Origin of the sequence: Pseudomonas sp. NFPP25 (assembly GCF_900116505.1) — a bacterium.
GTDB lineage: Bacteria > Pseudomonadota > Gammaproteobacteria > Pseudomonadales > Pseudomonadaceae > Aquipseudomonas > Aquipseudomonas protegens.
The window spans coordinates 57,672-111,813 of record NZ_FPBG01000007.1; the positions used below are offsets into that span (position 1 = coordinate 57,672).

At 65.9% G+C, this 54,142-nt stretch carries 57 protein-coding genes (2 of these 57 only partly in view); 21 read left to right on the forward strand and 36 right to left on the reverse strand.

Features of this window, described 5'->3' with window-relative positions:
• Window positions 1-2,080, forward strand: the 3' portion of a protein-coding gene (locus BM382_RS25455; RefSeq protein ID WP_011062340.1) for a PAS domain-containing protein. Its footprint begins 368 nt before the window's first position; only the last 2,080 of its 2,448 coding nucleotides appear in the window; its start codon lies beyond the left edge, outside the window; the stop codon is at window positions 2,078-2,080.
• A 9-nt stretch (window positions 2,081-2,089) separates the two neighbouring features.
• Here the strand turns inward: BM382_RS25455 and BM382_RS25460 are convergent, their stop codons facing one another.
• The 3 genes from BM382_RS25460 to ampC all read right to left on the reverse strand — a co-directional run bounded on the left by BM382_RS25460 (window position 2,090) and on the right by ampC (window position 5,100).
• Window positions 2,090-2,785 carry a hypothetical protein gene (locus BM382_RS25460; RefSeq protein WP_011062339.1) on the reverse strand — a complete coding sequence of 232 codons (696 nt, stop codon included), beginning with the start codon at window positions 2,783-2,785 and terminating at the stop codon, window positions 2,090-2,092.
• A gap of 129 nt (window positions 2,786-2,914) precedes the next feature.
• The gene (pcsA, locus tag BM382_RS25465) at window positions 2,915-3,631 is read right to left on the reverse strand and encodes a phosphatidylcholine synthase (protein ID WP_011062338.1); all 717 of its coding nucleotides are present in this window, start codon (window positions 3,629-3,631) and stop codon (window positions 2,915-2,917) included.
• A gap of 296 nt (window positions 3,632-3,927) precedes the next feature.
• Complete coding sequence (gene ampC, locus BM382_RS25470) at window positions 3,928-5,100, reverse strand: class C beta-lactamase (protein ID WP_011062337.1); 1,173 nt, start codon at window positions 5,098-5,100, stop codon at window positions 3,928-3,930.
• 227 nt (window positions 5,101-5,327) lie between these two features.
• Between ampC and gcvA the strand changes: the two genes are divergently transcribed.
• On the forward strand, window positions 5,328-6,203 hold the full coding sequence (gene gcvA, locus BM382_RS25475; RefSeq protein ID WP_011062336.1) for a LysR family transcriptional regulator: 876 nt from the start codon (window positions 5,328-5,330) through the stop codon (window positions 6,201-6,203).
• Window positions 6,204-6,206: 3 nt separating this feature from the next.
• On the opposite strand, the gene BM382_RS25480 is transcribed toward gcvA, so the two are convergent.
• The 5 genes from BM382_RS25480 to BM382_RS25500 form a co-directional block, all read right to left on the reverse strand.
• Complete coding sequence (locus tag BM382_RS25480; RefSeq protein WP_011062335.1) at window positions 6,207-6,425, reverse strand: YXWGXW repeat-containing protein; 219 nt, start codon at window positions 6,423-6,425, stop codon at window positions 6,207-6,209.
• Window positions 6,426-6,515: 90 nt separating this feature from the next.
• Window positions 6,516-6,995: a periplasmic heavy metal sensor gene (locus BM382_RS25485; RefSeq protein WP_019094676.1), complete on the reverse strand. Its 480-nt coding sequence runs from the start codon at window positions 6,993-6,995 to the stop codon at window positions 6,516-6,518.
• A complete protein-coding gene (locus BM382_RS25490; protein ID WP_072444597.1) occupies window positions 6,992-7,423 on the reverse strand; it encodes a hypothetical protein in 432 nt (143 codons plus the stop codon). The genes BM382_RS25485 and BM382_RS25490 overlap by 4 nt, the downstream gene beginning before the upstream one ends.
• Window positions 7,420-8,001 carry an RNA polymerase sigma factor gene (locus BM382_RS25495; protein ID WP_015636390.1) on the reverse strand — a complete coding sequence of 194 codons (582 nt, stop codon included), beginning with the start codon at window positions 7,999-8,001 and terminating at the stop codon, window positions 7,420-7,422. The genes BM382_RS25490 and BM382_RS25495 overlap by 4 nt, the downstream gene beginning before the upstream one ends.
• Window positions 8,002-8,049: 48 nt before the next feature.
• Complete coding sequence (locus BM382_RS25500; protein WP_015636389.1) at window positions 8,050-8,367, reverse strand: YXWGXW repeat-containing protein; 318 nt, start codon at window positions 8,365-8,367, stop codon at window positions 8,050-8,052.
• Window positions 8,368-8,907: 540 nt separating this feature from the next.
• Here BM382_RS25500 and BM382_RS25505 point away from each other — a divergent pair.
• Window positions 8,908-9,723: an AraC family transcriptional regulator gene (locus BM382_RS25505; protein WP_011062330.1), complete on the forward strand. Its 816-nt coding sequence runs from the start codon at window positions 8,908-8,910 to the stop codon at window positions 9,721-9,723.
• A gap of 205 nt (window positions 9,724-9,928) precedes the next feature.
• A complete protein-coding gene (locus tag BM382_RS25510) occupies window positions 9,929-10,345 on the forward strand; it encodes a hypothetical protein (protein ID WP_072444595.1) in 417 nt (138 codons plus the stop codon).
• A 17-nt stretch (window positions 10,346-10,362) separates the two neighbouring features.
• On the opposite strand, the gene BM382_RS25515 is transcribed toward BM382_RS25510, so the two are convergent.
• From BM382_RS25515 to BM382_RS32205, 3 genes are all read right to left on the reverse strand, one after another.
• The gene (locus BM382_RS25515; protein WP_072444594.1) at window positions 10,363-10,809 is read right to left on the reverse strand and encodes a GNAT family acetyltransferase; all 447 of its coding nucleotides are present in this window, start codon (window positions 10,807-10,809) and stop codon (window positions 10,363-10,365) included.
• Between the two features lie 41 nt (window positions 10,810-10,850).
• Window positions 10,851-11,297, reverse strand: a complete 447-nt coding sequence (locus tag BM382_RS25520; RefSeq protein ID WP_015636386.1) for a hypothetical protein — start codon at window positions 11,295-11,297, stop codon at window positions 10,851-10,853.
• A 69-nt stretch (window positions 11,298-11,366) separates the two neighbouring features.
• Window positions 11,367-11,942: a helix-turn-helix domain-containing protein gene (locus BM382_RS32205; RefSeq protein WP_011062327.1), complete on the reverse strand. Its 576-nt coding sequence runs from the start codon at window positions 11,940-11,942 to the stop codon at window positions 11,367-11,369.
• Between the two features lie 124 nt (window positions 11,943-12,066).
• Here BM382_RS32205 and BM382_RS31930 point away from each other — a divergent pair, with 124 nt between their 5' ends.
• The 4 genes from BM382_RS31930 (at window position 12,067) to BM382_RS25540 (ending at window position 16,379) form a co-directional block, all read left to right on the forward strand.
• Complete coding sequence (locus tag BM382_RS31930; RefSeq protein ID WP_011062326.1) at window positions 12,067-12,219, forward strand: hypothetical protein; 153 nt, start codon at window positions 12,067-12,069, stop codon at window positions 12,217-12,219.
• A gap of 93 nt (window positions 12,220-12,312) precedes the next feature.
• Window positions 12,313-12,813 (forward strand): sigma-70 family RNA polymerase sigma factor, encoded by a 501-nt coding sequence (locus BM382_RS25530; RefSeq protein ID WP_011062325.1) that lies wholly within the window; start codon window positions 12,313-12,315, stop codon window positions 12,811-12,813.
• 43 nt (window positions 12,814-12,856) lie between these two features.
• Complete coding sequence (locus BM382_RS25535; protein ID WP_072444593.1) at window positions 12,857-13,840, forward strand: FecR family protein; 984 nt, start codon at window positions 12,857-12,859, stop codon at window positions 13,838-13,840.
• Between the two features lie 97 nt (window positions 13,841-13,937).
• Complete coding sequence (locus BM382_RS25540; protein ID WP_072444592.1) at window positions 13,938-16,379, forward strand: TonB-dependent siderophore receptor; 2,442 nt, start codon at window positions 13,938-13,940, stop codon at window positions 16,377-16,379.
• Between the two features lie 367 nt (window positions 16,380-16,746).
• On the opposite strand, the gene BM382_RS25545 is transcribed toward BM382_RS25540, so the two are convergent.
• Complete coding sequence (locus BM382_RS25545; protein WP_011062322.1) at window positions 16,747-17,898, reverse strand: MFS transporter; 1,152 nt, start codon at window positions 17,896-17,898, stop codon at window positions 16,747-16,749.
• Window positions 17,899-18,139: 241 nt separating this feature from the next.
• Between BM382_RS25545 and BM382_RS25550 the strand changes: the two genes are divergently transcribed.
• The gene (locus BM382_RS25550) at window positions 18,140-18,610 is read left to right on the forward strand and encodes an Lrp/AsnC family transcriptional regulator (RefSeq protein WP_011062321.1); all 471 of its coding nucleotides are present in this window, start codon (window positions 18,140-18,142) and stop codon (window positions 18,608-18,610) included.
• Between the two features lie 3 nt (window positions 18,611-18,613).
• Here BM382_RS25550 and BM382_RS25555 read toward each other — a convergent pair whose 3' ends face one another.
• Window positions 18,614-19,504: a LysR family transcriptional regulator gene (locus BM382_RS25555; RefSeq protein WP_019092925.1), complete on the reverse strand. Its 891-nt coding sequence runs from the start codon at window positions 19,502-19,504 to the stop codon at window positions 18,614-18,616.
• Between the two features lie 98 nt (window positions 19,505-19,602).
• Between BM382_RS25555 and BM382_RS25560 the strand changes: the two genes are divergently transcribed.
• On the forward strand, window positions 19,603-20,601 hold the full coding sequence (locus tag BM382_RS25560; RefSeq protein ID WP_019092926.1) for a cyclase family protein: 999 nt from the start codon (window positions 19,603-19,605) through the stop codon (window positions 20,599-20,601).
• Between the two features lie 108 nt (window positions 20,602-20,709).
• Entirely contained in the window at window positions 20,710-21,699 is a 990-nt protein-coding gene (locus BM382_RS25565) for a hypothetical protein (protein ID WP_072444591.1), read from the forward strand.
• Between the two features lie 83 nt (window positions 21,700-21,782).
• On the opposite strand, the gene codA is transcribed toward BM382_RS25565, so the two are convergent.
• The 16 genes from codA to BM382_RS25645 form a co-directional block, all read right to left on the reverse strand.
• Window positions 21,783-23,039 carry a cytosine deaminase gene (codA, locus tag BM382_RS25570; protein ID WP_072444590.1) on the reverse strand — a complete coding sequence of 419 codons (1,257 nt, stop codon included), beginning with the start codon at window positions 23,037-23,039 and terminating at the stop codon, window positions 21,783-21,785.
• 170 nt (window positions 23,040-23,209) lie between these two features.
• Complete coding sequence (gene codB, locus BM382_RS25575) at window positions 23,210-24,481, reverse strand: cytosine permease (RefSeq protein ID WP_072444589.1); 1,272 nt, start codon at window positions 24,479-24,481, stop codon at window positions 23,210-23,212.
• A gap of 172 nt (window positions 24,482-24,653) precedes the next feature.
• Window positions 24,654-24,851, reverse strand: a complete 198-nt coding sequence (locus BM382_RS25580) for a helix-turn-helix transcriptional regulator (protein WP_015636377.1) — start codon at window positions 24,849-24,851, stop codon at window positions 24,654-24,656.
• Window positions 24,848-25,222, reverse strand: a complete 375-nt coding sequence (locus BM382_RS25585) for a hypothetical protein (RefSeq protein WP_065363198.1) — start codon at window positions 25,220-25,222, stop codon at window positions 24,848-24,850. Before BM382_RS25585 ends, BM382_RS25580 begins: the two co-directional genes overlap by 4 nt.
• Before the next feature lie 86 nt (window positions 25,223-25,308).
• Window positions 25,309-25,932: an NUDIX hydrolase gene (locus BM382_RS25590; protein ID WP_011062313.1), complete on the reverse strand. Its 624-nt coding sequence runs from the start codon at window positions 25,930-25,932 to the stop codon at window positions 25,309-25,311.
• A gap of 101 nt (window positions 25,933-26,033) precedes the next feature.
• Window positions 26,034-27,005, reverse strand: coding sequence for an oligopeptide/dipeptide ABC transporter ATP-binding protein (locus tag BM382_RS25595; RefSeq protein ID WP_072444588.1), 972 nt, complete (start codon window positions 27,003-27,005; stop codon window positions 26,034-26,036).
• The gene (locus tag BM382_RS25600) at window positions 27,002-27,997 is read right to left on the reverse strand and encodes an ABC transporter ATP-binding protein (protein ID WP_072444587.1); all 996 of its coding nucleotides are present in this window, start codon (window positions 27,995-27,997) and stop codon (window positions 27,002-27,004) included. Before BM382_RS25600 ends, BM382_RS25595 begins: the two co-directional genes overlap by 4 nt.
• The gene (gene ddpC, locus BM382_RS25605; RefSeq protein ID WP_015636372.1) at window positions 27,994-28,893 is read right to left on the reverse strand and encodes a D,D-dipeptide ABC transporter permease; all 900 of its coding nucleotides are present in this window, start codon (window positions 28,891-28,893) and stop codon (window positions 27,994-27,996) included. The genes BM382_RS25600 and ddpC overlap by 4 nt, the downstream gene beginning before the upstream one ends.
• A gap of 1 nt (window position 28,894) precedes the next feature.
• Window positions 28,895-29,911, reverse strand: a complete 1,017-nt coding sequence (locus BM382_RS25610; protein ID WP_011062309.1) for an ABC transporter permease — start codon at window positions 29,909-29,911, stop codon at window positions 28,895-28,897.
• 118 nt (window positions 29,912-30,029) lie between these two features.
• Window positions 30,030-31,604, reverse strand: coding sequence for an ABC transporter substrate-binding protein (locus BM382_RS25615; protein WP_019095855.1), 1,575 nt, complete (start codon window positions 31,602-31,604; stop codon window positions 30,030-30,032).
• A gap of 148 nt (window positions 31,605-31,752) precedes the next feature.
• On the reverse strand, window positions 31,753-32,310 hold the full coding sequence (ddpX, locus tag BM382_RS25620; protein ID WP_015636370.1) for a D-alanyl-D-alanine dipeptidase: 558 nt from the start codon (window positions 32,308-32,310) through the stop codon (window positions 31,753-31,755).
• A gap of 32 nt (window positions 32,311-32,342) precedes the next feature.
• Window positions 32,343-33,203, reverse strand: coding sequence for a MurR/RpiR family transcriptional regulator (locus BM382_RS25625; protein WP_015636369.1), 861 nt, complete (start codon window positions 33,201-33,203; stop codon window positions 32,343-32,345).
• A 140-nt stretch (window positions 33,204-33,343) separates the two neighbouring features.
• Entirely contained in the window at window positions 33,344-33,850 is a 507-nt protein-coding gene (locus tag BM382_RS25630; RefSeq protein WP_072444586.1) for a nucleoside 2-deoxyribosyltransferase, read from the reverse strand.
• Between the two features lie 17 nt (window positions 33,851-33,867).
• The gene (locus BM382_RS25635) at window positions 33,868-34,320 is read right to left on the reverse strand and encodes a GNAT family N-acetyltransferase (RefSeq protein ID WP_170866348.1); all 453 of its coding nucleotides are present in this window, start codon (window positions 34,318-34,320) and stop codon (window positions 33,868-33,870) included.
• 83 nt (window positions 34,321-34,403) lie between these two features.
• Window positions 34,404-34,760, reverse strand: a complete 357-nt coding sequence (queD, locus tag BM382_RS25640; RefSeq protein WP_011062303.1) for a 6-carboxytetrahydropterin synthase QueD — start codon at window positions 34,758-34,760, stop codon at window positions 34,404-34,406.
• Between the two features lie 129 nt (window positions 34,761-34,889).
• Window positions 34,890-35,969 (reverse strand): patatin-like phospholipase domain-containing protein, encoded by a 1,080-nt coding sequence (locus BM382_RS25645; protein WP_053159522.1) that lies wholly within the window; start codon window positions 35,967-35,969, stop codon window positions 34,890-34,892.
• A gap of 161 nt (window positions 35,970-36,130) precedes the next feature.
• On the opposite strand from BM382_RS25645, the gene BM382_RS25650 reads away from it, so the two are divergent.
• Genes BM382_RS25650 through BM382_RS25665 form a run of 4 tightly spaced genes read left to right on the forward strand, consistent with a single transcriptional unit; the run spans window position 36,131 to window position 38,734 of the window.
• Entirely contained in the window at window positions 36,131-36,439 is a 309-nt protein-coding gene (locus BM382_RS25650; RefSeq protein ID WP_011062301.1) for a PepSY domain-containing protein, read from the forward strand.
• A complete protein-coding gene (locus tag BM382_RS25655; RefSeq protein WP_011062300.1) occupies window positions 36,439-36,756 on the forward strand; it encodes a PepSY domain-containing protein in 318 nt (105 codons plus the stop codon). The genes BM382_RS25650 and BM382_RS25655 overlap by 1 nt, the downstream gene beginning before the upstream one ends.
• Window positions 36,756-37,424, forward strand: a complete 669-nt coding sequence (locus BM382_RS25660; RefSeq protein WP_041119167.1) for a response regulator transcription factor — start codon at window positions 36,756-36,758, stop codon at window positions 37,422-37,424. Before BM382_RS25655 ends, BM382_RS25660 begins: the two co-directional genes overlap by 1 nt.
• Window positions 37,421-38,734 (forward strand): sensor histidine kinase, encoded by a 1,314-nt coding sequence (locus BM382_RS25665; protein WP_011062298.1) that lies wholly within the window; start codon window positions 37,421-37,423, stop codon window positions 38,732-38,734. Before BM382_RS25660 ends, BM382_RS25665 begins: the two co-directional genes overlap by 4 nt.
• A gap of 58 nt (window positions 38,735-38,792) precedes the next feature.
• Here the strand turns inward: BM382_RS25665 and BM382_RS25670 are convergent, their stop codons facing one another.
• Entirely contained in the window at window positions 38,793-40,940 is a 2,148-nt protein-coding gene (locus BM382_RS25670) for a methyl-accepting chemotaxis protein (RefSeq protein ID WP_015636363.1), read from the reverse strand.
• Window positions 40,941-41,287: 347 nt separating this feature from the next.
• Here BM382_RS25670 and BM382_RS25675 point away from each other — a divergent pair, with 347 nt between their 5' ends.
• Complete coding sequence (locus BM382_RS25675) at window positions 41,288-42,604, forward strand: Na+/H+ antiporter family protein (protein ID WP_170866353.1); 1,317 nt, start codon at window positions 41,288-41,290, stop codon at window positions 42,602-42,604.
• A 191-nt stretch (window positions 42,605-42,795) separates the two neighbouring features.
• Window positions 42,796-44,475, forward strand: a complete 1,680-nt coding sequence (locus tag BM382_RS25680; RefSeq protein WP_011062295.1) for a methyl-accepting chemotaxis protein — start codon at window positions 42,796-42,798, stop codon at window positions 44,473-44,475.
• Window positions 44,476-44,624: 149 nt separating this feature from the next.
• Here the strand turns inward: BM382_RS25680 and yegQ are convergent, their stop codons facing one another.
• Window positions 44,625-45,950, reverse strand: a complete 1,326-nt coding sequence (yegQ, locus tag BM382_RS25685; protein ID WP_072444584.1) for a prephenate-dependent tRNA uridine(34) hydroxylase TrhP — start codon at window positions 45,948-45,950, stop codon at window positions 44,625-44,627.
• Window positions 45,951-46,109: 159 nt separating this feature from the next.
• On the opposite strand from yegQ, the gene BM382_RS25690 reads away from it, so the two are divergent.
• On the forward strand, window positions 46,110-47,171 hold the full coding sequence (locus BM382_RS25690; protein WP_011062293.1) for an AI-2E family transporter: 1,062 nt from the start codon (window positions 46,110-46,112) through the stop codon (window positions 47,169-47,171).
• Here the strand turns inward: BM382_RS25690 and BM382_RS25695 are convergent.
• The 3 genes from BM382_RS25695 to BM382_RS25705 form a co-directional block, all read right to left on the reverse strand.
• On the reverse strand, window positions 47,168-47,350 hold the full coding sequence (locus BM382_RS25695) for a hypothetical protein (RefSeq protein ID WP_011062292.1): 183 nt from the start codon (window positions 47,348-47,350) through the stop codon (window positions 47,168-47,170). The two genes, BM382_RS25690 and BM382_RS25695, sit on opposite strands and share 4 nt — an antisense overlap.
• Before the next feature lie 107 nt (window positions 47,351-47,457).
• The gene (locus tag BM382_RS25700) at window positions 47,458-47,652 is read right to left on the reverse strand and encodes a hypothetical protein (protein ID WP_011062291.1); all 195 of its coding nucleotides are present in this window, start codon (window positions 47,650-47,652) and stop codon (window positions 47,458-47,460) included.
• Between the two features lie 248 nt (window positions 47,653-47,900).
• The gene (locus BM382_RS25705) at window positions 47,901-48,269 is read right to left on the reverse strand and encodes a hypothetical protein (RefSeq protein ID WP_015636359.1); all 369 of its coding nucleotides are present in this window, start codon (window positions 48,267-48,269) and stop codon (window positions 47,901-47,903) included.
• 249 nt (window positions 48,270-48,518) lie between these two features.
• Here BM382_RS25705 and BM382_RS25710 point away from each other — a divergent pair, with 249 nt between their 5' ends.
• On the forward strand, window positions 48,519-49,337 hold the full coding sequence (locus BM382_RS25710) for a shikimate 5-dehydrogenase (RefSeq protein ID WP_011062289.1): 819 nt from the start codon (window positions 48,519-48,521) through the stop codon (window positions 49,335-49,337).
• A 101-nt stretch (window positions 49,338-49,438) separates the two neighbouring features.
• Here the strand turns inward: BM382_RS25710 and BM382_RS25715 are convergent, their stop codons facing one another.
• A complete protein-coding gene (locus BM382_RS25715) occupies window positions 49,439-50,089 on the reverse strand; it encodes a YceH family protein (RefSeq protein WP_011062288.1) in 651 nt (216 codons plus the stop codon).
• Window positions 50,090-50,310: 221 nt separating this feature from the next.
• A complete protein-coding gene (locus BM382_RS25720) occupies window positions 50,311-52,830 on the reverse strand; it encodes a flavin-containing monooxygenase (protein WP_072444581.1) in 2,520 nt (839 codons plus the stop codon).
• Window positions 52,831-53,007: 177 nt separating this feature from the next.
• Between BM382_RS25720 and BM382_RS25725 the strand changes: the two genes are divergently transcribed.
• Window positions 53,008-54,030: an AraC family transcriptional regulator gene (locus tag BM382_RS25725; RefSeq protein ID WP_072444579.1), complete on the forward strand. Its 1,023-nt coding sequence runs from the start codon at window positions 53,008-53,010 to the stop codon at window positions 54,028-54,030.
• 72 nt (window positions 54,031-54,102) lie between these two features.
• Window positions 54,103-54,142, forward strand: partial view of a DUF1993 domain-containing protein gene (locus BM382_RS25730; protein ID WP_011062285.1) — the beginning only. Its footprint extends 470 nt past the window's final position; 40 of the gene's 510 nt are visible here — the first part of the coding sequence; its start codon is at window positions 54,103-54,105; its stop codon lies off the right edge, out of view.

A 54,142-nucleotide genomic window follows, 5' to 3' on the forward strand; every position in this document is an offset into this window, starting at 1 on the left:
GCGCTACCCTGGCGAAGAGCTGACCTGGTGGTCGTTCTCCATGAGCCCGGTGTATGACGAGGACGACGAACAGGTGCTCGGAGTGCTGTGCCACACCGTGGAGACCACCGATCGCGTGCTGCTGGCCCGGCACGCCCGGCAGACCGAGGCGCACCTGCGCGAAACCCGCGAGCTCAATACCCGGGTGCTGGCCGCCAGCAACGACTGCATCAAGGTGCTGGACCTCGATGGCCAGCTGTCGTTCATGAGCGAAGGTGGCCTGCGGGTCATGGAGGTCAGTGATTTCAATGCGGTGCGGGGCTGTCCCTGGCCGGACTTCTGGCAGGGCCAGGGCCACCAGGAGGCCCGGGATGCCATTGCTGCCGCGCGCCAGGGTCGCTCGGCGCGGTTCCAGGGCGCCGCCGATACCCTCCAGGGGCGCACCAAGTGGTGGGATGTGCAGGTTACGCCGATGCTCGACGCGGCCGGCCAGCCGGAGAAGATCCTCTGCATTTCCCGGGACATCAGCGCCACCCGCGAGGCGCAGGAGGAACTGCGGCGGCTCAATGAGTCTCTGGAGCAGCGGGTCCAGGAGCGTACCCAGGAGCGCGACCGGATCTGGCAGCTGTCCACGGACCTGATGCTGGTGGCGGACTTCAATGGCCGCATCGTCGCCGTCAACCCGGCCTGGACCCAGCTTCTGGGCTGGGAGCGCGAGGAACTGGAAGGCAGCAGTTTCTACGATTTCATCCACCCCCAGGACAGCCTGGCCGCAGCGGGGGCGGCGGCCGATCTGTCCCGGGGCGAGAGCTTTTCGCGCTTCGAGAACCGCTTTCGCCACCGCGACGGTTCCTATCGCTGGATGGCCTGGAGCGCTGTGCCGGACCCGCACCACATTCACGCCGTGGGCCGTGACATGCAGGCCGAGCGCGAGGCCGCCCAGGCGCTGCGCAAGACCGAGGACATCCTGCGCCAGGCGCAGAAGATGGAGGCGGTGGGGCAACTGACCGGTGGCGTGGCCCACGACTTCAACAACCTGCTGACGGTGATCCGCTCTTCCACCGACCTGTTGCGCCGCAACCTCAGCGAAGAGCGCCGGCAGCTGTACATCAAGGCGATTTCCGACACCGTCGACCGCGCCAGCAAGCTCACCGGCCAGCTCCTGGCGTATGCCCGCCAGCAGAACCTGCGCCCGGAGACCTTCGACGTCGGCGCCAGCGTGCAGTTGCTGGCGCAGATGATCAATCCACTGATCGGCGCCTGCATCGAACTGCGTATCGAGTTGCCGCAGCAGCCTTGCTACATCCACGCCGATGCCGGCCAGTTCGACACGGCGCTGATCAATATGGCGGTCAATGCCCGGGATGCCATGCAGGGCGAAGGCTTGCTGGTGGTGGCTGTGGAGCGGGTGGCGCAGATTCCCCCCAGTGCCAGCCAGGGTGCCCAGGCCGGGGACTTTGTCGCGGTATCCCTGACTGATACCGGCGCCGGCATCGACCCCCAGCAGATCGAACGGATCTTCGAACCCTTCTTCACCACCAAGGAGGTGGGCAAGGGCACCGGCCTGGGCTTGTCCCAGGTGTTCGGTTTCGCCCAGCAATCGGGCGGCGGCCTGGCGGTGCACAGCCAGCCGGGGCAGGGCACGTGCTTTACCCTGTACCTGCCGCGCGCGGAGGCCCTGGCCGGCTTGCCGACGCCAACCCAGGCGGTGGTGCCCATGATCGACGGCCAGGGCATGACCCTGCTGGTGGTGGAGGACAATCCCGAAGTCGGCGTGCTGCTGGCCCAGTCCCTGAACGAACTGGGCTACCAGACCGAATGGGCCACCAGCGCGGCGGAGGCCCTGCGCCGCCTGGGCGAGGAGCGGACCCGATTCCAGGCGGTGTTTTCCGATGTGGTGATGCCGGGCATGAGCGGTATCGAACTGGCCAGCCGGATCCGTTGCGACTACCCGCGGTTGCCGGTCATCCTCACCAGCGGCTACAGCCCGGCCCTGGCCCAGGGCCAGACCCGGGAGTTCGTGTTCCTGCAAAAGCCCTACTCGGTGGCGGAACTGGCCCTGGCCCTGAGCGCGGCGATCGGCCAGCCCGAGGTGCCGTAGGCACCCGTTTCAACTCAGGCTGGCTTCGATCACCAGGACATTGGCGCTGGCGGTGCGCACGTTGAAGCAACGCGTGGGGCTGATGGTGGAGCCTGCTTCGATCAGCACTTCCTGTTCATGTTCCATGCCGGCGCCGCCTTTGCGATAGACCACGGCCTTGCGGTTGCCGTAGGGCGCGCTGAGGATCCAGATCGCCGGGGCTGGGTTGGGGGCCGGGAGCAGGTCGTTGTACGCATGCCAGGCGGCAATTTGAGGGCACAAAGAGGTCGAGAGCGGTTTGTTGGTGACGAAGGTTGCTACTTCGCTCGGGCGGCAGGAACCACCGTGGAACAGCACCTGGCCGGGGGCGATAAACCGTCCGAAGTGCCTGACCTCGGTATTCAAGGTGTCCGCAGTGAACTTGCCAGATGCTCTTTGATACTCCTTGAGCGGTGCGGAATCCTTGAGGTAGGGCATGGCCGCCTTGGCTTGCCTGAGCTGGGGGTGCACTTGGAGTTGGCGGCGGAATTCGTTGACCACGCCCGAACCGACGTAGTGGCCCAGGGTGTGCAGCACAAAGTCCCTGGCGTTACGCACGGTCTGTTGCACGCGCAAGGGCCGGGTTGGCCAGTTGTTCTTCAGCGCGGCCTCGTGATACAGCCGTTCCCGCTCATCCGGAGGGCTGTCGCTGATGGGGTAGAGGTCGATCAAGGGAAGGTGGGTCATGGGGGGCTGGCCTGGTACTCATTCGCGGCGGGCGGCGGGCAAATAGTCGCCAAGCCTCTGCTGCAGAGGCTTGGGCGCAGGAGTTTTGCATGCTTGCCGGGCCCCGGCAATGGTTCGCGGGGCACTGGTTCAGCTGGCCTTGCTGAACCATTCCTGGGCCGAACGCCACAGGCACACGCCGAGAAAGTAGGCCGAGGCTGCCAGCCACAAGCCCATGATCGGCGGGCTGTGCAGCGGGTGGCTGAGGATCAGCAATGCGCCGCTGAGCAGCCAGACGAAGGTCACGATGATGTTCAGCCCCATCCACTTGCGTACCCGGAACGGATGCAGGAACTGCACCCGGGTGGCGGTCAGCAGGGCCAGGGCGAAGATGCTCAGCAGGCTCAGCCAGGGGCCGGGCTCGATCAGGTAGAAGCACAGGGCGACCACGTTCCAGGCCGCGGGAAAGCCCTGGAAGTAGTTGTCGTGGCTCTTCATGTTGACGTTGCAGAAACACAGCAGCGACGACAGCAGGATCAGCGAGGTGGCCAGCAGCGCGCTGTATTCCGGCAGGGGAATGTAGCGGTAGATGAACAGCGCCGGGATGAACACATAGGTCAGGTAGTCGATCACCAGGTCCAGCACCGAGCCGTCGATGTTGGGCAGCACCGAGCTGGTCTTGACCTTGCGCGCCAGGGAGCCGTCGACGCCATCCACCAGCAGTGCCACCCCCAGCCATAGCAGGCAGGCCTTGGGCTGGTTGTCGAACAGTGCCAGGGTGGCGAGCAAGGCACTGACCACCCCGGTGGCGGTGAAGCCATGGGCGCCCCAGGCTTTGATTCTGGCGATCTGCAGGGTCGATATCACGGACGTTTCTCCAGCGGCTGTGGTGCCCGGGCGATGTCCGGCGCAGCAGCGCCGGCAAGCCTGGCCAGGTTGCAGTTATCGACCGGAAAGCCTGGCAGAAGGTTCAGCGCGAACCTTGAATCAGGCCCGGCGCCGCAAGCGCCGGGCCAGTGGCTGGCCTGGCCCGAGTGCGCGGTCGAGGGGGCTGGTTTGAGTCTAGGCGCCACTCTGGACGAGGCAACAGAAAAAACGCCACGTGACCGAAGGTCAGGTGGCGTTGCGGGCAGGCGCAGGCACCGGAGGGGCTGCCGGGTTGATTACTTCCCGGTCTCCAGGGCCGTGAGGATGGCGTGGGCGGCCTTGATCCGTTCCTCGTTGGGGTAGTTCTTGTTGGCCAGCAGGACAATGCCGATCTGCTGGCTCGGCACGAACACTACATAGGCGCCGAAACCGCTGGTGGAACCGGTCTTGTTGTACAGCGCGTCGGCCTTGGGGGCTGCGGCCGGGGTCAGCCATTGCACCGGGTGCGGCTCAAGGGCCATGGCCGATGAGTTGCCCGCCAGCAGGCGTGCCAGGGGCACCGGGTAGGCGTAGCGCTCCCAGCCCAGGCCCTGGGTCATGTCGCCGACCTGGTAGTAGCCGCTCTGGGTCGCCACCATGGCTTGTTGCAGGGGGCGGTCGAACTGGCCCGGTTGCAGGTTGCCGGCAATGAATTGCAGCAGGTCCGGGGCGCTGGTCTTGACCCCGTAGGCTTCGGCATCCAGCGGCCCGGGGCTGAGGCGGATCGGCCGGTTCTGCTTGTCGTAGCCCTGGGCGTAGTGCCCCAGTTGGTCCTTGGGCAGATGGATGTAGCTGTGCTTGAGGCCGAATTTGGGAAACAGCGTCTGCTCCATCAGCCGGTCGAAGGGCTGGCCCAGGCTGCGGGCGGCCAGATAGCCGAGCAGGCCGATGCTGGGGTTGGAATACTGGCGTTGGGTGCCGGGGCTGAAGGTGGGTTTCCAGGTGTTGTAGTAGTCCAGGGTCTTGTCTTCACCCTGCACCTCGTCGGGGAACTGCAAGGGCAGGCCACCGGCGGTGTAGGTGCCCAGCTGCAGCAGGCTGATGCCGTCGAAGGCACTGCCGCGCAGGGCCGGCAGGTACTGGCTGGCGTGGTCCTCAAGGGCCAGCTTGCCGCTGGCCTGGGCGTAGCCGGCGAGGGTGGCGGTGTAGGTCTTGCTCACCGAACCCACCTCGAACAGGGTGTCGTTGTCCACCGGCTGTTGATTGTCCTTGGAGGCAACCCCGTAGTTAAAGTAATGTCGCTTGCCGTTGGCGATGATCGCCACCGCCATGCCGGGAATGCCCTGCTGGTGCATCAGCGGGCGGATGGTGGCGTCCACGGTGGTTTTCAGAGCGCTGTCCGCGGTGGTCTCGGCGAAGGCGCTGGAGGCGCCCAGTAGCAGTGCGCAGGCGCTGATGACGCTTAGTCCGGTCAAGGTTGTGTGCCGCATGATTGGTTGGTTTCCCTGGGTTCTGGTTATGTACGCCGCGTTTGTCCCAGCGGCTTTGCGGCCCCGGCGTTCTTCGTGGGAACGCTCCGGGCGGCCTGCCCGCGAAGCCTTCCTGGCACAGGAGGGCGTGGCCGGTGCTGCGCGAGCGAGGCCAATGTAGGCAGTTTACGGCACATCGACAAACGACCATATTTCGCACGAGCCATTAGAAAAACTAGGGAATGCCCATGCTCCGTCCCCATCTGCCCCTGAATGCGCTGCGGGCTTTCGAAGCTTCGGCGCGGCACTTGAGTTTCACCCGTGCGGCCATCGAGCTGTGCGTGACCCAGGCGGCGGTCAGCCACCAGGTCAAGAGCCTGGAGGCCCAGCTCAACGTCACCCTGTTCAAGCGCCTGCCCAGGGGCCTGATGCTCACCAGCGAAGGCGAGACCCTGCTGCCGGTGCTGCGCGAATGCTTCGACCGCATCGCCCAGACCCTGGGACGATTCGAGGGTGGGCACTATCGTGAAGTGCTGACGGTGGGCGCGGTGGGCACCTTCGCCGTGGGCTGGCTACTGCCGCGGCTGGAGGACTTCCAGGCACGCCATCCCTATGTCGACCTGCGCCTGAGCACCAACAATAATCGGGTGGACGTGGCGGCGGAGGGCCTGGACTATGCCATCCGCTTTGGCACCGGGGCCTGGCACGGCATCGAGGCGCTGGCGTTGTTGCAGGCGCCACTGTCGGTCTTGTGCGTGCCGGAACTTGCCCGCCAGTTGCACAGCCCGGCGGACCTGCTGGGGCAGACCTTGTTGCGCTCCTACCGCACCGACGAATGGCCGCAGTGGTTCCAGGCGGCGGGGCTGGGGGCCAACAGCCTGTTGCCCCAGAGCGTGGTCTTCGACTCGTCCCTGGGCATGCTCGAAGCGGCGCTGCAAGGCCTGGGCGTGGCCCTGGCGCCGCCCTTGATGTTCCAGCGCCAGTTGGCCAGTGGCGCGGTGGTGCAGCCCTTCGACATCGGCATTGTCACCGGCAGCTACTGGCTGACCCGCCTGCAGTCCCGGGCCGAAACCCCGGCCATGGGCGCGTTCAAGGCCTGGCTGCTGGAAGCGGTGGCCGGCTAGCCATCAATAGCGCCAATGCCCCGGTGTCCAGACCCACTGGCCGGCGTGCCAGCGGTAATGCCCGGCAACCCAGTGATAGCTCGGCGCCGGCGCCATCGGAATCACCTCGACAATGGGCGGCGGCGGTGGCGGCCGGCGAGGATGGGCCGGGGCCACCACGCAGCCTGCCAGGGTGGTGCCAAGCAAGGTGGCGATGAGAATGCTTTGGATCGTACGAAGCATGGGCGGTTTCCTGAGGGGGCAGTGGGCCCGCGGCCATCGCGGGCGGTTGAGGGTTGAACGTGGCCCGGGGCGAAATCCGTCGCCGGGCCTTCAATCTCTATTGGCTGCGCGGTTTTTCCCCGGGCCCCGCAGGTACATGGCGTCCACCAGTTGCTGGCGCTCCTTGAGCGACAGGCTGCCGGCAAAGTCGGCCAGGACCTCGTCGACCCGGGCCCGCAGGGCGATGTCGGCATCCCGGGACTTGCCCAGTTGGGCATCCAGGGCATTGCGGTCCAGTGGTTCGGCCCCCAGTTCACGCACCACCGCCTGGCGCGCCTCGCGCCCGGCGATGATCAGCGGCTGGCTATCGATGCGAGTCTGGCGCAGCAACTGGCGCAACTGGCGCCGGCGCTCTTCCGGCATCTGCGCCATGGCCTGGCGCAGGCCGTGCTGGGGTACCGCCAGGGCCTGGGCCGGCTTGGGGTGGCCAAGCCACTGATAGAGGCCGCCGGCCACGCCGCCGATCAGGAACACGTTGATCAGCAGCGACAGCACCAGGCAGGTTTTCAGCGCACGCATGGACAGGCTCACTGTTCGGCCTCCTCGGCATTGATGCTCAGGACGAATTCCGCGTCGCTCTGGTCGAACACGCTGGGCAGGGCCTCGGCGGAGGTCGACAGCGGCAGGCTCAGGGCCACCGCAAGCATGCCGGCGGCGACTCCGGTAAGGCCGACCCCGACCCAGCCCAGGGAGGCCAGCCAGCCGGCGTAGCGGCTCCAGAACGGCGCGCCGGGCTGCTGCGCGGCGGCGATGATGCGCCGGGCCAGGGCCGGGTTCGGTGCGGGCACCTGGTAGCGGTCCAGCTGGCTGTCGAGCCAGTGCGCCTGGCGCAGGGCTGCCGCGGCCTGGGCATCACCGCAGTCGAGCAGGGCCTGGGCGGCGGTGCGTTCAGCGCTGGGCCAGCGTTGCAGGTCGGCGCCATAGGCGTCGGCCAGGTGCACGAAGCGTTCGGGGGTCATGGTTTTCTCCTTCCTGAGAGGTCCGCGCCGGGGGCCTCGGCGAGGTGGCTGCGCAGGTTGCGCCGGGCCCGCGACAGCAGGCTTTCCAGGGCTTCGACGCTGATCTGCATCAGCGCCGCGGCCTCGGTGTTGGACAGTTCCTGGTAGTACTGCAGGACGATCGCCTCGCGCTGGCGATCCGGCAGTTGGTCCAGGGCCTGGGCCATGCGCCGGCTCTGCGCGCTGGCCTCCAGTTGTTCATCGGGCGCCGGGCGGGTGTCCAGGGCCTCGCAGGCGTGCTCGCTATCGACCGGCACATGTTCCTTGCGCCGGCGCAGGCGGTCGTAGCACAGGTTCAGCGCCACCCGGTGCAACCAGGTGTCGAACCGTGCCTGTTCGCTGCGCCAGCTGGCGGCCTGTTTCCAGATCCGCAGGAAGCTCTCCTGGGCGATGTCCCGGGCTTCGTCGGCATCCCCCAGCAGCCGGCTGGCCAGGGCCAGCAGGCGCGGCAGCTTGCGCGTGACCATTTCCTTCACGGCCTGCGCGTCGTTGTTGCCGATGCGTTTGAGCAACTCCAGATCCGGGTCGGTTTCGTTCAAGTGGGCAAGTCTCGGTGCGCTAACGGGGTAGTCCAGGGCATCACGGCATCAGCGCACCCAGCGGCCTTCGACCCAGTACCAGCGCGGCCCATGGGCCTGCCAATGGCCGGGCATCCAGTGCCCGCGCTGCATCACCGGTTGCCAGTGGCCGGGCACCCAGACGTAGCCATGCCCGCGCCAGCGCCAGTTGCCGCGGTCCCAGGCGTAGCCGGGGCGGGCCACCGGCATCGGCTCATAGCGCATGGGCGGTGGTGCCTGCTGGATGATGATGGTTTCGGCATAGGAGGGCGTGCTTGCCAGCGCACCAAGTGCCAGGGGGATCAGCAGCAACGTGCGCAGACGCAGCAGGGAACGGACAAGCTTCATGATGACTCCTTCAGGCCTGCGTTCGCTGATGAACGCAGCTGATGGGTTCAACGATAGATGGGCTGGGAATCCGTCGCGGGCAAATGAAATTTTTATCCGCGTCCGGTTCAACCCGGGTTCAGCTGGCGGGGGCAGGGCGCGGGCAGCGGCGGCTGGAAATATTTGTGCAGGGGCGGCGACGGATCTCTGCGCGCTACGCCGTTGAATCAGTAACCGTGCAGCCACGGCTGGCGATGGTCGCCAGTGGCGCTTGCCGGTCGTATCACTGAACCCATGAGGAATTCACCATGTCCCGTCGCATTGCACTGCTGATTGTCATGGCCACCCTGCTCTCCCTGGGCGGTTGCGTGGTTTACCCCGGGCACTACCACGGCTGCTGCTATCGCTATGGCTACTACCGCTAGGGCGCAGGGATGAAGAGCGGCGTGCCCCGCGGTTCTTGGCTAACCCCCAGGGGCCCGGCACAATCCTCGACCTTGCAGGGCATGCCTGGCCGTCGGCTTGATGGCGGGCATGGCCCGATGCCGTGGAGGAAGGTGGATGCCCGTCTTGAACGAACAGGATCAGCCCCAGGATCCGGATGCGATTGCGCGCCCGGTGTGCGCCTTGCGCATCTCGACTCAGGAACAGCGCTGGGAGCGGCCGTGGCACAGCCACCGCAAGGCCCAGCTGCTGTTCCCATTGTCCGGCGTGCTCAGTTGCGAGAGCGCCGAGGGCCTGTGGCTGGCCCCGCCGCAATGCGCGGTATGGATCCCCAGCGCCACCGACCATCGGGTCCAGGGGTTGGAGAACGCCCTGGGCTATTGCCTGTTCGTCGAACCCGAGCATGCCCGCTCACTGCCGCAGGCCTGCTGCACCCTGGCAGTGTCGCCCCTATTGCAGGAGCTGCTGCAACGCTGCGCGCAATTGCCCTATCTCTATGACCAGCAGGGTGCCGAGGGGCGGTTGATGGCCGTGGCCCTGGACGAGCTGGCGGCGGCGCCCCGGGAGCAGATCCACCTGCCCATGCCCCGGCATGAACAGCTGCGGCGCCTGGCCGGGCAGATCCTTGAACAGCCGGAACGCCGCCTGAGCCTTGGGCAATGGGCCGAGCAGATCGGCCTCAGCGAACGCAGCCTGAGCCGTCTGATTGTGGCCGAGACCGGCCTGAGCTTCGGCCGCTGGCAGCGCCAGTTGCACATTCTTCTGGGGCTCAAGCAATTGGGCCGGGGCGACTCGGTGGAACGGGTCGCGCTGACCCTGGGCTATGACAGCGCCAGCGCCTTTATCCGCATGTTCAAGAAAGCCGTCGGCCAGCCGCCGGGGCGCTTCTTTGCCGAACGCCGCCAGGCCCTGGAACACGACCTACCCCTGTAGCCGCTGCCGAGCCCGCGAGGCTGCGCAAAGGCTCGCAGGGCCTTGCTTGACGCACACCAGCGCCTGCAAAACCGCCACGGCCACCTCCATCACTGCGGTCGTTTGGCCGGATTGATCAATAATTTGTCAATCTCGACTGATGCGGACAGGTTCATACGGGAAGATGATAACCATTCTTGTTTGTCAGCTTTCTTGAGGTGTTCCCATGTACTTCGATCATCAGCATTTTCCCCTGGTCTGGATGCGCCCCGCCAAAGGCGCCGGGCAGCCGGGAGTCGAGCCGTTCCAGCAGTTGGAGGCGTTGATGCAGCGCGGTCAGGCCTTTGTCCTGATGAGCGATGCCATGCCCGATCCTGCGCAGCGCAACACCGAGCAGAGCAAGGCATTGCTCAAGCAGGGGGCGTTATGGATGAAACGCAACAAGGCGGCGATCCGTCGCTGGATCAAGGCCATGATCGTCATCGCCCCGGAACCCGAGGCCCAGGCCGGGGTCGAGGCCTTTGCCGATACCTATGAAAAGTTCTGGGGTTATCCGCTGTTGCTCAGTGCCTCGCCGCTGGCGGCCGCCAGCCTGGCCCAGCAACTGCTGGCGCCACCGCGCAGCAACCGGCACAACTGGTGAGGGCGGGGCGGCGGCCCCTAGCCACGCAGGTGTTCGGGGAGGTTGGCGCTGATCACCTTGCCCATGCTGATCCGTGGTTCGACCTGATAGCCCAGGGTCTGGTAGAAGCTTTGCACGGCGGCGTTGCTGCTGAGGATCTGCAGGTTGATCTTCAGGCAGCCGCGGCCCTGCAGGGCTTGTTCGCCATGACGCACCAGGGCCCGGCCAGTGCCGAGCCGGCGCTGTTGCGGGTCCACCGCCAGGGCGTAGAGCCAGCCGCGGTGGCCGTCATAGCCGGCCATCAGGGTGCCTATGACCTGTCCTTGGTCCAGGGCGACGAAGAACAGAGCGTCATCCACCGCGAGCTTGCGGTCGATGGCCAGGCTCGGGGTGTTGTGGGCCGTGTCGTAGCCGAAGCTGCGGTTCCACAGGTCGATCACGGGCTGGCGATGGTGGGGGTTGCTGTATTCGACGATCTGGATCATGGCGTGGCTCGCTAAAGTGTGGGAGCACAGAAGGGCGGGTTTCAGTCCTGATGGCCGGGCCAGGTTTCGGTGGGGAAATAGGCCTCCAGCCCCGGTTCCTTGTGGTCCACCCCGTCCCGGGTCCAGTAGCAGCTCAAGCGTGAGTAGTTGTCCAGGTCGCCGCGCACCAGGCAGGTGGCGTTGTGCCCCGGCCAGCTGAAACGCAGCACATCGGCCTCGGCCATGGTGGCCCGCTCCACTTTGCCGGTGGCGGTGGTGGTCTTGCCGTCGATGGTCTTGACCAGGGTCAGGGCCTGGTTCTCGTAGCGGATCACCGCGGTGCCCGAGTAGGTCGGCCCGCCATCGGGCTCCTTGCCGATCAGCATGAACTGGCCGGGCACCATGCTGTAGTAGATGTGAAGGTCCTGGTCCTGCTTGGGGGCGGCCTGGGCAGCAAGGCTGGCCAGCAGCAGGCCGAGGAGGGGCGCGCGGCGGGAGAAATACGGCATTGATGCTCACTCCTGTTGAGGCGGGGGGCCATGATTCCAGACTTGGCCCTGCAGATAAATGCCCGGGCTCTAGCGATGTTCGATGACCAGGATCGCCGTGGTGTCGGCCTCCAGGGCTTCGAACACGTGGGGCAGGTCGGCGCTGTAGCGGATGTAGTCGCCGGCCTCCAGGCTCACCGGGCTGTCCGCAGGCCCGGCCAGGGCCCGCCCGCTGCAGATCACCAGGTGTTCCACGGTGCCCGGCAGGTGGGCCTTGGACTGGCGCGCCTGGCCGGGTTGCGCCTTCAGGCGATACAGGTCGCGCTGCGCCCCCGGCGGGCAGTCATCGAGCAGGGTCGCCGCGTAGTGGGCATCCTCGGCATGGGCGGTGGTGCCTTCGTGGGCACGGATGACTTTCAGCTGATGCGCCGGTTGCTGGAAAAACCGCGTCACCTGCAAGCCCATGGCCTGGGCCAGGGCCCACAGGGTCTCGATGCTCGGGTTGCCCAGCCCGGCTTCCAGCTGGGACAGGGTGGACTTGGCCACCGCAGCCCGCTTGGCCAGTTCCGAAACGGAGAAACCAGCGTTCAGGCGCTCGCGCTTGATGGCCATGGCCAGCAGGCCGATGGGCGACAGGGAGGTTGGGTCGTTCGTTTTATCATTCATATCTCTATTAAATCATCCTTGATTCTCTTGACGCAGATAAATTTCGCCGTTCATTATATCGGTTAATTGTTCGGTATAAATAAAACAAGGGCGCCGAGATGAACCGATTGTACAAGGCGGGCCCATGGGCCTGAGCCTGCGCCTGATGGTCATTCCGTACCACGAAATCTACCTGGCCGTGCATTGCCTGGCCCACCTGCAACAGTGCCTGGGGGACTGGCTGGTGGCGGGGCAGACTCACCTGTTTGTCGAGTCGCCGCGCTGGTACAGCCGCTAGGGCCGACCGCCGGGCGCGAGGTGGGCGGTGAATCCATTGCCTGCATTAATGCGAAGCATTACTATTCACGCCCCACTTCCCCAGCGCCCCGCGATGACAGCCAAGCCGCCCCGCAGACCAGGCTTTTTCGAGCACTACGAAGAGTTGATCGGCACCTGGACCCGGCGCTTGCGCAATCGCCAGCAGGCCGAGGACCTGGCCCACGACACCTTTGTCCGGGTGCTGGAATCCGATGCCGCCACGGTGCAGCAGCCGCGCGCCTACCTGCATCAGACCGCGCGCAATATCGCCGTGGATGCCTTTCGCCGAGAAGACCGGCGCGGTGCCCTGGAAGAACAGGGGGTCCACCTCAGCGTGTCGCCCAGCGGCGACCCGGAGCATTTCATGCACGCGATCCAGTTGGCCGATTCCATCGAACGGGCGCTTGGCGAGTTACCGGTCAACTGTCGCAAGGTGTTTGTCTGGCAGAAGATCGAGGGCCTGACCCAGGCCGAGATCGCCGAGCGCCTGGGGCTGTCAAAGAACATGGTGGAAAAGTATATGATCCGCACCCTGCGGCATCTGCGCGACCGTCTGGACGGGTCGGCCCCATGATCAGTCGTGGCGATTTCTCACCCTCTGCCAAACAGGAATTTGCATGATGGACAGCCGCGATTGCGCCAGCGCGCAGGCCAGGATTCGTGACGAGGCGGCGGCCTGGTTCACGCGGCTGCAGGAGCCCGAGGTGAGCCCGGAGCAGCAACTGCGGTTCCAGCAGTGGCTGGCCGAGGATCTGCAGCACCGGCACGAGTTCCAGTTGCTCGAAGCCCTGTGGGCGGCCACCGACCTGGTGCCCAGGGCGCGCCTGCAAGCGCTGTGCGCCACCCCGCCGGCCAAGGCCCGGCGGCGCCCGCTGCTGCGCTTTGCCCTGGCTGCCGGGGTGGCGGCGCTGGCCGTGGGCCTGGGGCTGTTCAGTGGCCTCAACCAGCCGGTTTCCTACAGTGCGCAATTCGTGACCGCCCTGGGCGAGCGCCGCCATGTGGCCTTGCCCGATGGCTCGCAGATCGACCTGAACAGCCGCAGCCACCTGCAGGTGCGTTATGCCCGGAACCAGCGGCTGATCGAGCTGGTGGAAGGCGAAGCCCTGTTCAACGTCGAGCACGACACGGATCGGCCCTTCGTGGTGGCGGCGGGAGCGGGCAAGGTCACGGTCACCGGCACCCGCTTCGATGTGCGCCGCGATGAACGCCAGACCCGGGTGGCGGTGGAGCAGGGCCGGGTCAAGGTGCAGGGGCGCGACGCCGCGACGGATGATTTCATTGCCCTGACCCCGGGCCAGGGCACCCATGTCGATGAGCACGGCAAGGTGGCTCAGGCCTACGCGGTGAACCCCGAGGCGCTCACGGCCTGGCGCAGTGGCAAGCTGGTATTCAACAACGCCTCCCTGGCCGAGGTGGTGGCCGAAGTCTCGCGTTATCGCGAACAGCCCCTGCGGGTGGCCAGCGCCGCAGTGGGTGAGCTGCGCCTGACCAGCGTGTTCAAGTCCGACGACACCCAGGCCCTGCTCAAGGCCCTGCCGAGCATCCTGCCGGTGGAGGTGCGGACCCTTGCCGACGGTAGCCAGGAAATTTTTTCACGTTAGATTCAGGTTTTTTTTCAGTTCATCGTCTTCTTGTCCAACTGCAACTGGTTTGCATTAACAGACGCACCTTAGTGTGATCGACAGGACTGCCGCCGACGTGAAAAAAATAGCCGTTTCTCCCGCCATATCCCCGTTACCCGCGCGCCGCTGGCTGCCCCTGGCCCTGGCCCTGGCGGTCAGTGCGGCCTTGCCCCAGGCCCAGGCCGGGCAAGCCGCCGCCATTCACATCCAGGCCCAGGCGCTGGGCCAGGCCCTGAGCCAGTTGGGCCTGCAGACCTCGTTGCAGGTGTTCTTCAGCCCCGAGCTGGTGGCCGGCAAGCAGGCCCCGGCGGTGGACGGCAACCTGTCCCCGGAACAGGCCCTGGGCCAGTTGCTCCAGGGCAGTGGCCTGCAATACCGGATCGACGGCGGTTCGGTGACCCTGAGCCCGGCTCCGGCAGCCACGGGCGGTGCACTGGAACTGGGCACCAGCAGCATCAGCGTGGTGGGCGACTGGCTGGGCGATGCCGATGTGCAAAAGGTCCAGAACCACCCCGGTGCACGTACGGTGATCCGCCGCGAGGCCATGGTGGAGCAGGGCGCGATGAACGTCGGCGACGTGCTGCGCCGGGTGCCCGGGGTGCAGGTCCAGGATGCCAACGGCACCGGTGGCAGCGATATTTCCCTGAACGTCGGCGTGCGCGGCCTGACCTCGCGCCTGTCGCCGCGCTCAACGGTGCTGATCGACGGCGTGCCGGCGGCCTTTGCACCCTATGGCCAGCCGCAGTTGTCCATGGCGCCGATTTCCTCCGGCAACCTGGACAGCATCGATGTGGTGCGCGGCGCCGGTTCCGTACGCTACGGGCCGCAGAACGTCGGCGGGGTGATCAACTTCGTGACCCGGGCGATTCCGGAAAAGGCCACCGGGGAAATCGGCACCACCCTGGAAACCTCCCGGCAGGGCGGCTGGAAGCACATCGACACGGCTTTCCTCGGCGGCACTGCGGACAACGGCCTGGGGGTGGCGCTGCTGTATTCCGGGGTCAACGGCAATGGCTACCGCGAGGGCAACAACGGCAACGACATCGACGACGTGATCCTCAAGACCCACTGGGCACCCACCGAGCAGGACGAGTTCTGGTTCAACCTGCATTACTACGACGCCACCGCCGACATGCCCGGCGGCTTGACCCAGAAGCAGTACGACGCCAAGCCCTACGACTCCGATCGCGACTGGGACAACTTCAGCGGCCGGCGCAAGGATGTGTCCTTCAAGTACCAGCGCCAGGTCGACGACCGCACCCAGTTCGAAGTGCTGACCTACTACTCCGACAGCTTCCGCGGCAGCAACATTGCCGCCAGCGACCAGAAGACCCTGGTCTCCTACCCGCGCACCTACTACACCTTCGGCATCGAGCCGCGGGTGTCCCATGTGTTCGACCTGGGGCCCACCACCCAGGAAGTCAGCGTGGGTTATCGCTACCTCAAGGAAGGCATGCATGAACAGGCCAGCCGCGTGGCCCTGGTGAACAACCAGCCGGTGCTCACCGCGGATTCCGACGGCCATGTCTACCAGGACCGTACCGGCGGCACCGAGGCCAATGCCTACTACATCGACGACAAGATCGACGTCGGCAACTGGACCATCACCCCGGGCATCCGCTTCGAGGACATCAGCACCAACTGGCACGACCGGCCGGTCCCGGGCACCAACGGCGTGCGAGTGCAGGAGAAGCGCCGCAGCATCGACAGCAACGAACCGTTGCCGGCCCTGAGCGTGATGTATCACCTGTCCGATGCCTGGAAGCTGTTCGCCAACTACGAGACTTCCTTTGGCAGCCTGCAGTACTTCCAGCTGGGCCAGGGCGGCAAGGGCAACCAGACGGCCAACGGCCTGAGCCCGGAGAAGGCCAAGACCTACGAGATCGGCACTCGCTACAACGACGATGTATGGGGCGGTGAAGTGACGCTGTTCTACATCGACTTCGATGACGAGCTGCAATACATCAGCAACGACGTGGGCTGGACCAACCTGGGGGCCACCAAGCACCAGGGCCTGGAAGCCTCGATGCATTACGACCTGGCAGCCCTGGACCCGCGCCTTGACGGCCTGACCGCCAACGCCGGCTTCACCTACACCCGCGCCAGCTATGAAGGCGAGATCCCCGGCTTCAAGGGCCGCGACCTGCCGTTCTACTCGCGCCAGGTGGCCACTGTCGGCCTGCGCTACGACATCGACCGCTGGACCTACAACATCGACGCCTTCGCCCAGTCCAAGCAGCACTCGCCGGGCACCGGGGTGAACGCCAACGGCAGCTTCAACGGCAACTACATCACCGATGGCAGCGCCGATGGCCGGTACGGCGACATGCCGGGTTATGTGCTGTGGAACATCCGTGGTGGCTATGACTTCGGGCCGCAGTTGTCGAACCTGAAGCTGGGGGCCGGCGTGAAGAACGTCTTCGACCGCCAGTACTTCACCCGTTCCAGCGACAACAACTCGGGGATCTACGTGGGCGCGCCCCGGACCTTCTTTGTCCAGGCCAGCGTCGGCTTCTGACCCCCGCAACAGGCGCCGGCTTGCCGGCGAATCCCCAGAGCGGCGCAGGTTCTGGGAGATGGGCCATGGCTGGCGGCCCCTTCGCTGGCAAGCCAGCTCCTACAGGGATGGTGGCGCCTGTAGGAGCCGGCTTGCCGGCGAATCCCCCGAGCGGCGCAGGTTCTGGAGGATGGGCCCTGATTGGTGGCCCCTTCGCTGGCAAGCCAGCTCCTGCAGGGAGGGTGCGCCTGTAGGAGCCGGCTTGCCGGCGAATTCCCAGGACGACGCAGGTTCTGGGGATGGGCCATGGCTGGCGGCCCCTTCGCTGGTAAGCCAGCTCCTACAGGGACGGCGGCGAATCCCTGGTGCAATGCTGTGCTTAAGTGGCTCAGACCTTGAGTACCTTGCCGCTGGCGGCCACCGCCAGCAGCAGGACGGCGATCAGGCCGAAGGCCGCGCTCAGGCTGCTGCCATGGGCAATGAAGCCGATCACCGCCGGCCCGGCCAGGATGCCGGCGTAACCCAGGGTGGTGATGGCCGGCACGGCGATGCTTTCGGGCATGACGTTCTGCTTGCCCACGGCGGTGTAGAGCACCGGCACTATGTTCGAGCAACCCGCGCCCACCAGGGCATAACCCACCAGCGCCGCCTCCCAGGCCGGGGCCAGGGTCGCCAGCAACAGGCCAGCGGCGGCCGTGGTGCCGCCGATGATGATCACCCGGCGCGCGCCCAGGCGATGGACGATGGCATCGCCCGTCAGGCGGCCCAGGGTCATGGTCAGGGCGAAGGCGGCGTAGCCCAGGCCGGCGTAGGCGGCATCCAGATCGCGCTCGGCGGTGAGGAAGACCGCGCTCCAGTCCAGCACCGCGCCTTCGGCGAGGAACACCACGAAGCACAGGCAGCCGATGAACAGCACCACACCATGGGGCACGGCAAAGGCCGGGCCCGAGCTCTGGCTGCCATAGGGCAGCATGTGCGGCGCGGCCTTGAGCAGCGCCAGCAGCATCAGGGCGATCACCACCAGGGTCGCGCCCAGGGGCGACAGGCCCAGGCCGAGCAGGGCACTGACCCCCGCGGCGCCGACGATCCCGCCCAGGCTGAACAGCCCGTGAAAGCCCGACATCATGGTCTTGCCGCTGGCCCGCTCGACAATCACCGCCTGCAGGTTGACCGTGGAATCCACGCCGCCCAGCCCGGCGCCGAACATGAACAGCGCGGCCATCAGCAGCGGAATCGAGGTCAGGGTGGCCAGCAAGGGCAGGGCCAGGCAGATCAGCAGGGTGCCGCCGGCCATCACTTTGCGGCAGCCGAAGCGCCCGGCCAGGGCGCCGGCAATCGGCATCGCAAGGATCGAGCCCACCCCCAGGCACAGCAGCAACAGGCCCAGGGTGCCTTCGTCGAGCCCGGCCCGGGCCTTGGCGTAGGGCACCAGCGGGGCCCAGGCGGCAATGCCGAAGCCGGCGATGAAAAAGGCGATGCGCGTGGACATCTGTTCGAGGCGGCCGGGGGTGGCCTGGAAGTGGGTGTTGCTGGCAGTCATAAAAATCCTTGGCGATCGAACTCGCTGCCGGCCGCCTGATGCCCCCATGGCGTGATGGCGGCCGGGTGGGGATTGTGACAAATCTGGCCCTCGAAGGTTGCAGAAATCCGCAGCGCAGTGCTTCTGCACAGGGTTGCGGGTGAAATAAATTTGCGCAGGCTGGCGGTTTGTTTCACATAATCGGCGGCTGTGCACAAAAACGTTGCAGTGCGTGCCGTTTCTTCCCGGAGTTTTCCTGCCCATGAATGCCAGCCTCGACGCCTACGACCTGAAGCTGCTCGCCGAGCTGCAACGTGACGCCAGCACCGCGCAAAGCGAGCTGGGGCTGCGGGTCAACCTGTCCACCGCCGCGGTCAACCGGCGGCTCAAGCGCCTCTGCGACGAGGGGGTGATCGAGCGCTACAGCGCCATCGTCGCGCCGGATGCCCTGGGGCACGAACTGAGCATCATCGTCGAGGTGCAAGTGGAGAGTGAGCGCATCGACCAGATCGACGCCCTCAAGCGCAACTTCCAGGCCTGCCCCCAGGTCCAGCAGTGCTACTACGTGGCCGGCGAGTGCGATTTCGTGCTGATTTTCTGCGTGCGCAACATGGCCCAGTACACCCAGCTGACCCGCGAACTGTTCTTCGACAACCCCAACGTCAAGCGCTTCAAGACCCTGGTGGCGATGAACCGGGTCAAGGTCGGCCTGGAAGTGCCCACGGCCGGCTGAGGTTCAGGGGGCCTGCAGCGCTTCCACCAGGAAATCCACGAACACCCGGACCTTCTGCGACAGGTGCCGCTGGCTGGGGTACAGCGCATAGATATGCCGCCCGGGCAGGTGCTGGTCCGGCAGCACCCGCAGCAGTTGGCCGCTGTCCAGCAATGGCTGGGCGACAAAGCCCGGCAGGGCGCCGATGCCCAGGCCGGCCACCAGCATGTCGGCCAGCAGCAGGCTGTTGTCCGCGGAAAAATGCACCGGCAGCTCCAGCCGCGTCTGGCCTTCCGGGCCTTGCAGGTGCCAGCGCCCCGGGTGTTCCGCCAGGCGGTAGGCCAGGCAGCGGTGCTGATGCAGGTCGGCGATGCTTGCCGGCGTGCCCGCGGCCTGCAGGTAGGCCGGCGCGGCGCAGATGATCTGCTCCACCTGCCCCAGCTGGCGGGCGATCAGCGAGGAGTCCTCCAGTTGCCGGCGAATCCGCAGCGACACGTCGAAGCCTTCGCCCACCACGTCCAGCACCTGGTCGTTGAGGGTCAGGTCCACCTGCAATTGCGGGTAGCGCTGCATGAAGGCCACCAGGATCGGCGACAGCACCTTGAGCCCGAAGGACAGTGGCGCATTCACTCGCAGGCGCCCGCCGGGTTCGTGCAGGCCGGCCTGGGTGGCCCGCTCCAGGGCGTCCAGTTCGTCCAGCAGGTGGCAGCACTCGCTGAAGTAGCGCTGCCCGGCCTCCGACAGGCTCATGCGTCGGGTGGTGCGCAGGATCAACAGGCTGCCCAGGCGCTCTTCCAACTGGCGCACCTGCTTGCTCACCGCCGCCGTGGACTGCCCGAGGTCGGTGGCGGCCTGGCTGAAACTGGAGCGTTCCGCCACCCGGCGAAAGGTGCGCATGGCCAACAACACATCCATATTGTTTCTCCCGGGTTGAATATGTATCCACGAAATGGCTGATTATCTCTGATCTGCCACTCAATACCATGGGCACCTCATTTCACAGGAGTGTTGTCATGGCGATTCGCGCAATGTCGAAGATGGTTTCCGGGCTACTGGCCCTGTCCCTGGTCAGCGGGCTGTGCAGTGCCGCCGAGGCGGCCCGGCCCGAGGTGGGCATCAGCCCATGGGGCCCCAAGGACGAGATCGGTCGCCTGAACCTGATCACCCCCCAGTCCCGGGCGGCGATCATGGCCCGGGTCACTGGTGAACAGGCCTATGACCTGGCGGTGGATTACTTTGTCGGCATGCCCAGCTGGCAGGCCGCCGGCGACCCGCCTTACCAGATGTGGATGACCCACACCCCCCACGGCAACGTGATCGCCGACCCGATGCAAGTGGGCGAGCCAATGAACCAGCACGTCAGCTACAGCGGTTCGGCGGTGTCGATGTACGCCCATATGGGCACCCATATCGATGCCCTGAACCACTTCGGCCTCAACGGCAAGATCTGGAACGGCTACCGCGCCGACCAGCACCTGGGGGACCGCGGCTGGAACGTCACTGGTGCGGAAAAACTGCCGCCGATCATTGCTCGCGGTGTGCTGATCGATGTGCCCGCGGCCAAGGGCCTGGAGCAGTTGGCGGACAGCTACCGGGTCACCCGCGCCGACCTGCAGCAGGCCCTGGCCAGGCAGAAGGTGGCGCTGGAAAAGGGCGACGTGGTGCTGATCCGCACCGGGCGCATGCGTGACTACGACAATGCCCAGCGCTACATGGCCAACCCGCCGGGCCTGAGCCTGGACGCGGCGAAGTTCCTGGTGGAAGAGGGCGGCGCCATGGTGGTGGGGGCGGACAACCTGAGCTTTGAAACCTTCCCGTCCGAGGTCGAGGGCAACTACCTGCCGCTGCACACTTACCTGCTGGCGATGCAGGGCGCGCCGATCATGGAGCTGGTGAACCTGGAAGGGCTGGCCCGGGACAAGGTCTACCAGTTCGCCTTTATCGGTGCCTCGCTCAAGTTGCGTGGCGCGGACGCCGCGCCGATCCGCCCCATGGCCCTGCCGATCCGCTGAGCCGAGGCGTGGCGATGCCCCGCGCGCTCACCGGGAGTCTCCAGGCCTCTGGTCGAGCCGCCGGTTTCTCCGTAATGTCAGCGGCTCGGTTTTCCAGGAGGCGGTGTGATGGCGGCGTTCTACGATGCACGGGGCAACATCTATGGGGTGGTGACACCCGCGCGGTTGCGCAGCCTGGGGGTCGCCTTGCCCGGCAGCGCCGCCCAGGCCGCGCGGGACCGGCGCTTGTGGAGCGAGCAGGCCATCGCCGCCCTCTGTGACTGGGCTCCGGGCACCCGCCCGCCGGGGGCCAAGGCCCACCGTAGCGATGGTCTGCTGGTGGGGCCGTTCAAGGACGTGGCGCCCTTCGATCTGCTGATCGTCAACACCGACGGCACCCTGGCCGAGCGCAGTGGCAATGGCCTGACCATCTTTGCCCAGGCCCTGGCCGAGCAGGGGTTGCTGGCCGAGCAGGGGCCAACCCTGTTGCAGGTGCACCATGACCAGCCCACCGGTACCTCGCCGGTGGCCACCGTGGTGGAGCCGGCCCGGGTGGCGGGGGTGCCAGGGTTCTGGCTGGACCTCGGCCAGCCGTCCTTCGGGCCCGAGGCGGTGGCCGCCATTGGCGTCGAGACGGTGACCCTGAACGGACGCGAACTGAGCCGGGTGGCGCCGTTGCAGGCACTCGACCCGCGGTGGGAGCACAGCCAGTTCGTGCGCATCGGCAACCCCCACTGCGTGACCCTGCTGGAGGATGCCGAGGCCTTGCCCGGCAACCCGCAGATGCTCGAAGCGCCCCTGGCCGAAGGGCTGACGGCCACTGCTTTTGCCTTGCCCCTGGGCAGCGGCGAACCCTGCCCGGCGGGGGTCAACCTGCAATGGGCGGCGCGGGAATCGGCGCAGCGCATCGTCGCCCGGGTGTTCGAACGGGGCGAAGGGCCGACCGCGTCGTCGGGCACCAGCGCCAGCGCCGTGGCTAGCGCGGCGTGGCGGGTGGGCTGGGTCAAGGCTGGCGAGGTGCAGGTGGTGATGCCCGGCGGCACCGCGCCGTTGCGCCTGGAGGAACAGGATGGCGAGCTGCGCCGGGTCTGCCTGTTTGGTCAGGCCGTGCGCTTGTAGCTTCTTGCAGGAGCCGGCTTGCCGGCGAAGGCGATCTGACGGGCGCCTTCGCCGGCAAGCTGGCGCCTACGGTTTTTTGCAGGTCATGCGTCTTGCCATTGCACCTGGGCCATTTGCCGTTGCATCAGCACCTTGCCGTGGCGGATGGAGTACAGCGCCAGGCCCTGGCTGCGGATCATTTCGTAATCGCTGTCGGCAGACAGGATCAGCAGGTTCGCCGGGCGACCTTCTTCGATGCCGTAGCGCTCGCCCAGGGCCAGGGCCTTGGCGCTGTTGTCGGTGACCAGGTCCAGGGCGTTCTGCAAGTTGCGGTAGCCGAGCATGTGGCAGATGTGCAGGCCGGCTTCCAGTACCCGCAGGATGTTGCCGTTACCCAGGGGGTACCAGGGGTCGACAATCGAGTCCTGGCCGAAGCACACGTTCATCCCGGCCTCCAGCAGCTCATTGACCCGGGTCACGCCGCGGCGTTTCGGGAAGCTGTCGAAGCGCCCCTGCAGGTGGATGCTTTCGGTGGGGCAGGAGACGAAGCTGATGCCCGAATGCCCCAGCAGGCGGAACAGCTTGGCGCAGTAGGCGTTGTCGTAGGAGCCCATGGCGGTGGTGTGGCTGGCGGTGACCCGGGAGCCCATGCCCCGGCTGCGCGCTTCTTCGGCCAGCACTTCAAGAAAGCGCGAATGCGGGTCATCGGTTTCGTCGCAGTGCACGTCCACCAGGCAATCGGTGCGTTCGGCCAGGTCCATGAGGAACTTCACCGAGCTCACGCCCTGGTCCCGGGTGTATTCGAAGTGCGGAATACCGCCCACCACATCGGCGCCCAGGCGGATGGCTTCTTCCATCAGCTCGCGGCCGTTGCGGAACGATTCGATGCCCTCCTGGGGGAAGGCGACGATCTGCAGGTCGATCAGGTGCGCGCTTTGCTCGCGCACTTCGAGCATGGCCTTGAGGGCGGTGAGGTCCGGGTCGGTGACGTCGACATGGGTGCGTACATGCTGGATGCCGTGGGCGGCCAGGGCGCGGATGGTCTTGTGGGCGCGGGCGCGGGTGTCTTCGGCGGTGATGGTGGCCTTGCGTTCGCCCCAGCACTCGATGCCTTCGAACAGGGTGCCGCTCATGTTCCAGCGCGGCTCGCCCGCGGTGAGGGTGGCGTCCAGGTGAATGTGCGGTTCGACGAAGGGCGGCACCACCAGGTTGCCGCCGGCATCCAGGTGCTCGGGGCCGAAGGCCGGCGCGGCGGTGGGGGCGTCCGGGCCCTGCTGGACGATGCGGGCGATGCGGCCGTTTTCCAGGTGCAGTTGGTGCAGGCCTTCACGGTGGCGCAGGCGGGCGTTGGTGATCAGCATCGGAGCGGTTCCTCGGGTCGGGCAATCAGCGGTTCAGCAGTGGGATCCGGGCGGCGGCCCTTGTCCCTCGGTCATTGGGCTGTGCTTCAACCGGTACCGGTCGAAGCAGGCAGGTGGTTCGGGGCGGGTCATGATAGACCCGGAACGCGCCGGGAGGGCAAGGCCCGGGTTCAGGCCCGGGCGTCGAGGGTGGCGCTGGTGCGGGCGCCGAGCCAGGCGCTGAGCAGGACATAGCTCAGGCTTGCTACGCCGGTGCCCACCAACGGCGCGACCCAGGGCGAGCAGAAGGCCGCCAGGGTGCCCAGGCCATAGGCGGCCAGGCCCGGCCAGTTCCAGGCCGGCAACTGGCTGTCGGCCAGGCGCGGGTAGCGGCCGCGCCAGCGGTAGAAGAAGTCCGCCATGATCACCCCGCCAATCGGCGGAATCACCGTGCCCAACAGGATCAGGTAGGGCACCAGCAGGTCGTACATGCCGAGCATCGCCAGCAGGGTGCCGATCAGCGCGCCCACCAGGGTCACGGTCTTGCGCCGGTCGGTGCGCAACAGGTTGCAGCCGGCCACGGCGAAGTTGTAGATGGTGTTGTCCTGGGTGCTCCAGATGTTCAACAGCAGCATGGCCATGGCCGCCATGGCAAAACCCTGGAGCAGCAGCACTTCGACCACGTCCGGCTGCTGGTAGACGATGGCGCCGTAGGCACCGATCAGCACCATCAGGCCGTTGCCGATAAAGAAGCCGATCAGGCTGGCGCTCACCGCCACCCGCGCCGAGCGGGAAAATCGGGTCCAGTTGGTGGCCTGGGTGGCGCCGCTGACGAAGGTGCCGAACACCAGGGTGATGGCGCTGGAGAGGTCCAGGCTGGCGCTAGGCGTGACCCCCAGCAAACCGTCGAGGCCGCCGATCTGCCGGGTGGCCACCCACATCGAAAGCAGCAACAGCAGGCCCATGGCCGGCACCGCGATCCAGGACAGGATCTCCAGGCCGCGATAACCGATGTAGGCGGTGGCGCAGAAGGCCATGCCGAACAGCAGCATCAGCCCCAGTACCGCACCCGGATCCAGCTGGAAATACTTGCCCAGCACCACCGCGGCGGTGGCGGTGCCCCAGGCGTACCAGCCGATCTGGGTGAAACCCAGGATCAGGTCGCTGAGCTTGCTGCCCCGTTCGCCGAAGCAGAAGCGCCCCATCAGCACCGTGTTCAGCCCGCTCTTGAAGGCGATGTAGCCCAGGCTGGCGGCGTAGATCCCCAGCAGCAGGTTGCCGACGAGGATCACCACCAGCAGGGTGGTGAAGTCGAAGGCCACCCCCAGCTTGCCGCCGGCGAACATGGTGGCAGTGAAGAAGGTGAAGCCCAGCAGCACCATGGCCATGGAGGCCAGGCCCTTGCGGGCGTGCTGCGGAACTTCGCTCAAGGGGTAGTCGTTGCCGGGTTCGTGCTGGGTCATGGGCCTGTCCCTGGTCGCAGTGATGCCACGCTGTTGCAGGCGCCGTGCCAATCCTTGACGGCAGGGCCGGGCGCCCCAGCAGTTATAGCCGATGCCCGTGCCCCTGCACCGGGTGCCTGTGGCCCGGGGGCGAAAGCGGTGCACCCTTGGGCCAGATTGGTTCACCGGCGGTTCAGTCCTCGTCGGGGCTGAAAATGCTTTCGATGGGCAACTGGAAGGCCCGGGCAATCTTGAACGCCAGGGGCAGGCTGGGGTCGTAGCGCCCGGTCTCGATGGCATTCACCGTCTGCCGTGACACCTCGAGGCGGGTGGCCAGTTCGGCCTGGGACCAGCCTTGCCGGGTGCGCAGTTCGCGCAGTTGGTTGTTCATCGGTAGCGCCGCACGCCGGCCACCGTGGCCAGGGCCCAGACCAGCCCCATCACGGGCCATACGTAGAACATCGAGAGCCGGGGCAGGCCGGCGGTTTCCAGGAAGCCGTAGCTGAAGGTGATCAGCGCGGTGCAGACAAAGGACAGGCCCAGGGCTTCGAGCTGGATGCGCCGGGCCAGTTCGTCCATGCGTCGCAACTGGCGCACCACCGCCAGGGCCATGGCCACCATGGGGACCACCGGCACCAGGGCCAGGGCGATCTTGCCCGGGCCCGGGTTCATGTCCGCCAGCCAGTGGCTGCTCAGCAGCACGCAGGCGATGTAGGCCAGCAAGGCCAGGCCGAATTCCCTGAAATAGCGTTTGGTGCCCATGGGCGATCTCCTTTTAGTAAAGTGTCCTTTACATTAGGGGAGGCGCTTTTTCATGTCAAGGGTGCTTTACATTAACGCCGTCACGCTCAGTCGAAGAGGGCCACGCTGCGCCGGCCTTCGTGGAAGTCGAAGGCCTCCTGGATATCCCGTTCCACAGTGCGTCCCTGGGACAGCGGCGGCAACTGGTCCGGGGCGAAGAACGCCGCGTCGCTGGTTTCGCTGCCGGCCATCGGGGCCTCGGCGTCTTGCCGTTCGCAGAGGAAGTAGAGCTTGTAGAAGTCCCGGTGATCGGGCTTGTAGGGCCCCTTGGCCTTGTGCCGCAGGCCGTACAGCTGGCGCACCGAAACCTGCAGCCCGGCTTCTTCGCGGATTTCCTTGATGATGTTCTGCGCCGCCGACAGGCCCACATCGGCGTAGCCCCCGGGCAAGGCCCAGAGGCCGTCGTGCTGCTCGCGCACCAGGAGGATCTTGCCGTCCTCGATCAGCGCGCCGCGCACTTCCACCATCGGCGTCGAGTAGCGCTGGGCGAAGTCCGAGACCAGTTCGTTGATGCGTTCCAGGGGCACGTTGCCCAGCTGCGCGAGCATGTCGTGGGCGATCTCGGCGACTTCCTGGTAGCGCTCGCGATCATGCACGTCGCGGCAAAAATGCAGGCCGGTGGAGGCGATGGCTTGCAGGCGTTTGGCGTGGGTCAGCCAGCTGCTTTCCATGAGAGAGGTTCCTGCAACGTCAGAGAGAAGGCGCTTGTTTTAAGCCCTGGGCGCGCCGGGAGCAAGCACCACGCCGTGGCCGGCGGCGTGGCGCGGTGGGATCACCCGGTGAGCTGTTGCCGATGGCAACGCACTTGCTGCGTCGCATCGCCCAGCAGCTGTTGCGGCAGCTCGCAGCCCGGGCCGCGGCGGCTGCAGCGGTCGAAGAAGAAACAGCCGGCGGGCAGCTTGCGGTTGCCCGGCAGTTCGGTGGGCGCCGAGAGCTGGCTGTCCGCCAGGGGCGCACCGAGGCGCGGCACCGCATCCAGCAGCAGTTGGGTGTAAGGGTGGCGCGGGCGCTCCAGCACCTGTTCGGCGCTGCCCAGCTCCACGATCTGCCCCAGGTACATCACTGCCACCCGGTCGGCCATGTGCCGGACCACCGAGACGTTGTGGGAGATCAGCACGAAGGTCAGGCCGCGGCTGCGTTGCAGGTCCGCCAGCAGGTTGAGGATCTGCGCTTGCACCGAGATGTCCAGGGCCGAGGTCGGTTCGTCGAGGACGATGATGTCCGGGTTCGACGCCAGGGCCCGGGCAATGGCGATGCGCTGGCGCTGGCCACCGGAGAACTGGTGCGGGTAGCGCTCCAGGTATTCGCCGCGAATGCCCACCTGCTGCGCCACCTTGGCGGCGATCTCGCGCATCTGCGCGGCCGGGGTGTTGCCTAGGGCGAACAGCGGCTCGGTGATGATCTTCCAGATCGGCAGGCGCGGGTCGAGGGACGACTGCGGGTCCTGGAACACGATCTGCACGTGGCTGTGGCGCTCGCGGTCGCTGGCGTAGGCCCAGCGCAGGTCGCCGCTGCTGGGCTTGACCAGGCCCATGAGCAGTTGCGCCAGGGTGCTCTTGCCGCAGCCGGATTCGCCGACGATGCCTAGGGTTTCCCCGGGGCGCAGTTCCAGGTCGATGCCGTTCAGGGCATGGGCGAAGGCCCGTGGCCGGCCCAGCCAGTCATTGCTCAGGGGAAAGCGCACCTGTACATCGTTGAGGCGCAGCAGCGGCTCGCTGCCGGCCCGGGGTTGCGAAGCATTCATTGGGCGGACTCCGGGGCAGCCAGCCAGCAGGCGCTCTTGTGCTGCTGGCTGGCGTTGATCGAATGCAGCGGCGGCCGTTGGGCACACACCGCCATGGCCTGGCTGCAGCGCTCGCGGAAGGTGCAGCCGCCGGGCAGGTGGGCAAGGTTGGGCACCTGCCCGGGAATGGTCAGCAGCGGCTCGCCGGGGCGCACTTGCTCCGGCAGGCCGCTGAGCAGGCCACGGGTGTAGGGGTGTTGCGGGTCGAGCATGACCTGGGCAGTACTGCCTTGCTCCACCACGGCGCCGGTGTACATCACATAGACCCGGTCGCAGAACTGCGAGACCACCGCCATGTCGTGGGTGATCAGGAGGATCGCGGTGCCCCGTTGTCGGGCCTTCTCGCGCAGCAACAGCAGCACTTGGCGCTGCACGGTGACGTCCAGGGCGGTGGTCGGCTCGTCGGCAATCAGCAACTGCGGATCGCAGGAAAATGCCAGGGCGATCATCACCCGCTGGCGCATGCCTCCGGACAGCTCGAACGGGTAGGCCTGGAGCACCTGCTCGGGGTCGGCGATGTGCATGTCGCGCAGCAGGGCGATGGCCTTGGCCCGGGCCTCGTCCTGGCTCAGGCGCTGGTGATGGATGATCACGTCGAGCATCTGCCGGCCGATGCGCCGGGTCGGGTTGAGGGCGGTCATCGGTTCCTGGAAGATCATCGCCGCGTCGCGGCCACGGATCTGCAGCAGCTGTTTTTCCGGGGTGGTGAGCATGTCGCGGCCCAGCAGGCTGAGGCTGCCGGAGGTGATGCGGTAGCTGCGCTCGGGCAGCAGGCGCAGGCTGAGCATGGCGGTCACCGACTTGCCCGAGCCGGACTCGCCGACCACGCCGACGATTTCCCCCGGGTTGACGTGCAGTGACACGCCGTTGAGGGCCTGTACGTTGCTGCGGTAGGCGGGGAATTCCAGGCTCAGGTTGTCGATGTTGAGAACGGCGGATGAGCTCATGGTCATTTCCCCTGTTGCCGTGGGTCGAGCAGGTCACGGATGCCGTCACCCAGCAGGTTGAAACCGGTGGCGGTGAACAGGATCGCCAGCCCGGGAAAGGTCGAGTACCACCAGTTGTCGAGGATGAAGTTGCGCCCGGTGGCCACCATCGCCCCCCATTCGGCGGTGGGCTGCTGCGCACCCAGGCCAATGAAGCCCAGGGCCGAGGCCATGAGGATGGCGCTGCCGATGTCCAGGCTCAGTTGCACCAGCAACGGCGGCATGGCGTTGCGCCCCACGTGCCAGCTGACGATGTGCCAGCGCCCGGCGCCGTAGGTCTGCGCCGCCTTGACGTAGCCCATCTGGCGGATGCTCAGGGCCTGGCCCCGGGCCAGGCGCACATAGAACGGAATGCGCACCAGGGTGATCGCCAGCATGGCGTTGAACAGGCTCGGGCCCAGGGCGGCGGCCAGGGCCATGATCAGCACCAGCGATGGCACCGAGAGCATGATGTCCATCAGGCGCATGATCAGGCTGTCGAAGCGCCCGCCGATGATCCCCGACAGGCAGCCCAACAGGCCCCCGGCCAGGCACGAGGCGAAGGCCACGAACAGGCCCACGCCCACCGACTGGCGGCTGCCGTGGAGCACCCGGCTGAACAGGTCGCGGCCCACTTCGTCGGTGCCGAACCAATGGGCGGCGCTGGGAGCGGCCAGGCGTTGGGCCAGGTTCAGGGCATTGGGATCATGGCTCGACAGCCAGGGGGCGAAGGCCATGCACAGCAGCACCAGCAGGGTCATGCACAGCCCGGCGATGGTCAGCGGGCTTTGCCGCACGCGGTAGCCCAGGTAGGCCAGGCGGGTGCGCCAGCCGCTGGCCTGGGCGGTGGGTTGTGGCAGGGGAATGTTCAAGGGAGCGGACATCTCAACTTACCTCGCCAATGCGCGGATCGATCACCCGGTACAGCAGGTCGATCGCCATGTTCAGCAGCACATAAATGAACGACACCAGGATCGCGAAGCCCATCACCGCCGGGAAATCCAGGGCCTGGATCGACTTCACCACGTAGGCGCCCATGCCCGGCCAGGCGAATACCGTCTCGGTCAGTACCGCGCCGTACAGCAAATCGCCCAGGGTCAGGCCGAGCACCGTCACCGAGGGGATCAGGGCGTTGGGCAGGGCGTGGCGCAGGATCACCGCCCAGCGCGACAGGCCGTAGGCCCGGGCGGTGCGGATGTAGTCTTCGCCCAGTTGGTCGAGCATGGCCGAGCGGATCTGCCGCGCCACCACCCCGAGGTTGACGAAGCCCAGGGTCACTGCCGGGAGGATCAGGTGCTGCAGGGCATTGAGGAACAGTGGGATGTCCCCTGCCAGCAGCGAGTCGATCAGGTAGAAGCCGCTGACCGTGGGCGGCGGCTCCAGGCCTTCGTCCAGGCGCCCGCTGCCGGGCAGCCAGCCGAGGTGGCCGTAGAACAGCACGATCAGCCCCAGCCCCAGCCAGAACGCCGGGGTGGAAATGCCGGTGACCGCCAGGGTGCGGGCGATCTGGTCGATGAAGCGGTTGTGATAGACCGCCGACAGCACCCCCAGCGGCACCCCCACCAGCACCGACAGCAGCAGGGCGGCCAGGGCCAGCTCCAGGGTTGCCGGGAAGAAGCTCTGCAGGTCCTCCAGCACCGGGCGGCTGGTGCGGATCGAGGTGCCCAGGTCGCCGTGCAGCAGATCGAGCATGTAGCGCCCGTACTGCTGGTACAGCGGCAGGTCCAGGCCCAGCTGGTGGCGGATGTTCTGCACGATGGCATCGCTGGCCCGGTCGCCGGCGATCAGCCGCGCCGGGTCACCGGGAATCAGGTGCGAGATGGTGAAGGTAATCAGCGAAACCCCGACCACGACCAGCAACAGGCCGAGCAGGCGTTTGCGCAACATATTCAGGAAGGCCATGAGGCAACCTCGTTAACGCTTGACGAACGGCAGGGGGCACGACGGCCCCTCGCCGGGGACACGGCAACCCGGCGCCACCCCGTTTCAGGGGCCGGCGACGGGGAACGCAGGGCCGGTCCTACTTGCTGATTTCAGCGATGTTGAACACCTGTTCCAGCATCGGGTGGAACACGTAGCCCTTCACCGAATCGCGCATCGGCAGGCTGTAGTTCTTCTGGTACAGGTAGGCGTAGACGTTGTCCTTGAGGACGATCTTCTGCGCCTTCTGGTACAGCTCGATGCGCTTGGCGGTGTCGTTGGTGGCCGCCGCCTCGCGGATCAGGCTGTCCACCTCGGGGTTGCTGTAGAACGAGCGGTTGCCCGGCAAGCCCTGCAGGCTGGAGTCAAACCAGAAGTTCATGAACATGTAGGGGTCGGCGAAGTCCGGGCTCCAGGAGCCGATGGCCACGTCGTAGTCGCCCTTGCCCACCCGTTCACGCATGGTGGCGTTGGCCAGCTTCTCCATCTTCAGGTTGATGCCCAGGGGCGCCAGGCCCGCTTGCAGGGTCAGGCCGATGGACTCCCAGTTGGCGTCCTTGTCCGAGTAGAGGTAGGTCAGGTTGCTGATTTTCTGCGGGACCTTGGCCAGGCTGGCCTTGGCGCCGTCGAGGTTCTGCTGCATCAGCGGCAGGCTCGGGTCGTGGGCCCACATGCCGTCGGGGATCGGCCCGTTCATCAGCTTGGCCTGGCCCTTGAGGATGCCGTCGACGATGCCCTTGTAGTCGATGGCCTGGACCAGTGCCTGGCGCGCTTCGACGTTGTCCAGAGGCGCACGCTTGTTGTTCAGGTACAGGTAGTTGACCCGCAGCGAGGGGAAGGTCTGGATCACGATGCCTGGCTTGCCGGCCAGGGTGCCGAGCTGGTCTTCGGGCATGTCCTCGATGATGTCCAGGTCGCCGCGTTCCAGTTGCAGGCGGCGCACCGAGGCCTCGCTGATGATCTTGATCACCACCTTGTTCAGGCTCGGCTTGGGGCCGGCGTAATAGCTGTTGGGTTCCAGCGTCAGCGCCTGGCCCTTCTGCCAGTTGCTCAGGCGGAAGGCCCCGGAGCCGGCGGTGTGGGTCGAGAGGTAGGCGTTGACGTCCTCGCCCTTGTTGGCCACGTCCGGGTTGATGATGCCGCCGCCGTTGTGGGCCAGGGTGTAGAGGAAGGGCGCGTAAGGTTTCTTCAGGGTGAAGCGCACGGTCAGCGGGTCGACCACGGCCACGCTCATGTCATCCGGGAAGGCGCCGGACGGGCCTTGCTTGAGCTGCATCAGGCGGTCGAAGGAGAACTTCACCGCGGCGGCGTCCACCGGCTTGCCGTCGTCGAACTTGTTGCCCGGCTTGAGCTTGAAATCCCAGGTCAGGTTGTCGGCGGAGGTGCTCCAGCTCTCGGCCAGGTCGCCCTGGACTTCGGTGCTGCCCTTGCCGTTCTCGACCTTGTAGGTCACCAGCTTCTGGTAGGCCGGGTAGGTCACGGCCCAGTCGTTGTTGTCGATGGTCACGGCGGGGTCGAGGGTCTGCGGGTCGGCGGCCTTGCCGATCATCAGGGTGTCCTTGGGCGCGGCGGCGCTGGCTGCCTGCCACGCGCCCAGGCTCAGGGCGGCGCACAGCAGGGACAGGGCGACACGGGTGGACAGACGCACATCAGGGTGATTGCGGTTAGGGGTCATGCCGGTTTCCTTGATCATTCGATGTTGGGAAGTTCGTCAGGTTTTTTATAAAAGCTATAACCGGGCAGTTGTTGCTGAAGCAGTGTTGCAGTAGGACCGGCTTGGGGCAGTTAGCTGCCTGTTGTTGTGGCCGGTGGGGAACGGGAAATCAGTGTTCGAAGGGCTGGTCGTGCTCCTGGATCAGGGGAAAGTCCTCGGCGTTGGGCAGCTCGTAGTGCCACCACTCGGTGGGGATCGCCTCGAAGCCGGCGCTGAGCATGATCCCCAGCAGCATCAGGCGGTTGCGCTGCACCTGGGGCGGCAGGTCGCTGTAGAACTGGTGCGACTTGGGCTCCATGGCGTCGAAGGCGGTGCCCATGTCCAGCGGCTCGCCGGTTTCATCCACCAGGGTCAGGTCCACGGCCACGCCCCGGGTGTGGTGCGAGCCCAGGCGCGGGTCGCGCACGTAGTCCGGGTTGGGCAGGGCCTGCCACAGCAGGTGCTGGGCGTAGGCCGGGCGGTAGGCGTCGTAGATGCGCAGGCCCAGGCCGGCCATGCGTGCCAGCTGGCTGGCCTTGTACAGGCAGGCGGCGGCGTCCTTGTGCAGCAGGCAGCGGGCGTTGCGATAGATCACCTGGCCGGCCAGGTTGTCGGCGCTGGCGTAGATCAGGTCGATCTGAAGCTGATGGCGCTGGGCGTCGATTTCGACAAGGGGGCTGTTGTTCACTCACTCACTCCATCTGGGTTAACGCTTGAAGGTCAGGACTCGAACTGGCCGAAGGCTTCCTGCAACTGTCGGTTCTTGGCCAGGCGCTGGTCCAGGCGCTCGCCATAGCCCTCGGCCACGGCGGACACCATCAGGTTGAACAGGCAGGTCAGGGGCGCGAGGGAATCCCAGAACTGGCCGACATCGGTTTTCAGTTGCAGCAGGTCCAGCGGGTAGTCCCGGGCCCAGGGGCACTGCAGGTCGGTGACCAGGGCCAGGGGCAGGGCGTTGGCATTGGCCACTTCGCAGAAGGTCTGGGTGATGCTGGAGTAGGCGCGAAAGTCGGAGATGATCGCGTAGGGCTTGGCAAAGCCGGAGTTCAGGGTCTCGGCGTAGATGCCTGAAAGCCCGTCCACGTAGTAGACCTTGGGCCGGATGTATTCCAGGTGGCTGTGGAAGGCGTTGAGGATGCCCCGGGTCGACTGAATGCCGATGATGAACACCGCGTCGGCCTCGACGATCTGTTGCACGATGGCGGCGAAGGGCTGGCTGCGGGCCAGGCCATAGACATGCTGGATGGCCTCGATCTCGCGATGCATCGAGCGCTCCAGGGCATCGTCCTGATGGGCTTCGCTGCGAAAGGCGCCGAGCCGATCGGTGATCAGCCAGGAGGCCGGGGCATCGCCGCGCAGGCCTTGCTTGACGTCATCCAGGTTGCGATAGCCCAGCGAGCGCAGGAAGCGCCCCACGGAAATCCCCGTGGTGCCGGCTTGCTGGGCGATGCTGTCGGCGGTCTCGAAGGGCAACTGCTGGAGGTTGGCCAGCAGGTAGGTGGCGATGCGCTTGCCGGTGGGTGTCAGGCTTGCGAACTGCTGTTCCAGGGTGACTTGGAAACTGTTCTTGTCCATGACCATCTCGCCGGGCGTTCGCTGGAAATGTTATTTGTGTTTCATTTTTGTATCTCGTGTTAGAAACATAACATCGGCTTTCGCGACAAGACAAGGCTTTTGTCCGGGGTGGTCGTTTTCGGCAGAAAGTGACGTTGCCGGCTATCTCAGCCCGATGGAGGGGAAGCGCTCAGCCAGCACCCGAGGTCGAAGATGGCGGCTTCCACACTGCTGCTGCGGCCGCTCCAGCTGCAGGCCAGCATCAGGTTGCGCGGCAGGTTGAAGTCCTCCACCGCAAAGCCCTGGGCGTCGCGCCCGGCGTGATCGTGGGGCACCTGCCGGCGCAGGGTGGCGGAGCCTTCGAAGTAGGCCCACACCGGTTTGCCCAGGGCGACCGCCGCGCCCACTTCGAAGGCGGTGCCGGAATCCGGCTCCAGGCCGCGAAAGTCATTCAGGTTGGCCAGCAATGCATCGCAGCCGCGGATCATCTGCAGGTTCTGCCGGTAGATCCACTGTGCGGTGGCTTCTGGCGTGAGGCGAGGTGGCGCCTGGTTATCCAGGGGAAACAGGCCGTGCAGGCCCTGGGCGCTGCACAGTTGCTTGAGGTATTCGCCATGGGCCGGGGCGTCGGCGCGAAACACATCGAAGCCGGCGAGGTAGATACGTGGAGGCATGGAGAGGGCTCCTGGGGTCAGTCCAGTGGCTTGCTCATGTACACCCGGTGCAGGCCGTGCTCCACGGCGCGGTGGGTTTCCACGTAGCCGTGGCGGCTGTACAGGGCGATGTTCTCGCTCATGGCTGCGTTGGTATACAGGCGCACGCAACTGTGACCGGCGGCCGCGGCCTGTTGTTCGGCAAAGGCCAGCAGTTGCCGGCCATGGCCCCGGCCCTGGGCCTCGGGGTGGACCGCCAGGTTGTCCAGCAGCAGGGCTTGATGGGCGTCCAGCAGGACAACGAAACCGGCGATTGCCTGTTGCTCCTCCAGGACCCAGACCTGCCGGGCCAGCACCAGGCATGAATAGTCTTCGAGCATGGGCGCCGGTTCCCGGCCGATCCGCGCGATATAGGGTGCATAGGCGCGCTTGGCGATGCCTTCGATGGCGGCGAGGTCGGGCAGGGCAGCGGGGCGAATGGTCGGCGGCATGGGCGCGAGTGCTCGGGTAACGGCGGGGTGGGGCAATCATAGGCATAAAAAAACCACCCCGTGGGGTGGTTTCTTCGGCGGGCTTATTCGCCGCGGTAGATGCAGCCGCTGGTGCAGGTTTCGTGGATGCGGATCGCACTCAGCTCCGGCAGCAGGGGCTTGAGCTCATTCCAGATCCATTTGGCCAGGACTTCGCTGGTGGGGTTTTCCAGGCCGGGAATGTCGTTCAGGTAGTTGTGGTCCAGGCGCTCGTACAGCGGCTTGAAGATCGCCTTGATTTCCGAGAAGTCGCGGATCCAGCCGGTGTGTGCGTCGACCTCGCCACTGAGGTGGATCGCCACCTTGAACGAGTGGCCATGGAGGCGGCCGCACTTGTGGCCCTCGGGCACGAAAGGCAGGCGGTGGGCGGATTCGAAGGTAAATTCTTTGAAGATTTCCACAGTGTCGGTCAGCTCTGTCAGATGGCTATCGCCCGGGGGCGAGTTGAGGCAGGCGGCGAGTTTATCAGCTTGCCCCGGCGCTTGCGGAAAAACCCTGACTAAAGGGTCAGTGCGCAGCCTGGGGCAGCCTCACAGGCTTTGCAGGCGTTCGCCCAGGCGATTCTGCGCCGCCAGTTCGAGGAACTCGTCCCCCAGGCGCCGGCTTTCGTCCATGGCGTTGCGCCAGTATTTTTGCCGGCCGGCGTCATCGCCCATGAAGCGCTTGAAGTCGTTGCGGTCCGGCAGTTTGCCGTAGGGCAGGCGCGCCAGGTATTCCTTCGACGGCGCCAGCAGCAAGACGTCCCGCAGGCGTTCGGGGCTGGCCCGGCGCCAGGGCAGGGTCTTGTCGAACCAGCCGGGGATCACCCGGTCGGTGAAGTGCGGGTAGAGCACGATGTCGCTGCCGCTGTAGGGCAGGTCCAGGTGGTAGTCCAGCAGGCCGCCGTCGCGGAAGGTGCCGGCCCCGGCGCCGGGCAGATCGCGCACGCCCTGCATGACCATGGGGATCGAGCCCGAGGCCAGCAGCGCCTGGCGCAGGTTGCCGCGGTCCAGGGGCACGAAGCGCGAAGGGAAGTCTTCCAGGGTGTGCAAGGGCGGGGCCAGGCGCGGGTCGTGCAGCACCAGGCGCTCGAAGTGCCGGGCCAGGCGCGCGCGGCCCCGCAGATTGTCGGCGATCACCGAGGACAGCCCCAGGCCGAGGCGCCCGCGATGGTCGTCGGCGAGCAGGCCGTGGCTTTTGACCACCATGATGTTCAGCCGGTAGTGAGGGTTGTCGAGAATCGAAGCGTCGCGGCCCTCCAGCAGGTCCTCGAGCATGCGCCGGGAGCTCTGGCTGATCTGCGCCATGGTCACGCCCTTGGCAAAGCTCTGGGCGTTGTACAACTGGCCGAGGCGGCGGATGCCTTCGGCGGCGTCCGGCAGGCAGGCGCTGGCGAAGCGCCAGGAACCCACCGAGGCGCCGATCAGCGAGCGTTCCCGGGGCGCCGATGGCAGCCATTCACCGAACAGCGCCAGGTCCAGGCCCTGGATGCCCAGGGCCTTGGGGCCGCCGGCGGCGCCGGGCAAGGTGCCGACTTCACGGGGGTGCAGGCCTTGCTGGCGGATGCGGGCCAGGGCGCGGGGGCCGGCCTTGAGGGTCAGGGCGGGAAACTTGATATGGATGGCGGTCATACCGGGCTCACTCTTGAATCAGCCGCCGAGTATAGAGACACCTGGGGCCGCGGGCCGAGTGAAACCTGTGTCAGACCCATGCTGGCCATTCAGTTTCAATTAAGTTGCCTTGGGTATGGTCTGCGGCATCGGCCTTTGGCCACCGACTTTGGAGAACTGCCATGAAGACCCTTGCCGCGCTGTTCGGCGCCAGCCTTGTCGCCCTGACCGCCAGCCTGGCCCACGCCCGCGACCTGGGGCCGGACGAAGCCCTGAGACTGCGCGACGCTGGTACCATTGTGTCCTTTGAAAAACTCAATGCCACGGCCCTGTCCCGGCATCCTGGGGCGAGCATCAGTGAAACCGAGCTGGAAGAAGAGTACGGCAAGTACATCTACCAGGTTGAACTGCGCGACCCGCAGGGGCTGGAATGGGACCTGGAACTGGACGCCGTGAGCGGCCAGGTACTCAAGGATCATCAGGACACCTAATGAACCGCACTCTGCGCACCGCCGGCAGCCGTGCAGCCCTGGCGCTGCTGCTGTTCTGCTCCCTGGCCATGGCCCGCGACCTGGACCAGGACGAGGCCCTGCGCCTGCGCCAGCAAGGGGTGATCCTGCCCCTGGAGCAACTGCTCAAGCAGGCCATGGACCGTTACCCCGGGGCCAAGCTGCTGGAGGCCGAGCTGGAAGAAAAGCACGATGTGTACATCTATGAAGTCGAGCTGTTGACTGTGGACGGGGTGGTTCGCGAGCTGGACCTGGAAGCCGCCACCGGGCGTTTGTTGAAAGATGAGGAAGACGACTGATGCGCCTGCTTGTGGTGGAAGACCACGTATCCCTGGCCGATGAACTGCTTGAAGGCCTGAACCGCCAGGGCTACGCCGTGGACTGGCTGGCCGACGGCCGCGACGCGCTGTACCAGGGCGCCAGCGAACCCTATGACCTGATCATCCTCGACCTCGGCCTGCCCGGGGTGCCGGGCCTGGAGGTGCTGCGAAAGTGGCGCGCCGATGGCCTGGCAACGCCGGTGCTGGTCCTCACCGCCCGCGGCTCCTGGGCCGAGCGCATCGAGGGGCTCAAGGCCGGCGCCGACGATTACCTGAGCAAACCGTTCCATCCCGAAGAGCTGCACCTGCGGGTCCAGGCCCTGCTGCGCCGCTCCCATGGCCAGGCCAACCAGCAGACCCTGCAGGCCGCCGGGCTGCACCTGGACGAGGGCCGGCAATGTGTGGTCCGCGACGGCCAGGATGTCTTGCTGACCGCCGCGGAGTTCCGCCTGTTGCGCTATTTCATGCTGCACCCGCAGCAGATCCTGTCCAAAAGCCACCTGGCCGAACACCTCTACGACGGTGAAACCGAGCGCGATTCCAACGTCCTCGAAGTTCACGTCAACCACCTGCGGCGCAAGCTGGGTCGCAGTGTGATCGAAACCCGCCGCGGCCAGGGTTATCTGTTCGGCGGAACCACTTCGTGAGATCGATCCAGCGCCGCCTGAGCCTGGGCCTGATCACGGTGATGGTGGTGGTCGGGCTGGTGCTGGCGCAGACCAGCCTCTGGCTGTTCGAGGTGGGCTTGCAACGCTACCTGGAAGCCGGCCTGCGCAACGACAGCGAGAGCCTGCTGCTGGCCCTGGTGCGCGGCCCTCAGGGGCTGCAGCTGGATGAACGGCGTCTGTCGCCGGCCTACCAGCGGCCGTTTTCGGGGCACTATTTCCGTATCGATTTTGCCGATGTGCACTGGCGCTCGCGCTCACTGTGGGACCAGGAACTGCCGCAACTGGAGCGCGCCGGCCTGCAGGGCAACCTGCAACTGGGGCCGGAGGGCCAGCAACTGCTGGTGCTGCGCAGCGACTACAAGCGCCTCGGGCAGTCGATCTCCATCAGCGTGGCCCAGGACTACACCCCGGTGCGTGAAAGCTTCCAGCGTATGCGCCAGATCGGCCTCGGGCTGGGGCTGGCCGGGCTGCTGCTGATCCTGCTGCTGCAACGCCTGACCGTGCGCCGCGCCCTGCGCCCGCTGGAAACCGCCCGCGAGCAGATCGCCCAGTTGCAACAGGGCCAGCGTTCGCAACTGGATGCCCAGGTGCCGGTGGAACTGGAGCCCCTGGTGGCGCAGATCAACCACTTGCTGGCCCATACCGAAGACAGCCTCAACCGTTCCCGCAATGCCCTGGGCAACCTGGGCCATGCCTTGAAGACCCCGCTGGCGGTGCTCCTGAGCCTGGCGTCGAGCCCCAGGCTCGACGGCCACCCCGAGGTGCGCAGGATGCTCCAGGAACAGTTGGAGCAGGTGCAGCAGCGCCTCAATCGCGAACTCAACCGCGCGCGGCTGGCGGGGGATGCGCTGCCCGGGGTGCTGTTCGAGTGCGATGCCGAGCTGCCGGGGCTCCTGGCGACCTTGAACATGATCCATGGCCAGCACCTGGAACTGAGCTACCAGGCGCCACCGGGGCTGCGCCTGCCCTGGGACCGGGAAGACCTGCTGGAGCTCTTGGGCAACCTGCTGGACAACGCCTGCAAATGGGCGGATGCCCAGGTGCGCCTGAGCGTGGAAGAGCGGCCGCAGGGCTTCTGCCTGGCGGTGGACGACGACGGTCCGGGCATTCCCGAAGCGCGGCGCGATGAGGTATTCGGCCGGGGCACGCGCCTGGATGAACAGACCCACGGCCACGGGCTGGGCCTGGGCATCGTGCGCGACATCGTCGACGCCTGCGGTGGAACCCTGAACCTGGGGGAAAGCGAGTGGGGCGGCTTGCGGGTAGAGATCGAACTGCCCAGGCGCTGAACTTGCCGGGCGCCAGGTTCGGCGCCCGTGATGGCTATCGCAGCCTGCGGCAGCGGGGTCAGACGCGGAACTGGTCCATCAGGCTCTGTTGCTGGTTGGCCAGGCTGTTGAGCGACTGGCTGACCCGCGCCGATTCATTGGCCTGCTCCGACAGCGATTCGGTGACATCGCGAATGGTCGCCACGTTGCTGTTGATCTCTTCGGCCACCGCGCTCTGCTGTTCGGCGGCGCTGGCGATCTGCAGGTTCATGTCGCTGATCACGGTTACCGCATCGCCGATCTGGCGCAGGGCGGTGACCGCCTGGCCCACTTGTTCGACGCTGCCCTGGGCCTGGCGATGGCTGTTGTTCATCGAACCCACCACCTCCCGCGTGCCGTTCTGCAGTTGCTCGATCACCTGGCGGGTTTCTTCCACCGACTCCTGGGTGCGCTGGGCCAGGTTGCGCACCTCATCGGCCACCACCGCGAAGCCGCGGCCGGCTTCCCCGGCGCGAGCGGCTTCGATGGCCGCGTTCAAGGCCAGCAGGTTGGTCTGCTCGGCAATCGAGCGGATCACTTCCAGTACCGTGCCGATCTGCTCGCTGTTGGCGGCCAGACCTTCGACCTGGGTCATGGCGGCGCTCATGTCGGCGGCCAGCAAGTCGATGCTGCGGGTGGTGTGGTCGATCACGTTCAGGCCCTGGCGGGTGGCCTGGTCGGCATCCCGCGCGGCCTGGGCGGCCTGGGCCGCGCTGCGGGCCACGTCCTGGGCGGTGGCGCTCATTTCATGGGAAGCGGTGGCCACCTGGTCCACCTGGCGATACTGCTGCTCCATGCCGGCGCTGGTCTGGGTGGCGATGGCCGAAGACTGGTCGGCGGTGCCGCGAGCGTCCTGCACCGAGCGTTTTACCTCGGCGATGATCGGCTGCAGCTTGTCCAGGAAGCGGTTGAACCAGCCGGCCAGTTGGCCCAGTTCGTCCTGCTTGTCGTAGGCCAGGCGCCGGGTCAGGTCGCCTTCGCCGCTGGCGATGTCTTCGAGCATGTGGGCCACGCCGAGGATCGGCCGGGTCACGCTGCGGGCCATCAGCCACACCAGCAACAGGCCCACCACCGCGGCCAGCAGGCCCAGGCCGAGCTCGATCAGGGTGCCGCTGTTGTTGCGCGCATCCAGCTCGCTTTTCAGGGCTTCGGCTGGGCCTACCAGGACTTTTTCCGGAACATCCAGCAGTACGCCCCAGGCCTTGCCACCGGGGATCGGGGTGAAGGGCGCCAGCACCTTGAGTTCACGGTTGCTGTGCAGGCTCTGGGTCTGGGTGCTGTTGGCCAGCAGGCGGATCAGCTCGGCGCCGTTGGTGGTGTCGACGCTGTCCAGGCGCTGGCTGAGTTTGCTGGCGTCCGGGCTGTAGCCGGCCAGCAGGCCCACCGGGCTCAGGATGCTGACGTTGGTCTGGCCGGCATAGAGGCGCTTGCTGGCGCTCTGGCTGATGGCCTGGAGGCTGTTGAGGTTGATGTCCACCGACAGCGAAGCGATGACTTTGCCGTCCACCATCAGCGGGAAGACGATGCTGGTCATCAGCACCTTCTGGCCGTCGATGTCATAGAAGTAGGGTTCGATCACGCAGGGCTTGAGGGTACTGCGCGGGCAGGTGAACCAGGCGTTGGCCGGCTGGCCGCTGGGGCCGGTGCGGGTGTCGCTCATGTCGCTTTCGGGCAGTGACATGGAGGTCAGCTTGCCCGGGGTGGGTTGGGACCAGTACAGGGCGAAGCGGCCCTTTTCGTTGCTACCCAGTTCGCTCTGGCCGCCGAACAACTCGTCCTTGCCGTCCAGGGCGTTGGCTTCGAACACCAGGGACAGGCCCAGCAAGTCGGGGTTGGCCTGCAGCGCCGACTTGACCTGGCGGGTCAGGTCCTCGCGCAGGTCGAAGGCGTCGAGGAAGCGTTTCTCGGCCTGTTCCCGCAGGAACAGCACTTGGCGCGAGAAGCCGTGGCCGTATTGATAGGCGTCCATGAATTGCTGGCGAATGCCCAGTGCCTGGACTTCACCCTGGGCCTCGATCCGCGCCTGGGCGGCTTCGTTGAGCATCTCCATGCTCGAGGCCTTCACCAGCTCGGAGCTGTGCTCCATGCGATACAGCGAAAGCCCCACCAACAGCGACACGATGCCCAACAGGCAGAGTCCGGCCAGCAAGGTGATTTTCCATTGGATGGAAAGTTGTCTGAGCGACATGGAGACGTCCTTTATTCGATAAATATCTGAGACTTTGCACTGTAGCGGCCGACCAATGGCGTTCTTTAAACGCTTGTTCGAAATAAACCGCGAGGCGCTGGGGCTGCTGTGCAGCCCGGTGCGGGCAAGCTCCCTCGCCACGGGTACGGGGTTGGTCTTGGGGGCTTTACGAGCAAGCTCGCTCCTGCGGGCGGCGGGGTGCGGGGTTTTGACAAGCCGGGTCGGCTGCTGCAAAGTGCGCCCCCCTAATAAGAACCTCTTTCATTTCGATGTCGGCAGCCCGCTGCCTTCCGGTCGGTCACAGGCTTTTGCGCCATTTTTAGCGGCGCAGTAATGAGGTAACGATGATTAACGCAGTAATTGCCGCGGTTGGCGTAATGCTGGTGCTCAGCCTGTCCCGCGTGCATGTAGTGATCGCCCTGATCATTGGCGCCCTGGTGGGCGGCCTGGCCGGCGGCCTGGGCATCGAGGCCACGCTCAAGGCCTTCAATAGCGGCCTGGGGGGCGGTGCCACCGTGGCCATGTCCTACGCCTTGCTCGGTGCTTTCGCCGTGGCGATTGCCAAATCCGGGCTGGCCCACGCGTTGGCGGACAAGATCCTGCTGCTGGTGGACCGGCAGGACGCCAACGGCGGCGGCCAGGTCAAGTGGCTGCTGATCGGCCTGCTGTGGGTGGTGGCGATTGCCTCGCAGAACATCCTGCCGATCCACATTGCCTTCATTCCGCTGCTGGTGCCGCCGCTGCTGTATGTGCTGACCAAGCTGCAACTGGATCGCCGGCTGATCGCCTGTGTGATCACCTTCGGCCTGATCACCCCCTACATGTTCCTGCCGGTGGGTTTCGGCAACATCTTCCTCAACGAAATCCTCCTGGCCAACGTGGCCCGCAGCGGCGTCGATATCAGCCAGGTCAACGTCACCCACGCCATGGGCATTCCCGCCCTGGGCATGCTTTGCGGCTTGCTGCTGGCGTTCTTCAGCTACCGCAAGAAGCGCGTCTATGACCTGGACCGCATCGAGAAGGTCGAGCAGGTGGCGGTGCAGTACAACCCGCGGACCCTGCTGGTGGCCGCGGCGGCCATAGTCGCGGCGTTCGTGATCCAGCTGCTGCTGGACTCGATGATTATCGGTGCCTTGTGCGGTTTTCTGATTTTCTCGGTGTCGGGCATCGTGCGCTGGCGCGAGACTGACGAGCTGTTCACCGAAGGCATGAAGATGATGGCCATGATCGGCTTCATCATGATCGCCGCCTCGGGGTTCGCCGAAGTGATGAAGGCCACCGGCGAGGTCAATTCCCTGGTCCAGGCCTCGGCGGCCTGGATCGGCCACAGCAAGGGCGTGGGCGCCTTGCTGATGCTGCTGGTGGGCCTGCTGGTGACCATGGGCATCGGCTCGTCGTTCTCCACGGTGCCGATCCTCGCGGCGATCTTCGTGCCTTTGTGTGTGCAACTGGGCTTCAGCCCGCTGGCCATCGTCTGCATCGTCGGCACCGCCGGTGCCCTGGGCGATGCCGGTTCGCCGGCCTCGGACTCGACCCTGGGACCGACCTCGGGCCTGAATATCGACGGCCAGCACCACCACATCTGGGACACCGTGGTTCCGACCTTCCTGCACTACAACCTGCCGCTGCTGGCCTTCGGCTGGGTGGCGGCCATGGTCCTCTGATCATCTCGCTCTCGTAGAAGCCGGGGGTTGTCGTAAGAGCTGGCTTGCCAGCGAAGGCATCGGCAAGGTCGGTGCAAGGCTCGAGGGCCCCTTCGCCGGCAAGCCGGCTCCTAGGGGTTCAGGCTCAACTTTTTTTTTGGCGTGCCGTTAACGGCATATCACGCCAATAAAAAACCAAGAGTGAGCCCCCTATGCGCTTGAGCCTGAAGGCCAAAGTCCTGTCCCTGGCAGTACTCCCGGTACTGCTGTTCGCCCTGGTGATCAGCCTGAGCACCGTGCTCATGCTGCGCCAGCAGGCACAGAAGGAAGTCGAGGAAACCCGCAACCGGCTGCTGACTGAAGCCAAGGCCACCCTGCAGAGTTATGTGGAAGTCGCGCTGACTACCGTCAAGCCGCTCTACGATGCGGCGGCGCAGGGCGATCAGGCCGCCCGGGCCGAAGTGGTCAAGCTGCTGTCCAATATCAGCTATGGCAAGGACGGCTACTTCTTCGGCTACGACTCCGAGACTGTGCGCCTGTTCAAGGGCAACAGCCCGGACGGCGTGGGCAAGAGCTTCAAGGACAACCGCGACCCCAATGGGGTGTACGTCAACCGCGAGCTGGTGCGGGTCGGCAAGGACGGCAGCCACTATGTGCAATACAGCTCGACCCAGCCGGGCAGCGACGTGCTGGTGCCCAAGCTGGGCTACACCGAGTACCTGCCCAAGTGGGACATGGTGCTGGGCACCTCGGTCAACCTCGATGGCATCGACGCCCAGGTCGCCGCAGTGCAGAGCAGCGTCAACCAGCGCATGGAAGGCATGGTCCTGAGCATCCTCGGGATCGCCGCGGTGGTGCTGGTGGTGATCGCCGCCCTGGGCATGCTGGTGGCCAACACCATGCTGCGCCCGCTGAACCTGATGAAAGCCAACCTCGACGATATCGCCGCCGGCGAGGGCGACCTGACCCGGCGCCTTGCCATTACCAGCCAGGACGAACTGGGGCAGTTGGCCGGCTCGTTCAACCGCTTTGTCGACAAGATCCACGGCCTGGTGCGGCAGATCACCGAGATGACCGGCCAGCTCACCGAGCTGGTGACCCAGGTCTCGGATCAGGCCCAGCGTTCGGAACAGGCCATGGAGCGCCAGCGCCACGAGACCGATCAGGTGGCCACGGCGATCAACGAAATGTCTTCCGCAGCCCATGAGGTGGCCCGCAGCGCCCAGGGCGCAGCCGTTGCCGCCCAGCAGACCGATGAAGAGGGCCAGGCGGCCAAGCGCGTGGTGGATGGCAGCATCCAGCAGATCCATGCGCTGGTCAGCGATATCCGCAATAGCGGTACTTCCCTGGACAGCCTGCAGCAGGACGTGACGTCGATTGTCAGCGTGCTGGACGTGATCCGCTCGATCGCCGAGCAGACCAACCTGCTGGCCCTGAACGCCGCCATCGAAGCGGCTCGGGCCGGGGAGGCCGGGCGCGGTTTTGCAGTGGTGGCCGACGAAGTACGGGCCCTGGCCAGCCGCACCCAGCAGAGCACTCAGGAAATCCAGGGCATGATCGACCGCCTGCAGCAGGGCACCCGGGTGGCGGTGGACGCCATGCGCCGTTCCAGCGATGCCGGCGACGGCACCTCGGTGAAGGCCAACGAAGCCGGGGCGTCGCTGGACACCATGGCCCAGTTGATCGGCACCATCAATTCGATGAACGCGCAGATTGCCAGTGCGGCGGAAGAACAGACTGCGGTGGCCGAGGAGATCAATCGCAGCGTGCATCAGATCGCCGTGGCGGTGGACAGTGTGGCCGATGAAACCCAGCGCGGCGCCCAGACTTCCCGCAGCCTGGCGGACCTGGGTCAGCGCCTGGGGCGGCTGGTGGGACAATTCCGTATCTGAGGGCGGGGCGCCGGTGGCTGGTGTAGCCGCTGCCAAGCCTGCGAGGCTGCGAGAAGGCCCGAAGGGCCTTGTGTGGCGGTCTTTTGGCAGCCCGCCAGAAGGTCCCACCGCCCCCGTCAGCAGCTACATCAGGGTGTTAACTGCACGGCTCAGGCACTGATATCGCGCATCAGCAGGCCAAAGCGCAGGTCCACCTGATCAGGGATCGGCAGGTACACCGTATGGCCGTCCCCTGGCGCCACTTCGATGGCTTCGCCCTTGGCGTTCTGCAACTGGTGCAGGTCGAAGTGGAAGTTGCCCCGAGGGGTCATCAGTTCCATGTGATCGCCCAGGGCGAAACGGTTTTTCACCTTCACTTCGGCCAGGCGGTCGCGGCGTTCGCCGGTCAGTTCACCGACGAACTGCTGGCGCTCCGACACCGAGCTGCCGTTCTGGTAGTTCTGATACTCGTCATGCACATGCCGGCGCAGGAAACCCTCGGTGTAGCCGCGCTGGGCCAGGGACTCCAGATCGCTCATCAACTGGCGGTCGAACTCGCGGCCAGCGGCGGCATCGTCGATGGCCCGGCGATAGACCTGGGTGGTGCGTGCGCAATAGAAGTGCGACTTGGTGCGCCCCTCGATCTTCAGCGAGTGCACGCCCATGCGGGTCAGGCGCTCCACGTGCTGCACCGCCCGCAGGTCCTTGGCGTTCATGATGTAGGTGCCGTGCTCGTCTTCGAAGGCCGGCATCAGCTCGCCCGGGCGATTGGCTTCCTGCAGCAGGAACACCTGGTCGGTGGGGGCGCCCAGGCCCAGGGTCGGCTCCGGCTGGTAGCTCTGCACGATGTCGCCCACGGCATTCTCGGTGGCCGCCTGGGCGCTGTATTTCCAGCGGCAGGCATTGGTGCAGGTGCCCTGGTTGGCATCGCGCTTGTTCATGTAGCCCGACAGCAGGCAACGCCCGGAGTAGGCCATGCACAGCGCCCCGTGGACGAAGACTTCCAGCTCCATGCCCGGCACCTGCTGGCGGATTTCCTCGATCTCCTCCAGGGACAGTTCCCGGGACAGGATGATCCGGGTCAGGCCCTGCTGCAGCCAGAACTCGACGCTGGCCCAGTTCACCGTGTTGGCCTGCACCGAGAGGTGGATCGGCATCTGCGGGAAGTGCCGGCGTACCAGCATGATCAGCCCCGGGTCGGACATGATCAGCGCATCCGGAGCCATCTCGATCACCGGCGCCAGGTCCTTGAGGAAGGTCTTGAGCTTGGCATTGTGTGGGGCGATGTTGACCACCACGTAGAAGCGCTTGCCCTGGGCCTGGGCCTCGCGGATACCGAGGGCCAGGTTGGCATGGTCGAATTCGTTGTTGCGTACCCGCAGGCTGTAGCGCGGCTGGCCGGCGTACACCGCGTCGGCGCCGTAGGCGAAGGCGTAGCGCATGTTCTTCAGGGTGCCGGCGGGGGCCAGGAGTTCGGGTTTGGCGAGGGGCGTCATGGGGCTGTCGGTCGCAAAAGGTCGCGAGGGTAAGCCAGTGCGCTAGGGTATTCATTGATCTGGATCTATGCCGACAGCAGAAAAAACGGCACTCGGCGCCGCGGCCGGGGACTAAGCCTCAGGACGCTGATTTTCCGCGTGACAGACCTGGACCTGTAGATGAACCAAACCAACCTGCAAAACAAAAGCCTGCTGCTGTTGCTGGCACTGGTGACCCTGGCCTTTATCTGGATTCTGCTGCCGTTCTACGGTGCGCTGTTCTGGGCAGTGATCCTGGGCATTGTCTTCGCCCCCTTGCAGCGTCGGCTGCAGGCCCGCTTCGGCTGGCAGCGCAACTTGACGTCCCTGTGCACCCTATTGATCTGCCTGGTGATCGCGATTCTGCCGGTGATCATCACCAGCGTGCTGCTGGTGCAGGAGGGGGCCGAGCTGTACAAGAAAATCGAAAGCGGCCAGCTGGATATCGCCGCCTACCTGGCTCAGTTCAAGCACAGCCTGCCGCCGTACTTCCAGCACCTGCTGGACCGCTTCGGCCTGGGCGAACTCAAGGGGCTGCAGGAGAAGGTGGTCAAGAGCGCGATGCAGGGCAGCCAGTACCTGGCGACCCAGGCTTTCAGCTTCGGCCAGGGCACCTTCGAGTTCGTGGTGAGCTTCTTCATCATGCTCTACCTGCTGTTCTTCTTTCTGCGCGACGGCCCGGAGCTGGTGCGCAAGATCCGCACCGCCGTGCCCCTGGCGGAATACCAGAAGCGCCGCCTGCAATTGAAGTTCAACCGAGTGGTGCGGGCCACGGTCAAGGGCAATGTGCTGGTGGCGGTGACCCAGGGCGCCCTGGGGGGCTTGATCTTCTGGTTCCTCGACATTCCCAGCGCCTTGCTCTGGGCGGTGCTGATGGCGTTCCTGTCACTGTTGCCGGCCGTGGGGGCGGGGATTGTCTGGGGGCCGGTGGCGGCCTACTTCCTGATCAGCGGAGCGATCTGGCAAGGGGTGGTGCTGGGGCTGTTCGGGGTGTTCGTGATCGGCCTGGTGGATAACCTGCTGCGGCCGATCCTGGTGGGCAAGGATACCAAGATGCCGGACTACCTGATCCTGATCTCGACCCTGGGAGGGCTGGCGATCTTCGGCCTCAACGGCTTTGTCATCGGGCCCCTGATTGCCGCGCTGTTCATGTCCAGCTGGGCCCTGTTCGTCGAGACCCGGCCCCGGGTGCAGTTGCCCTAGGGCTGGACGATGCGCAGCGCCAGTTGCCGGGACAGGGTCTGGGCGGCGGGCAGGGAGGTCAGCGGGCCGCTGACCATCTCGCCGTCGCGCACCAGGTACCAGCAAGCCAGCAACCCCAGTTCCCTGAGCGATGCGGGGACCGCGCTGCCAATGACGGACATGATCTGAATCTTGGGCATGACAACCTCCTCGATCTGAGGGGGTTACCTTACAAAGCCCCAAGTGCTACGAAAAATCACCCAATCTGATAGTGGACATTGATGCCGGTGCTACCGCAGCCGGCAGTTCAGTCCACCACCTGGTCGAGCATGTGCAGCACTTCCTGCTCGTTGAGCAGGCCCTTGCGCACCAGGTTCTGGGCCAGCAGCGAGAGGAACTTGGCGCTGCGGTGGCCTTCCAGGTGCTTGAGTTCGGTCAGGGCGTCGTACACCCGGCTGGAGGTGCAGAGGCCGGCGACGCGGTGCGGGTTTTGCGTGGGCATGGATTCGTCCTTGTTGTTATGGGCCTGTGGCGAGCGGACTGTGTCGATCTTGTCGTCCTTGAATGACACAAACATGACAGTCGCATGTCGCTCACCGCAGCCGTGGGATCAGTACACTATTGCCGGATTTAAACGCAAATACTGTTCCAGTCACGACATGCTTGAGAATTATTCAGACATTCGGATAGTGGCAAAATGCAACAAGCCCCGCTTTGGGGGCGGGGCCTGTTGTTTGATTCTGCCAGTGCTTACCAGCGGCCGGGACCCGGGCCGTAGTAGTAATGCGGGTGGCCGTAGTAACCGCGAGGTGGCCCGTAGTACACCGGTGCCGGGCGGTAGTAGACCGGTTGCTGCACATAGACCGGTGCCGGCTGGTAGTAGACCGGTGGTGGCGGTGCGGCATAGACCGGCTGCGGTTGGACATACACCGGCGCTTGCTGCACATAGACCGGGCGATCCTGGTTGGCGATCACCGAACCCACTACGGCAGCGCCGACAACAGCACCCAAGGCGGCGGGCCCGACCCAGCCACCACCACCGTGGGCTGAAGCCTGGCCTGCGACAGCGAGTGCACCAATGAGCAAGGCTATCTTGGGGATTTTGGAGATCATGGTCATTCCTCGGTTCAACCCCAGCGTTTATGGTCTGCACCAGACTCAAGAACTGACGCGGGGATACTTCTAAGACAGCGGTTCCTGCGAAATCTGCACAGCCGCTGAGTAAATATTGTGTAAGGTCTGTACCGGTCTCTTTACCGTCATCCCTGGGCGGTGGCGAAGGCCGGTGAACACGCGCCGATATGATCAGGCCAAGCGGCGCGCCAGACCAATCCCGTCCATCTGAAAGTGCCGAGCGAGGAAACTGATATGCAAATGAACCCCAACAAAGACACTCAGTTGTGCATGTCCTTGTCCGGGCGCCCGGGGAATTTCGGCCTGCGTTTTCACAACCACCTGTATGAGCAGTTGGGTCTCAATTTCTACTACAAGGCCTTCAGCAGCCAGGACCTGCCCGGCGCCGTCGCCGGGATCCGGGCGCTGGGCATCCGCGGTTGCGGGGTGTCCATGCCGTTCAAGGAAGACTGCATCGCCCTGGTGGATGAGCTGGATGCCTCGGCCCGGGCCATTGCCTCGATCAATACCATCGTCAACACCAACGGCCATCTCAAGGCCTACAACACCGACTACATCGCCGTGGCGCAATTGCTTGCGGGCCACGGGGTGCCTCGAGAGTCGAGCTTTGCCCTGCGCGGCAGCGGCGGCATGGCCAAGGCCGTGGCCAGTGCCTTGCGTGATGGTGGTTATGCCAACGGGGTGATCGTGGCCCGCAACGAAGTGGCCGGGCGCGCCCTGGCCAGCTCCCTGGGTTATGAGTGGCAGGCCGAGTTGGGCAGCCTGCGGCCGCAGATGCTGATCAACGTCACCCCGATCGGCATGAGCGGCGGGCCAGAGGCGCAGCAGCTGGCGTTCGACGCCGAGGCGATAAAGGCGGCGCAGACGGTGTTCGACGTGGTGGCGGTGCCGCCGGAGACGCCGTTGATCCTGCGGGCCCGGGCCGAGGGCAAGCAGGTCATCACCGGGCTGGAAGTGATTGCCATCCAGGCGCTGGAGCAGTTCGTGCTTTATACCGGGGTGCGCCCGAGCGAAGAGCAGTTCCAGAAGGCCGTGGCCTTCGCCCGCCCCTGAGCCCGAAGCCCTGTCACCGCTGCCGCAGGCCGCGACAAGGCCAGCAGGGACCTGAAGCCCCCTTCGAGGTCGATCGCAGCCTGCGGCAGCGGCTCCGGGGTTCAGCCTTCGAGTTGGGCCAGGCGCTCTTCCAGGGCAGCGATCCGCGCTTCCAGTTCTTCGATGCGTTCCACTGAAACCGCGCCGCCGGCGCTGCGCTCAACCGGGTTGCTGCGGGCGGCGAGGATTGCCTCGATGTCCGCCGGGTCACCCAGGGCGTGGGTATAACGGTCTTCGCGCTGGCCGGCCTGCCGCGGAATGTGCAGGGCCAGGCCCCGGGCAATCAGGCGTTCGAGCTGGTGCAGGACCTGTTCGCTGTCTTCGAAATCATGCATGCGCCCGCTACGGGTCAGCAGTTCGTTGACCGTCTGCGGGCCACGCAGGAACATCAGGCCGCACAGGATCAGTTGCGCCGGCACCAGTTCCAGGGCCTTGTCCAGGCGCTGTTCCCAGCGATCGGCGCGGCTGCCCATCACCAGGCGGGTGAAGCCCCGGGCTTCGAGGGCACGCAGGCTTTGCCCGACCTGACCCTGGGTCAGGTTCATCACCGGTTCGCGGCTGGTTTTCTGATTGCAGGCAATCACCAGGGCGTTGAGGGTCAGGGGATAGGTTTCCGGGCTGGTGGCCTGCTTTTCGATCAACGAACCCAGGATGCGGATATCGGTACTGCTCAAGCGCAGTGCTTCACCGGGTGTGTCGTGCTCGCTGCTCATAAGTGCTGGTCCCTTGGTCACTGATGGATGGATCGTGAAAAAAAACGCCACCGGGCGCTGGAACAGCGTCCGGGTTTTCTGCGTGGCCGGGTCGGCCACTTTCGAGGGGCTCTGTTTTACCTCCAGAACCCGGATCTTGCCATCAGAACTTGGCGCGGCCCGCGCCGGCGCCGGTTGACCGGGCCGCCCCCGCCACCATGCTTTGGGCGAGGGCGGCCGGTTCAGCTGGGTTGCGGATCTGTTGCAGGCTGTGTCGTACGGGGTGAGTCGGCTGCCTGCGGGGTTTGGCCCGCGGTCTCCAGGCACTGGCGGGCAAACCGGGCGAGGCCCAGCAGGGCGTTTCTCGCGGAGCGCAGGTAGAACGCCTGCAACTGGAACACGTGCCAGCGGCCCTGGTGGATTTCCAACTGGCAAGCCACCCCGGACTGCCTGGCACGCTCAGCCAGGCGCGTGGAGTCGGATAGCAGCAGTTCCTGGTCGCCCACCTGGATCAGCATCGGTGGCAAGCCGCGCAGGTCTGCTTCCAGGGGGCGGTGGCTCAGTGCTTGAACGGGCGCTGCGTAGGCCTTGAGGGCTTGCTCCAGCCAGTCGCGGCGGATCATCGGATCGGCCTCCTGGCGCGATTGCATGCTGGCGCCGCCCAGGTCCGGATCGGTGACCGGCGACAGCAGCATCAGCCCGGCGGCAATCTCGTCACCACGCTCCTTCAGGGACAGGGCCAGGGCCAGCACCAGGGCGCCGCCGGCGGAGTCGCCGGCAATCAGCAGCTTGTCCGCCGGGCAGAGCTGGGCGCGGATCGCGTCGTAACAGGCCAGGCAATCCTCCAGCGCGGCGGGGTAGGGGTGTTCCGGGGCCAGCCGGTAGTCCGGCACCCACACCGCGCAGCCGCTGTCCCTGGCCAGGCGGCTGGTGACGCTGTAGTGAGAGCGCGGGCTGCCCAGGCAGAAGGCGCCACCGTGCAGGTAGAGAATCACCCCCTTGGGCGCCCTGGTTCCGGGTTCGACAATCTGCAACGAGAGCCCGTCCAACTGCATGCTCCGGCGGTTCACGCCCAGGCAGCCGGGCATCAGCCATGACAACCGGTCGACTATCTTGCGCTGGCTGGCCAGGGGCCGGGGCGGGCCGATCAAGGCCCTGAAACTGACCCGCAGGAAAACCCGCAGGAAGGCTGCGTTGGCCCGCTCCAACCAGTCCCGGGGGGCGGCTATGCGTTGCCCGTTGCAGGCTGGGGATTGGGTGTCCAGCGGGCTGGACAGGCGATAGGCCGCCAGCCCGGCATAGCGCGCCAGCCAGCGGTAGGACCAGGTGAAGCCTGGCCAGTTGGTGCTGTTGTGCCCCCGTTCGTCGACATACCAGCTCTTGCAGCCGCTCCACACCGAAGTGGCCAGGCGGCGCTGGATGCCCAGTTGAAAGCGCTGGTGGCGCTGCTCGTCCACTTCCACATGGCTGGCGCCGCTGTCCAGCAGGGCCTGGCGGGCCTGCATGACGTGGGAAATCTGGCTTTCCAGCATATGGATGATGGAGTTGTGGCCCAGGTTGGTGTTGGGCCCGTAGAGCATGAAGAAGTTGGGAAAACCCGGCACGCTGATGCCCAGGTAGGCCGCCGCGCCACCTTGCCAGGCCTGGTTCAGGTCGAGCCCGTCGCGTCCGGTGATGCGCATGGGCGAGAGGAACTCGGTGGCGGCGAAACCGGTGCCATAGATGATCGCGTCCACGGCGTGTTCCTCGCCGTCCAGGGTTTCGATGCCGTGCTCGGTGATCTGCCGGATGCCTCGGGTCAGCAGGTGCACATGGGGCAGGTCGAAGGTCTTGAGGTAGTCGTTGGACAGCAGGATGCGCTTGCAGCCGATGGGGTAGTCCGGGGTCATCTGGCGGCGCAGTTCGGGGCTGGCGACCGAGGTGTGCAGCAGCTTCTTGAACGGGCCACCGACCACCCATTTGGTCAGGTCCTGCAGGCGCGTGAAGCCCAAAGCCCGGGATTCGAAGTGCAGGTAGTGGGCCGCACGCACCAGCTTCATCTTCCAGGGTTGGCGCAGGAAGCGCTGCTTTTCCTCGGCACTGTAGGGGCGGTCGGCCTTGGGCATGATGTAGGCCGGTGAGCGTTGGAAGACCTTGAGTTCGGCCACCTGCCTGGCAACCTCCGGGACGAACTGGATGGCCGAGGCGCCGGTGCCGATCACCGCCACCCGCTTGCCCGCCAGGGGATAGTCATGATCCCAGTGGGCGGAGTGGAAGACCCGGCCGCGGAAGCTGGCCATGCCCGGCAGGTCGGGCAGGGCCGGGCGGCTCAACTGGCCGGTGGCGCTGATCAGCAGGCGGGCGGCATGGCGCTGGCCATCGGCGCAGGTGACATGCCAGCAGGCATTGGCGGTATCGAATTCGGCATGGCGCACCTCGGCGCCGAAGCGGATATAGGGTGTGAGCTCATAGACGCCGGCACAATGTTGCAGGTAACCATGGATTTCTGCCTGGGGCGCGAACACTCGGGACCAGTGCGGGTTGGGTTCGAAGGAAAACGAATACAGGTGCGAGGGCACGTCGCAGGCAGCGCCGGGATAGCTGTTGTCGCGCCAGACGCCGCCCACGTCCTGGCCTTTTTCAAGAATGACGAAACGGTGCACGCCCGCCTTGCGCAGGGCGATGGCCATGCCCAGGCCGCCAAAGCCGCTGCCGATGATGATGGCCTCCAGCGGTGTGGCCGAGTCGGGGGCGGGGTGTGTAGCAGGTGCGAATTCGCGCATGACGACCTCGTTGTTATTGTTGTGCGGCGCAGGGTTGATGCTCCCGGGGCCACTTCCTTGTTTCTGCGGTGCAGCCCCGATCAGTGAAGCATGCGGGGAATAAACCGTGGACCCCATGCTGTAACGGGACAAGTGCTTTAGTATTTGGGCCAACACCTTTCTTCACGAGCCGCGCCCATGAGCACTCAGTCGTTCACCCGGGGACCGTCCAGCGCCTTGCTGCTGCTCGGTTTCGGCTGCGAAAAGGGCTTGGCGCCAGCGCGGTTGCTGGCCGGTTGCGGGCTGTCCCGGGAGCAGTTGCAAAACCCCAACAGCCTGCTGTCGGCGGCCCAGGAGTTGCGCCTGGCCAGTAACCTGCTGGCGCTGCTCGGCCAGCCCCGGGGCCTGGGGTATGCAGTGGGTGCGCGTTATCACTTCTCCACCTATGGCCTGTTCGGCTACGGCCTGATCAGCAGCGCCACCCCGGCGGATGCCCTGGCCCTGGCCTTGCGCTTCCTGCCGCTGACCTATGCCTTTGCCGAGATCGGCTACCGGCTGGAGCCGGGGCTCGGGGTGCTGACCTTTGCCGAGCCTCGGGTGGCGGACCCCTTGTTGGCGCAGTTCCTGTTACAGCGGGACATGGCGGCCGCCGCGACGCTGATGCAGGAAATAGTCGGTGCGGATTTTCGCCTGCTGCGTTTCGGTCGCAGTGTCAGCCCTGAGCTGGAAGGGGACGAGCCGGCGCAGATTCTCGGGGTGCCCGCCGACTATCGGGCCGACGCCAATACCCTGGCATTCGACCGGCGTTTCCTGCACCGGCCCTTGCCCCAGGCCAACCCGCTGACGGTGGCCATGTGCGAGCAGATGTGCGCGCAGTTGCTGGAGCGGCGACAGGCCCATCAGGGGCTTGCCGCGCTGGTCCGCCAGCACCTGGATGCCCTGCCGGCGGCAAGCGTACCGGACTTGCCGGCCATGGCCCGGCTGCTGTGCACCAGCGTGCGGACCTTGAAGCGACGCTTGCAGGAGGAGGGCACCTGCTATCGGCAGGTACTGGCCGGGCATCGAGGCGCCCGGGCCCTGGAGTTGCTGGGCAATCCGCGGCTGAGCCTGTCCCAGGTTGCCGAAAGGCTTGGCTTCAGTGACCTGTCGAGTTTTTCCCAGAGCTTCAAGCGCTGGTTCGGCGTGGCCCCCAGCGTGTATCGCCAGGAGCGCTGCGGATAAAGGCCCCGTGCTGGCGTGCTGTGGCTATAATCGCTGCTCGCTGTATTCCCGCCATTCCCTGTCGAGACTGTCATGACTATTTCCCTGTACGCCGCTTCCGTTCCTGTCTTCA

What these genes read in the sequence shown, in the direction of transcription:
- BM382_RS25555 (WP_019092925.1), bottom strand. Translation starts at nt 19,504, where the DNA reads ATGGATGTGTTGTTGGCCATGCGCACCTTTCGCCGGGTGGCGGAACGC.
- BM382_RS25535 (WP_072444593.1), top strand. Translation starts at nt 12,857, where the DNA reads ATGATGGACAGCCGCGATTGCGCCAGCGCGCAGGCCAGGATTCGTGAC.
- BM382_RS25630 (WP_072444586.1), bottom strand. Translation starts at nt 33,850, where the DNA reads ATGCCTCCACGTATCTACCTCGCCGGCTTCGATGTGTTTCGCGCCGAC.
- BM382_RS25695 (WP_011062292.1), bottom strand. Translation starts at nt 47,350, where the DNA reads ATGCCCAAGATTCAGATCATGTCCGTCATTGGCAGCGCGGTCCCCGCA.
- BM382_RS25635 (WP_170866348.1), bottom strand. Translation starts at nt 34,320, where the DNA reads ATGCCGCCGACCATTCGCCCCGCTGCCCTGCCCGACCTCGCCGCCATC.
- BM382_RS25565 (WP_072444591.1), top strand. Translation starts at nt 20,710, where the DNA reads ATGGCGGCGTTCTACGATGCACGGGGCAACATCTATGGGGTGGTGACA.
- BM382_RS25610 (WP_011062309.1), bottom strand. Translation starts at nt 29,911, where the DNA reads ATGGCCTTCCTGAATATGTTGCGCAAACGCCTGCTCGGCCTGTTGCTG.
- ampC (WP_011062337.1), bottom strand. Translation starts at nt 5,100, where the DNA reads ATGCGGCACACAACCTTGACCGGACTAAGCGTCATCAGCGCCTGCGCA.
- BM382_RS25460 (WP_011062339.1), bottom strand. Translation starts at nt 2,785, where the DNA reads ATGACCCACCTTCCCTTGATCGACCTCTACCCCATCAGCGACAGCCCT.
- codA (WP_072444590.1), bottom strand. Translation starts at nt 23,039, where the DNA reads ATGCTGATCACCAACGCCCGCCTGCGCCACCGTGAAGGCCTGCACCAA.
- BM382_RS25700 (WP_011062291.1), bottom strand. Translation starts at nt 47,652, where the DNA reads ATGCCCACGCAAAACCCGCACCGCGTCGCCGGCCTCTGCACCTCCAGC.
- BM382_RS25670 (WP_015636363.1), bottom strand. Translation starts at nt 40,940, where the DNA reads ATGTCGCTCAGACAACTTTCCATCCAATGGAAAATCACCTTGCTGGCC.
- BM382_RS25650 (WP_011062301.1), top strand. Translation starts at nt 36,131, where the DNA reads ATGAAGACCCTTGCCGCGCTGTTCGGCGCCAGCCTTGTCGCCCTGACC.
- BM382_RS25530 (WP_011062325.1), top strand. Translation starts at nt 12,313, where the DNA reads ATGACAGCCAAGCCGCCCCGCAGACCAGGCTTTTTCGAGCACTACGAA.
- BM382_RS25715 (WP_011062288.1), bottom strand. Translation starts at nt 50,089, where the DNA reads ATGAGCAGCGAGCACGACACACCCGGTGAAGCACTGCGCTTGAGCAGT.
- BM382_RS25720 (WP_072444581.1), bottom strand. Translation starts at nt 52,830, where the DNA reads ATGCGCGAATTCGCACCTGCTACACACCCCGCCCCCGACTCGGCCACA.
- BM382_RS25515 (WP_072444594.1), bottom strand. Translation starts at nt 10,809, where the DNA reads ATGATCCAGATCGTCGAATACAGCAACCCCCACCATCGCCAGCCCGTG.
- BM382_RS25490 (WP_072444597.1), bottom strand. Translation starts at nt 7,423, where the DNA reads ATGACCCCCGAACGCTTCGTGCACCTGGCCGACGCCTATGGCGCCGAC.
- BM382_RS25655 (WP_011062300.1), top strand. Translation starts at nt 36,439, where the DNA reads ATGAACCGCACTCTGCGCACCGCCGGCAGCCGTGCAGCCCTGGCGCTG.
- yegQ (WP_072444584.1), bottom strand. Translation starts at nt 45,950, where the DNA reads ATGACGCCCCTCGCCAAACCCGAACTCCTGGCCCCCGCCGGCACCCTG.
- BM382_RS25590 (WP_011062313.1), bottom strand. Translation starts at nt 25,932, where the DNA reads ATGGAAAGCAGCTGGCTGACCCACGCCAAACGCCTGCAAGCCATCGCC.
- codB (WP_072444589.1), bottom strand. Translation starts at nt 24,481, where the DNA reads ATGACCCAGCACGAACCCGGCAACGACTACCCCTTGAGCGAAGTTCCG.
- BM382_RS25680 (WP_011062295.1), top strand. Translation starts at nt 42,796, where the DNA reads ATGCGCTTGAGCCTGAAGGCCAAAGTCCTGTCCCTGGCAGTACTCCCG.
- BM382_RS25580 (WP_015636377.1), bottom strand. Translation starts at nt 24,851, where the DNA reads ATGAACAACCAACTGCGCGAACTGCGCACCCGGCAAGGCTGGTCCCAG.
- BM382_RS25505 (WP_011062330.1), top strand. Translation starts at nt 8,908, where the DNA reads ATGCCCGTCTTGAACGAACAGGATCAGCCCCAGGATCCGGATGCGATT.
- BM382_RS25560 (WP_019092926.1), top strand. Translation starts at nt 19,603, where the DNA reads ATGGCGATTCGCGCAATGTCGAAGATGGTTTCCGGGCTACTGGCCCTG.
- BM382_RS25690 (WP_011062293.1), top strand. Translation starts at nt 46,110, where the DNA reads ATGAACCAAACCAACCTGCAAAACAAAAGCCTGCTGCTGTTGCTGGCA.
- ddpC (WP_015636372.1), bottom strand. Translation starts at nt 28,893, where the DNA reads ATGTCCGCTCCCTTGAACATTCCCCTGCCACAACCCACCGCCCAGGCC.
- BM382_RS25545 (WP_011062322.1), bottom strand. Translation starts at nt 17,898, where the DNA reads ATGACTGCCAGCAACACCCACTTCCAGGCCACCCCCGGCCGCCTCGAA.
- BM382_RS25510 (WP_072444595.1), top strand. Translation starts at nt 9,929, where the DNA reads ATGTACTTCGATCATCAGCATTTTCCCCTGGTCTGGATGCGCCCCGCC.
- BM382_RS31930 (WP_011062326.1), top strand. Translation starts at nt 12,067, where the DNA reads ATGGGCCTGAGCCTGCGCCTGATGGTCATTCCGTACCACGAAATCTAC.
- BM382_RS25615 (WP_019095855.1), bottom strand. Translation starts at nt 31,604, where the DNA reads ATGACCCCTAACCGCAATCACCCTGATGTGCGTCTGTCCACCCGTGTC.
- BM382_RS25725 (WP_072444579.1), top strand. Translation starts at nt 53,008, where the DNA reads ATGAGCACTCAGTCGTTCACCCGGGGACCGTCCAGCGCCTTGCTGCTG.
- BM382_RS25660 (WP_041119167.1), top strand. Translation starts at nt 36,756, where the DNA reads ATGCGCCTGCTTGTGGTGGAAGACCACGTATCCCTGGCCGATGAACTG.
- BM382_RS25520 (WP_015636386.1), bottom strand. Translation starts at nt 11,297, where the DNA reads ATGCCGTATTTCTCCCGCCGCGCGCCCCTCCTCGGCCTGCTGCTGGCC.
- BM382_RS25600 (WP_072444587.1), bottom strand. Translation starts at nt 27,997, where the DNA reads ATGACCATGAGCTCATCCGCCGTTCTCAACATCGACAACCTGAGCCTG.
- BM382_RS25550 (WP_011062321.1), top strand. Translation starts at nt 18,140, where the DNA reads ATGAATGCCAGCCTCGACGCCTACGACCTGAAGCTGCTCGCCGAGCTG.
- BM382_RS25705 (WP_015636359.1), bottom strand. Translation starts at nt 48,269, where the DNA reads ATGACCATGATCTCCAAAATCCCCAAGATAGCCTTGCTCATTGGTGCA.
- BM382_RS25595 (WP_072444588.1), bottom strand. Translation starts at nt 27,005, where the DNA reads ATGAATGCTTCGCAACCCCGGGCCGGCAGCGAGCCGCTGCTGCGCCTC.
- BM382_RS25625 (WP_015636369.1), bottom strand. Translation starts at nt 33,203, where the DNA reads ATGGTCATGGACAAGAACAGTTTCCAAGTCACCCTGGAACAGCAGTTC.
- BM382_RS25645 (WP_053159522.1), bottom strand. Translation starts at nt 35,969, where the DNA reads ATGACCGCCATCCATATCAAGTTTCCCGCCCTGACCCTCAAGGCCGGC.
- BM382_RS25710 (WP_011062289.1), top strand. Translation starts at nt 48,519, where the DNA reads ATGCAAATGAACCCCAACAAAGACACTCAGTTGTGCATGTCCTTGTCC.
- BM382_RS25585 (WP_065363198.1), bottom strand. Translation starts at nt 25,222, where the DNA reads ATGGGCACCAAACGCTATTTCAGGGAATTCGGCCTGGCCTTGCTGGCC.
- BM382_RS32205 (WP_011062327.1), bottom strand. Translation starts at nt 11,942, where the DNA reads ATGAATGATAAAACGAACGACCCAACCTCCCTGTCGCCCATCGGCCTG.
- BM382_RS25480 (WP_011062335.1), bottom strand. Translation starts at nt 6,425, where the DNA reads ATGCTTCGTACGATCCAAAGCATTCTCATCGCCACCTTGCTTGGCACC.
- gcvA (WP_011062336.1), top strand. Translation starts at nt 5,328, where the DNA reads ATGCTCCGTCCCCATCTGCCCCTGAATGCGCTGCGGGCTTTCGAAGCT.
- BM382_RS25500 (WP_015636389.1), bottom strand. Translation starts at nt 8,367, where the DNA reads ATGAAGCTTGTCCGTTCCCTGCTGCGTCTGCGCACGTTGCTGCTGATC.